Origin of the sequence: Cellulomonas gelida, from assembly GCF_006538725.1 — a bacterium.
GTDB classification, from domain to species: Bacteria; Actinomycetota; Actinomycetes; order Actinomycetales; family Cellulomonadaceae; genus Cellulomonas; species Cellulomonas gelida.
On sequence record NZ_BJLQ01000012.1, the window covers coordinates 1 to 57,671 of the forward strand.

The following is a 57,671-nucleotide window of genomic DNA, read 5'->3' on the forward strand; positions in this document are numbered from 1 at the left end:
TTCGCCCTGCCGACACACCCCGTCGTCCCGCGGGCCGCGCCCTGCCCGACTAGCGTGCGTACATGGCGCAGCTGCTGCACTCGTACTCGGTGGACCTGGCGTGGACCGGCGCGGGCGACCAGGGGACCTCGACCTACACGTCCTACGGCCGCAACCACGAGCTCACGTCAGGCGACAAGCTCCCGCTGCCCGGGACGTCCGACCCCGCGTTCCGCGGCGACCCGGCCCGCTGGTCGCCCGAGGACCTCATGGTCGGCGCGCTCGCGCAGTGCCACATGCTCTGGTTCCTGCACCTCGCCGCGAAGGCCGGTGTCGTGGTCGTCGGCTACAGCGACGCCGCGCAGGGCACGATGCGGATCGAGTCCGCCGGGCACGGGCAGTTCACCGAGGTGGTTCTGCGGCCGCGCGTCGTCCTGCGCAACCACGTCCTCGCCGACGGGCGGGCCATCGACGACGGCGTCCTCGAGGACCTGCACCACCGCGCGCACGAGCACTGCTTCATCGCCCGTTCGGTGAACTTCACCGTCCGGCACGAGCCGGTGCCGGTGACGTTCGAGCCGCTCGCGCACGCCTGACGTCGCGCGCTCCGCCCCGTCAGGCGGAGACCGCGGTGCGCTCGACCTCCGAACCGGCGTCCAGCACCTCGGCGAGGAACCTGCCGGTGTGGCTCGCGGGCACCCGCGCGACGCTCTCGGGCGTGCCTTCCGCCACGACCGACCCGCCGCCTGAGCCGCCCTCCGGGCCCATGTCGATCACCCAGTCGGCGTTCTTGATGACGTCGAGGTTGTGCTCGATGACGATCACGGTGTTGCCCTTGTCGACGAGCGACTGCAGCACGCCGAGCAGCTTGCGGATGTCCTCGAAGTGCAGGCCCGTCGTCGGCTCGTCCAGGACGTACGCGGTGCGTCCGGTCGACCGCCGCTGCAGCTCGGCAGCGAGCTTGACGCGCTGAGCCTCGCCGCCTGACAGCGTCGGAGCGGGCTGGCCGAGCCGGACGTAGCCCAGGCCCACGTCGACCAGCGTCTTGAGGTGGCGGCTGATCGCGGGCACGGCGGCGAAGAACTCGGACGCCTCCTCGATCGGCATGTCGAGCACGTCGGCGACCGTCTTGCCCTTGAAGTGCACCTCGAGCGTCTCGCGGTTGTACCGCGCGCCGTGACACACCTCGCACGGGACGTAGACGTCCGGGAGGAAGTTCATCTCGATCTTCAGCGTCCCGTCACCGGAGCACGCCTCGCAGCGTCCGCCCTTGACGTTGAACGAGAAGCGTCCGGGCGTGTACCCGCGCACCTTGGCCTCGGTGGTCTCCGCGAACAGACGCCGGACGTGGTCCCACACGCCGGTGTACGTCGCGGGGTTGGACCGCGGCGTGCGCCCGATGGGGCCCTGGTCCACGTGGACGACCTTGTCGAGCTGGTCCAGGCCGCTCACGCGCTTGTGCCGCCCGGCGACCTGGCGGGCGCCGTTCAGCTCGTTGGCCATGACCGTGTAGAGGATCGAGTTGACCAGGGTCGACTTGCCCGAGCCGGACACGCCCGTGACCGCGGTGAGCACACCCAGCGGGAAGGACACGTCGATGCCGCGCAAGTTGTGCTCGCGCGCGCCGTGCACGGTGACGACCCGACCCTTGTCGACGGGCCGGCGGCTCTGCGGCATCGGGATCTGGCGACGCCCCGAGAGGTAGGCACCGGTCACCGACTCGCGCGACGCGAGCAGGCCGGCCAGGTCGCCCGAGTGCACGACGTGCCCACCGTGCTCCCCCGCGCCGGGACCGATGTCGACGATCCAGTCGGCCATCCTGATGGTGTCCTCGTCGTGCTCGACGACGATGAGCGTGTTGCCGAGGTCGCGCAGGCGCGTGAGGGTGTCGATCAGACGCCGGTTGTCCCGCTGGTGCAGCCCGATCGAGGGCTCGTCGAGCACGTACAGGACCCCGACGAGGCCCGAGCCGATCTGGGTCGCGAGCCGGATGCGCTGCGCCTCGCCGCCCGAGAGCGTGGCCGCCGGACGCATGAGCGACAAGTAGTCGAGCCCCACGTCGAGCAGGAAGCCGAGGCGCGCCTGGATCTCCTTGAGCACCTGCGCCGCGATCTGGCGCTCGCGCTCGCCGAGCTCGAGCGTGTCCAGGAAGTCGCGCGCCTCGCGGATCGGCAGGTCGCAGACCTCGGCGATCGAGCGCCCGCCGACGAGGACCGCGAGGACCTCGGGCTTGAGCCGCTGGCCTTTGCAGGTCGGGCACGGGACCTCGCGCATGAAGCCCTCGTACTTGTCCTTGCTCCAGTCCGACTCGGTCTCGGCGTGCCGCCGCTCGAGGAAGGTGATCACGCCCTCGAAGCCGGTCGAGTACTGCCGCTCGCGGCCCCACCGGTTCTTGTACCGCACGTGGACCTCGTGGTTGCGGCCGTGCAGGACCGCGTCCTTCGCGCGCTGCGGGAGCGCGCGCCACGGCACGGTCATCGAGAAGCCCATCTCGTCGGCCAGGGCGTTCAGCACGCGGCCGAAGTACTCCGACGACGTCTGCGCCCACGGCACGACCGCGCCGTCCTCGAGCGAGAGGTCCTCGTCCGGGACGACCAGCTCGGGGTCGACCTCGAGGCGCGAGCCGATGCCCGTGCACTCGGGGCATGCACCGTAGGGCGCGTTGAATGAGAACGTCCGCGGCTCGATCTCGTCGAGCGTCAGAGCGTGGTCGTTCGGGCACGCGCGCTGCTCCGAGAACCGGCGAACCTTGTCGGGGTCGTCGATGTCGCGGTCGACGAGGTCCACGAGCAGCAGCCCGCCGGCCAGCCCGAGCGCGGTCTCGACCGAGTCGGTGAGGCGCCGCTGGACGCCCTCGCGGGCGACGAGCCTGTCGACGACGACCTCGATGTCGTGCTTGAGCTTCTTCTCCAGCGCCGGCGGGGACGCGAGCTGGACCACCTCGCCGTCCACCCTCGCGCGGGCGAAGCCCTTGGCCTGGAGCTCGGCGAACAGGTCCGCGTACTCGCCCTTGCGCCCTCGCACCACCGGAGCGAGCACCTGGTACCGCGTGCCCTCGGGGAGCTCGAGAAGGCGATCGACGATCTGCTGGGGGGTCTGCGCCGTGACGCGCTCACCGCACACCGGGCAGTGCTGCGTGCCGGCGCGCGCGTAGAGCAGACGGAGGTAGTCGTAGACCTCGGTGATCGTGCCGACCGTCGAGCGCGGGTTGCGGTTGGTGGACTTCTGGTCGATCGACACAGCGGGCGACAGGCCCTCGATGAAGTCGACGTCCGGCTTGTCCATCTGCCCGAGGAACTGACGCGCGTACGCGGACAGGGACTCGACGTACCGCCGCTGCCCCTCGGCGAAGATCGTGTCGAACGCCAACGACGACTTCCCCGAGCCCGACAGGCCCGTGAACACGATCAGCCGGTCACGCGGCAGGTCCAGGTCGACGTTGCGAAGGTTGTGCTCACGGGCACCCTGCACCACCAGACGGTCGTTCACGGCGTGCAGTCTACGTTCCACCTCCGACATTCGCACACCCGTTCGACCGCGGTGTTCCTCTCCTCGTCGTGCCGAACACGAGGCACGCGCGCGCCGCGCCCACCGTGCTGGACACGGCACGGCGATCCATGCTGGTCCCACCATGACGAACCACGCGCCCGCACGCGGACCCGCCACCGGACCGGACCCCGAGCCGTTGCCCGTCCCGATCGCCGAGTACGCGGTGATCGGCGACGGCCGCACCACGGCCCTCGTCTCCCGTCGCGGCTCGATCGACTGGCTCTGCCTGCCGCACGCCGACTCCGCTGCGTGCTTCGCCCGGCTCCTCGGCACCGAGGACAACGGGCGGTGGCTGCTCACCGTCCCGGACGCGCACACCGTCTCGCGGCGCTACCTCGGCGACTCCTTCGTGCTCGAGACGACCTACGAGACCCCGACCGGGGCCGCGGTCGTCGTCGACGCGATGCCCATCTCCGACGGCCGCGCGGACGTCGTGCGTCACGTCACGTGCACGCGCGGCACGGTGCACGTGCGGCACGAGTGGATCGTGCGCTTCGGGTACGGCGCGATCCAGCCGTGGGTCACGCGCAACCGCGGCGCGGACCCGGCGATCCGCGCCGTCGCGGGCCCCGACTCGCTCGTCCTGCGCGGCACGCACCTGCCCCGCGCGGCCGACCACCGTCACGCCGACGAGGTCGAGCTCCACGCCGGGCAGGTCATGGAGCTCGCGCTCACCTGGGTCCCCTCGTGGGAGCCGGTGCCCGAGGTCGTGCCTTCGCCCGCGCGCGTCGACTCCACCCGCATCGCCTGGGGTCTGTGGGCCCGCGACACGCGGTACGACGGCCCGCACCGGGAGGCGGTGATCCGCTCGCTGCTCGTCCTGCGAATGCTCACCGACTTCGAGACCGGCGGGATCGCGGCCGCGGCGACCACGAGCCTGCCCGAGGACTTCGGCGGCGAGCGCAACTGGGACTACCGCTACTGCTGGCTGCGCGACGCCGCGCTGACCCTCGAGGCGCTGCTCGAGCAGGGCTTCACGCAGGAGGCGATGCAGTGGCGTGACTGGCTGCTGCGCGCGGTCGCGGGCGACCCCGCCGACCTGCAGATCATGTACCGCCTCGACGGCGGCCGGGACCTGCCCGAGCACGAGCTCGCGCACCTGCCCGGCTACGCGGGCTCGCGGCCGGTACGTCTGGGCAACCTCGCCGCGGGCCAGGTGCAGAACGACGTCCTGGGCGAGGTCATGTGCGCGCTGCACGCGGCGCGGGAGGCCGGCGTCCTCGAGGACGACGCCGCGTGGTCGCTGCAGCGCCACCTGCTCGAGGAGCTCCTGCAGCACTGGGACGCGCCCGACCGGGGCATCTGGGAGGTGCGCGGCGAGCCGCAGCACTTCGTGCACTCGAAGGTCATGTCCTGGGCGGCGGTCGACCGTGCGGTCCGCGCGGTCGAGGAGCACGGCCTCGACGGCCCGGTCGAACGATGGCGTCTCGCGCGCGACCGGATCCACGCGGACGTCCTCGAGCACGGCTGGGACGCCGGCCGCCGCACGTTCGTCCAGTCGTACGGTGCCGAGCACACCGATGCCGCCCTGCTGCAGATGGTCCACGTGGGCTTCCTGCCGCCCGACGACGAGCGCGTGCGGGCCACCATCGCCGCTGTGCGGGCCGAGCTCGAGGTCGCTCCCGGGCTCCTGCTGCGCTACCTGCCGGAGCGGACCGACGACGGCGTCGCCGGGCATGAGCACCCGTTCCTGGCCTGCTCGTTCTGGCTGGCCGAGGCCCTGGCACGCACCGGGGAGGTCGACGCCGCCGGCGCCGTGCTCGACACGCTCGTCGGGCTGACGAACGACGTGGGCCTCCTGGCGGAGCAGTACGACCCGCAGGGTCGTCGCATGGCGGGCAACGTCCCGCAGGCGCTCTCGCACCTCGCGCTCGTGCAGGCCGCGCAGGCGCACGCCGTCGCCGTGGCGGCCGCACGCGAGAGGGGACGTGCATGACCGCCTATACCGGAGACGTGACCACCGGCGGGCCCACCGCGCTGCGGGTGCTCGACGAGGTGGAGATCCGCAAGGTCTCGGTCGGCCCGATGGACAACGACGCCTACCTCGTCACGTGCCGGCGCGGCGGGTCGCAGCTGCTGGTCGACGCGGCGGCCGACCCCGACCGGCTGCTCGAGCTGGTGCGCGAGGGCAACGAGACCGCGCGCCTCGACGTCGTCGTGACGACGCACCGCCACCGCGACCATCTGGCGGCGCTCACGTCGGTGGTCGCCGCTACCGGAGCCCAGGTCGCTGCAGGGGCGCCCGATGCCGACGCGATCACCGAGCTCACGGGCACGTCGGTGACCCGGGTGCTGCACGACGGCGACCTCGTCGTGGTCGGTCACCTCACGCTCGAGGCCGTCGCGCTGCGCGGGCACACACCCGGGTCCGTCGCTCTCGTCTACCGCGAGCCCGAGCACGTCACCTGCCCGGGAGCGGTCGCCGGCCGGGCCCACGTCTTCACGGGCGACTCTCTGTTCCCCGGCGGCGTCCGGCGGACGACGACGCCCGACGACTTCACCTCGCTGTACGACGACGTGACCGCACGGCTGTTCGACCGGTTCGACGACGCGACCTGGGTGTACCCGGGCCACGGTCGCGACACGACGCTCGGTGCCGAGCGACCGCACCTCGCCCAGTGGCGTGACCGCGGCTGGTGAGGTCTGACCGCCGCCTCAGTCCTCCAGCGGGCCGAGGACCGAGGTGGCGACGGTCGCGTGCGCGGACTCGTCGTCCGACGGGTGGAAGATCCCGGCGAGCACGTCGCGGTACAGGCGGCCGAGCTCGTTCCCGGAGAAGTACGCGCCCCCACCGGACGCCCGCAACGCGAGCTCGACGACCTGGCGAGCCGACTCGGTCGCCCGCACCTTGAGCCCCACGAGCTGCGCGAACCACCGGCTGCCGTGGTCGATCTGCTCGTCGACGTCCCGCGCGAGCGCGAAGACCTGCAGCTCGGCGCCGTCCTGGAGGAGCGCGGCATCGGCGATCCGCCAGCGGATGTCCGGGTCCTGGGCGTACGGCCGGCCGTCGTGCTTGAACGACGTGCGCCGACGCGCGGCCGCGACCGCGAGCTCGATCGCGCGGCGCCCGATCCCCGTGTAGACCGCGCCCAGCAGGATCTCGAACACGGCGAACAGCGCGAAGATGAACGGGTCGGCCGACGGGCCCGGCGGCAGTCGGCGGTACACCCGGTCCGCCGGCGCGTGGGCGCCGTCGAGCACGGTCGTCTCGGACTGGGTGGCCCGCATCCCCAGCGTGTCCCAGTCGTTCTTCGACGACGTGCCGTCCCGGTTCACGACGCCGTGCACGAGCCGAGGGTCGGACGGGTCGGAGTCGTCGAGGCCGAACGTCGCCAGGCGGGTCCAGACCGGCGACAGCGACGTGAAGATCTTTGTGCCGTGGTAGCGGTAGCCGCCGTCCGGCGTCGGCACCGCGCGCGTCCGCGAGCCGAACATCACCAGGTCGTTGCCCGCCTCGGAGTTGCCGAACGCGAACACCTCGCCGGCTCCCGCGTCGCGCAGGACGAACTCCAGCGAGTCGTCGCCGCGTCCGACGAGCAGCGCCGCCATGCCCGTGACCACGAGGTGCATGTTGACGGCCAACGCTGTTGCGGGAGCGGCCGCCGCGAGGCGTACCTGCTCGCGGGCGACCTCCTCGAGCGTGAGGCCCGAGCCGCCCAGCCGCTGCGGGACGAACGCCCTCAGGTAGCCCGCCTCGACGAGCTCCGCGAGGTCCTCGTGCGGGAACGTGTTGTCACGGTCGTGGCCCGCGGCGCGCTCGTGCACGCGCGTCAGCAGGTCGTCGGTCAGCAGGGTGCGCAGCTCGCGCGCCATGGTTGCCCCTCGCGTTCGGGCCGTCGGTGCCGGCGACGGCGGGTGGTGGTCGTGGACTGGTGGTGCGTGGGTGGCGGTCAGCTGACCACGTCAGGGTCGGACCCCGACCGTTCGCCGCGGTCGAGTGCGGAGATCCGCTCGTGGTCCTCCTCGGTCAGCTCGAGGTCGGCCGCCCCCAGGTTCTCCCGGATCCGTGCGGGCGTGACCGATTTCGGGATCACGGCGACGCCGAGATCGAGGTGCCAGCGCAGCACGACCTGCGCGGGGGTCGCGCCGTGCGTGCGGGCGATGTCGCCGATCACCGGGTCGGCCAGGACGGCGCCGCGGCCCAGCGGCGACCACGCCTGCGTCACCACACCGAGCTCACCGTGCAGCGCACGCAGCTCGCGCTGCTGGAGGTAGGGGTGCAGCTCGACCTGGTTCACCACCGGCACCTCGCCCGAGTCCTCGACGATGCGGCGCAGGTGCGCGGGCTGGAAGTTGGACACGCCGACGGACCGCACACGACCCTCGTCTCGCAGCCGCAGCAGCGTGCGCCAGGTCGGCACGTACAGGTCCCGCGCGGGCGCGGGCCAGTGGATGAGGTACAGGTCCGGCACCCCGAGACCGAGCCGTTCGACCGACGCCGCGAACGCTGCCTCGGCGGCGTCGCCGTGCGCGTCGTTCCACAGCTTCGTCGTGACGAAGACCTCGTCGCGCTCCAGGCCGCTCGCCCGGACGGCTCGCCCGACGCCCGCCTCGTTGCCGTAGAGCGTCGCCGTGTCGACGAGCCGGTAGCCCGCCGCCAGCGCCTCGGCCACCGCCGGGGTCGCGTCGTCGTCGGAGACCTTGTACACGCCGAAGCCCAGGACGGGCATCCGCATGCCGTCCGCCAGGGTCACGCTCGTCGTCATCCCGCCACTCTGCCATCCCGCGGCGCAGGCACCACGCCCGGACGGGCTCGCCGTCGGGCAGGATGGGGCGCATGCCGATGTTCGCCGTCCAGTACACGTACGACCAGCGCGACGACGTCCGCGACGTCGTGCGCCCCCGCCACCGCGCGTACCTCGCCGGGCTCGCCGAGTCCGGCGCCCTGCGCGGCTCCGGCCCCTACGTCGGCGGCTCCCCCGGCGCCCTGCTCATCCTCTCGGCCGACGACGAGGCGGCCCTGCGGGCGCTGCTCGAGGCCGACCCGTTCCACCTCGAGGGTCTGATCGCCGCGACCGAGGTCCGCGAGTGGAACCTCGTCCTGGGGCCTTGGGCAGGCTGACCCCTGCGCGGCGTCCTCAGACGGGGGCGTCGGTCAGCGCACGACGCTCGTCACGGCGCGACTTCGCCAGGCTCGCGGCGGCGGTCGTGCCGAGGATCACGACGATCGAGAGCAGCGACGCCCAGATCGGGATCTCCGGTGCCCACGCCACGGGTTCGCCCCCGTTGATGAAGGGAACCTCGTTCTCGTGCAGCGCCTCGAGGACGAGCTTCACCCCGATGAAGCCGAGCAGGACCGCCAACCCGTAGCTGAGGTACACGAGGCGCGCGAGCAGGTCGCCGAGCAAGAAGTAGAGCTGGCGCAGTCCCATGAGCGCGAACAGGTTCGCCATCATGATGAGGTACGGCTCGCTCGTCAGCCCGAACAGCGCCGGGATGGAGTCGAACGCGAAGAGCAGGTCCGTCGCCCCCAGGGCGATGAGCACGATCAGCATGGGGGTGATCAGGCGACGGCCGCCCGCGACCACCGTGAGCTTGACCCCGTGGTACTCGGAAGTCGACGGGAACCACCGCTCCACCAGACGAAGCAGCAACGGCGCGTGGAACTCTTCCGGCTCGTCCTGCGCGCCCTGCCTGCCGACCTTCCAGCCGGTCCAGACGAGGAACGCCCCGAAGAGGTAGAACACCCAGCTGAACGTGCTGACGATCGCGGCGCCCGCGAGGATGAACGCGGTGCGGAAGACCAGGGCGAGCACGATCCCGACGAGCAGGGCCGTCTGCTGGTACGGCCGGGGCACGGCGAACCGCGACATGATGAGCATGAAGACGAACAGGTTGTCGACCGACAGCGAGTACTCCGTCAGCCATCCCGCGAAGAACTCCCCGGCGTACTGCCCGCCCGACGTCGCCCACACGGCCAGGCCGAACGCGATCGCGAGACCGACGTAGAACGCGAGGTGGCGCAGGCACTCGGCGGTGCTGGGGACGTGCGGACGCCGTCCGACGACGACGATGTCGACGACCAGCAGTGCGACGACGATCCCGATCGAGACCGCCCAGACCAGCAGCGAGACGTCCACGTCACTCCTCCATGGCCGGGACCGCCGGCTCGGTGCGCTGGTCGTTGCGCGTCTTGATCAGGCTCGTGATCGTGGCGATCGCGAGCGTCCCGAGGATCACGGTGAGCGAGAGCCAGATCGGGATCTCCGGCGCCCACTCGACGTGCTCGCCACCGTTGATGAAGGGCAGCTCGTTGGTGTGCATCGCGTGCAGCACGAGCTTGATGCCGATGAAGCCCAGGATCACCGCGAGCCCCTGCGACAGGTAGACGAGCCGCTCCAGCAGGCCACCGATGAGGAAGTAGAGCTGGCGCAGGCCGAGCAGCGCGAACGCGTTGGCGGTGAAGACGATGTACGGCTCGGACGTCAGACCGTAGATCGCAGGGATGGAGTCGAGCGCGAACAAGATGTCCGTCGAGCCGATCGCCACCATCACCAGGAGCATCGGCGTCAGCACGCGGCGGCCGTCGATGCGGACCGTGAGGCGGTCGTCGTGGTACTCGTCCGTCGTCGGCAGCACCCGGCGCACGAAGCGCACCATGAAGCCGTTGCCGGCCGCGTCGTCGGGCGCCTCGTCGGCGTGGTCACGGGCCAGCTTGACGCCCGTGTAGACGAGGTACGCGCCGAACACGTAGAAGACCCACGACCACTGCTCGATCGCGGCCGCGCCGAGCAGGATGAAGATCGTGCGCAGGACCAGCGCGATCGCGACGCCCACCAGCAGGACCTTCTGCTGGAAGGCTCGCGGCACCGCGAACCTCGTCATGATGATGAGGAACACGAAGAGGTTGTCGACCGACAGGCTCTTCTCGGTCACGTAGCCCGCGAAGTACTCGGCGCCGAGGTCCCAGCCCGCGACGACCCCGAGCCCCACGCCGAACACGAGCGCGAGCGCGATGTAGACCGTCGACCACCACGCCGACTCACGGAAGGTCGGTTCGTGCGGCGTGCGCACGTGGGCGAAGAAGTCGAAGACGATGAGTCCGACGACGGCGACGCCGGTCAGGATCCAGACGACGTTGGGGACATCCACGAGATACTCCTCCGGTACGAGATGCGCGTCAGTACCGAAGGTCTCCCCCGCCCGCTGACCCGGGCCGACCGCACCGGGCTCCGACCGTCCGGAGCCAGGCCCTGTGGCCTGGTGCTCCGACCGGCGAGGTCCGTGATGACGACGCGGCCGATTGTGGGGTACTCCCCTTCACCGGTGGTCATCGTATGCGACGTAGCGGCGACCTGCTGTCCACCGTGCCGGCGATCGGCGTGCCGTCGATCACCATCCGCCGCGTCCCGGAGGTCGAGGTGACCGCTACGCCGTCGCGGCCTGCATCTGCCGGAGCTCCTTCTTGAGCCCGGAGATCTCGTCACGCAGGCGGGCCGCGAGCTCGAACTGCAGCTCGGCCGCCGCGCCGTGCATCTGGTCCGTGAGGTCCTGGATCAGGCCCGCCAGCTCCCCGGCAGCGGCGCCGGTCAGCCTGGTCCGCTCGTCCCGCACCGCGGCCTGCGAACCGAAGCCCGGCACCGGCGCCTTGCCCCGGCTCGCCTGCCGCCCGCCGCCGCCCAGGAGCTCGGCGGTGTCGGCGTCCTCGCGCGCGAGAAGGTCGGTGATGTCGCCGATCTTCTTGCGCAGCGGCTGGGGGTCGATGCCGTGCGCGGTGTTGTACGCGACCTGCTTCTCGCGGCGGCGCGCGGTCTCCTCGATCGCCAGCTGCATCGCGGGCGTGATCTTGTCCGCGTACATGTGCACCTGGCCGGAGACGTTGCGCGCCGCGCGGCCGATGGTCTGGATGAGCGACTTCCCCGAACGCAGGAAGCCCTCCTTGTCCGCGTCGAGGATCGCGACGAGGGAGACCTCGGGCAGGTCGAGCCCCTCGCGCAGCAGGTTGATCCCGACCAGGACGTCGTACTCGCCCATCCGCAGCTCGCGCAGCAGCTCGACGCGGCGCAGCGTGTCGACCTCGGAGTGCAGGTATCGCACCCGCACGCCCTTCTCCAGGAAGTAGTCCGTGAGGTCCTCGGCCATCTTCTTGGTGAGGGTCGTCACCAGCACGCGCTCGTCGCGCTCGACGCGATCCCGGATCTCGCCCAGCAAATCGTCGATCTGGCCCTTCGTCGGCTTCACGACGACCTCGGGGTCGACGAGGCCCGTGGGCCGGATGATCTGCTCGACGACGCCGTCCGCCATGGACAGCTCGTAGTCGCCGGGGGTGGCCGACAAGTAGACCGTCTGACCGATGCGCTCGACGAACTCCTCCCACCGCAGCGGGCGGTTGTCCGTCGCGCTGGGCAGCCGGAACCCGTGGTCGACCAGCGCGCGCTTGCGGGACATGTCGCCCTCGAACATCGCGCCGATCTGGGGCACGGTCACGTGCGACTCGTCGATCACGAGGAGGAAGTCCTCGGGGAAGAAGTCGAGCAGCGTGTTCGGCGCCGTCCCGGGGGCACGGCCGTCGATGTGCCGCGAGTAGTTCTCGATCCCCGAGCACGAGCCGACCTGACGCATGAGCTCGATGTCGTACGTCGTGCGCATGCGCAGGCGCTGCGCCTCGAGCAGCTTGCCCTGACGCTCCAGCTCGTCGAGCCGCGCCTCGAGCTCGGCCTCGATGCCGCCGATCGCGCGCTCCATGCGCTCGGGGCCCGCGACGTAGTGCGTCGCAGGGAAGATCATCATCTCGTCCTCAGCCCGCAGGACCTCGCCCGTGAGCGGGTGCAGGGTCGCGATCGCCTCGATCTCGTCGCCGAAGAACTCGATCCGGATCGCGAGCTCCTCGTACTTCGGGATGATCTCGACCGTGTCGCCGCGGACCCGGAACGTGCCGCGCGTGAACGCCATGTCGTTGCGCGTGTACTGCATCTGCACGAACCGTCGCAGCAGCTGGTCGCGGTCCACGTGCTCACCGACCCGCAGCGTGACCATGCGGTCCACGTACTCCTGCGGCGTCCCCAGGCCGTAGATGCACGACACCGAGGCCACGACGACCACGTCACGCCGGGTCAGCAGCGACGACGTCGCGGAGTGCCGCAGGCGCTCCACCTCGTCGTTGATCGACGAGTCCTTCTCGATGTAGGTGTCCGTCTGCGCGATGTACGCCTCGGGCTGGTAGTAGTCGTAGTACGACACGAAGTACTCGACGGCGTTGTTCGGGAGAAGCTCGCGGAACTCGTTCGCGAGCTGCGCGGCGAGCGTCTTGTTGGGCGCCATGACCAGCGTGGGGCGCTGCACCTGCTCGATGAGCCACGCGGTGGTGGCCGACTTGCCCGTCCCCGTCGCCCCGAGCAGGACGACGTCCTTCTCGCCGGCGTTCAGGCGCGCGGCGAGCTGCGCGATCGCCTGAGGCTGGTCACCCGACGGGGTGTACTCCGAGATGACCTCGAACGGTGCGACGGTGCGCTGGAGCTCCGTGACTGGACGCATGGCACCACCGTACGTCGGACCACCGACACACCCGCCCCGAGCGGTGAGCGGCAGCCCACGCTCGGGGCGGGAGCGTCGAGGTCCAGGACGGCGATGCGAGAGCAGCGCACGGCCCGATGGTGTCAGTCCTTGCCGTCGACGACCGTCACGATCGCGTTCGGGTCCTCGCGCACGATCGACAGCACGTACCAGTCCATGAAGTCGGTGTAGGCCCGGAAGCCGAGCAGCTTGCGCTTCGCCTCGGGCACGAGGCCCGCCAGGCCGCCCTCCTTGGTCCGGAAGAACGTGATCGCCGTGCGCGCCGTGGTCCGACCGACGGCGCGATCCGTCTTCGTCTCGAACCGCAGCACCTCGGAGCCGTCGAGGTGGTCACGCAGGGAGAACGTCGTCGTGTGCGGCGTGCGGCCCTCGACGCGGAAACGACCCGATGCGTCGTCGGTGGCGGTCGAGGCCTTCTCGGCGAGCTCCAGCATCCGAGCCTCGGAGAGCAGCGTCGATGCGACCGAGACCGACGCCCGTGTCTGAACGGGCTTGACCATCAGCTCGTACCTCCTTCTCGCGGCGACCCCATCGGCACCGGCTTGTGGCATCTATCGACACGCGGCACGTCAGGGTTGAGCCCCCCGCAGGCATCGGGCGGTTCGTCCCTTGCCTGCTGCGGACACTAGCGGTAGGCGGTCGGGCGCGGAATGCCCCGGAAGCGGGACTTGCGCGGCGCGGGCCGGCTCAGCCGTGCTGCGCGTCCGCCTGCTCGGCCTGACGCTCCTGGGCACGCTCGACGCACAGGCGGTCCCACAGGTCGTCGACCTGCGCACGCAGCTCCTCGTCGGTGCCCGAACCGTCGAGCACGACGTCCGCTACCTGAAGGCGCGACTCGTCGCTCGCCTGCGCGGCCACGCGGGCCTCGGCGGCCTGCCGGTCCATCCCGCGGAGCCGGACGAGGCGCTCGACGCGCAGGAGTGCGGGAGCGTGCACCACCACGACGAGGTGGAACGAGTCGGCCTGCCCCGTCTCGACCAGCAGCGGGATGTCGTGCACGACGACGGCGCCGGGGTCGGCCGTCGCCGCGGCGGCCTCACGCTCCGCGCCGAGCCTTCGGACCACGGGGTGCACGATGGCCTCGAGCGCGCGCCGCCGTTCGTCGTCGCCGAACACGAGCGCCGCCAGCGCGGTGCGGTCGAGGCCGCCGTCCGCGTCGAGGACCGCCTCGCCGAACGTCTCGACCACCTCGGCCAAGCCCTCGGACCCGGGCGCCACCGCCTCGCGGGCGAGCACGTCGGAGTCGATCACGACCGCACCGAGCTCGTCGAACCGCCGCGCGGCCACGGACTTTCCCGCCGCGATCCCGCCTGTCAGACCGATCCGCTGCATGGACCCATCCTGCCTGCCCAGCGCGAACCGCGCCCCCGCGGAACCTCTCCGTGCGTGGCGGCCGGCCGGACGCCGCGCGCAAGAGCGCGGGTCGTCCCGCCGCGGACGACGACGGGCCGGCCACCCGAAGGTGACCGGCCCGGTGTCTCGACCGTCCGGGAGCACGCTCCCGGACGGTCAGAGGTGACTCAGTTGCCCGTGAGCTTCTCGCGCAGAGCGGCGAGCGCCTCGTCGGACGCCAGCGTGCCCGCGGCCTCGTCGGTCGACGAGGAGTACGTCGACGGCACGGGGCCACCGGCGGCGGGAGCGGACTCGGACGTCGCAGCCTCGGCGTCGGCCTTGGCGGCCTCGGCGACCTGCTTGCGGTGCGCCTCCCAGCGCTCGTGAGCGGCTGCGTACTGGGCCTCCCACGCCTCGCGCTGGGTCTCGAAGCCCTCGAGCCACTCGTTCGTGGCCGGGTCGCAGCCCTCGGGGTACTTGTAGTTGCCGGCCTCGTCGTACTCGGCCGCCATGCCGTACAGCGCGGGGTCGAAGTCCTCCGACTCGGGGTCGAAGCCCTCGTTCGCCTGCTTGAGCGACAGCGAGATGCGGCGACGCTCGAGGTCGATGTCGATGACCTTGACGAAGACGTCGTCGCCGACCTGGACGACCTGCTCCGGGATCTCGACGTGGCGCACGGCCAGCTCCGAGATGTGGACCAGACCCTCGATGCCGTCCTCGACGCGCACGAACGCACCGAACGGGACGAGCTTGGTGACCTTGCCGGGGACGACCTGGCCGATGGCGTGCGTCCGGGCGAACGCCTGCCACGGGTCCTCCTGCGTCGCCTTCAGCGACAGCGAGACCCGCTCGCGGTCGAAGTCGACGTCCAGGACCTCGACCGTGACCTCCTGGCCGACCTCGACGACCTCGGACGGGTGGTCGATGTGCTTCCAGGACAGCTCCGAGACGTGCACGAGCCCGTCCACGCCACCGAGGTCCACGAACGCACCGAAGTTGACGATCGAGGAGACGACACCGGGGCGCACCTGGCCCTTCTGCAGCGTCTGCAGGAAGGTGGAGCGCACCTCGGACTGCGTCTGCTCGAGCCAGGCACGGCGCGACAGGACCACGTTGTTGCGGTTCTTGTCGAGCTCGATGATCTTGGCCTCGATCTCCTTGCCCACGTACGGGCCGAGGTCGCGGACGCGACGCATCTCGACGAGCGACGCGGGCAGGAAGCCGCGCAGACCGATGTCGAGGATGAGGCCGCCCTTGACGACCTCGATGACGGTGCCGGTGACGACGCCGTCCTCTTCCTTGATCTTCTCGATCGTGCCCCACGCGCGCTCGTACTGCGCCCGCTTCTTGGACAGGATCAGCCGGCCTTCCTTGTCCTCCTTCTGGAGGACGAGGGCCTCGACCTCGTCGCCGACCTTGACGACCTCGCCGGGGTCCACGTCGTGCTTGATGGACAGCTCGCGGGAGGGGATGACGCCCTCGGTCTTGTAACCGATGTCCAGCAGGACCTCGTCACGGTCGACCTTGACGACGACGCCTTCGACGATGTCGCCGTCGTTGAAGTACTTGATGGTGGCGTCGATCGCGGCGAGGAGGTCCTCGGCCGTGCCGATGTCGTTGATCGCGACCTGCGGCGTGGCGGGCTTCGCGGGGGTGGAGATGCTCATGTAGTGGTGGGCTCCGATGCGGACAGGATGTAGTTCGAACAGGGATGGCGGGCACACCTCGACGACGGGATCACGTCAGGAGTGTTCTCGAGGTCCTCGACCACCCGACGAGCTCGTCGGGTCCGAGAGCTCGTGCGGGCACGCGAGAAAGAAGGCGCGCGGCACCGCCGTCCACCCTAACGGTGGACAGCGGAGCGGGTCAAAGCGTCGACCGAGGTCGGCGCGGGGTCACGCGAGCGCGCTCGCGACCGACAGGAGCTCGTCCGGGACGTGCTTGACCTTGCCGGCGACGTCCGCGAGCGGGACGAGCTCGACGCGGTCACCGCGCAGCGCCGTCATCACGTTCGACCGACCCTCGGTCACCGCGTCGATCGCCGCGACGCCGAACCGGCTGCCGAGGATGCGGTCCGTCGGGGTCGGGGTCCCGCCGCGCTGCACGTGCCCCAGCACGGTCACACGCGTGTCGAAGCCGGTGCGCTTCTCGATCTCGGCCTTGAGCCGCTCACCGATCGCCCCGGCGACGATCTCGCCGAACTTGCCCACCTGCGTCTCGTAGTGCATCGCCGTGCCCTCGGCGGGCACGGCACCCTCGGCGACGACGACGATCGAGAAGCTCGCGTGCGCGCGGTGCCGGTGCTTGAGGAACTTCTCGATCTTCTCGATGTCGAACGGGGCCTCGGGCGCGAGCACGAGCTCGGCGCCGCCGGCGATGCCCGCGGTCGTGGCGATCCACCCCGCGTGCCGCCCCATGACCTCGACGATCATCACGCGGTTGTGGCTCTCCGCGGTGGTGTGGATGCGGTCGACGGCCTCGGTCGCGACCGTCACCGCGGTGTCGAAGCCGATGGACTGGTCGGTCCCCCACACGTCGTTGTCGATCGTCTTGGGGATCGCGACGATCCGCACGCCCGCCTCGGCGATCTTGCTCGCCGCGTGCAGCGTCCCGTCGCCGCCGATGCAGATCAGCGCCTCGAGGCGCTCGGCCTCGAGCGTCGCCAGCACCGCGTCGATCCCGCCGTCGCTCGCGTGCGGGTGGAAGCGGGCGGTGCCGAGCAGCGTGCCGCCGACGGGCAGGACGTTGCGGATGTGCTGGCGCGACAGCGGCAGGACGTCACCGTCCACCACGCCGCGCCAACCGTTCCGGAAACCCACGATCTGGTGGCCGTACTCTCCTTCGCCACGCTTGACGACGGCGCGTATCGCCGCGTTCAGCCCGGGGACGTCGCCACCACCGGTGAGCAGACCGACTCGCACGCGTGAGCTCCTTCATCGAACGACAGGGGGGCCGGCGCGCGTCGTCGGGCGTCCGTCCGGTCAGCCTATCGGCGTACCGGCGCGCCCTGCGGCCCTTCCGTCCCGGGTCGGGGTGTCGCCGCACCTCCCCCGGACCTCCCCCAGACTGGGGGCATGGCTCCCGACGCGCTCGAACCCGCCGCAGACGAGGACCTCGCCGAGGTCGCGTTCCAGCACGTCGCCGACGACGGCGCCGCGGGACGGCGGTGGTGGGACGCCAACGCCGCCGAGTACCTCGACGAGCACGGCGAGTTCCTGGGACCGGCTGACTTCGTCTGGTGCCCGGAGGACCTGCGGGAGGCCGACGCCCGCCTGCTCGGTGACGTCGCCGGTGCGCGTGTGCTCGAGGTGGGCGCCGGCGCGGCGCAGTGCAGCCGGTGGCTCGCCCTCCAGGGCGCCGACGTCGTCGCGACCGACATCTCCGAGGCGATGCTCGCGGCCGGCAGGCGGTACGACGAGGCGGCGGGGGTCAGTGTGCCGACCGTCGTCGCCGACGCTCGCCGGCTGCCCTTCCCGGACGCGACGTTCGACGTGGTGTTCACCGCCTTCGGCGCCATTCCCTTCGTCCCCGACGCCGGCGCGGTCCACGCCGAGGCCGCTCGGGTGCTGCGACCGGGCGGGCGCTGGGTGTGCGCCGTGACGCACCCCCTGCGATGGGCGTTCCCCGACGATCCGGAAGGGCTCACCGCGATCCGGTCGTACTTCGACCGGCGTCCGTACGTCGAGCTCGGGACGTCGGGGACCGTTCTGTACGCCGAGTACCACCGCACGCTGGGCGACCACGTCGCCGACCTCGTCGGGGCGGGGCTGGTGCTCGACCGCGTCGTCGAGCCCGAGTGGCCGGCCGGCCACGACCGGACCTGGGGCGGCTGGGGCCCGGTGCGCGGGGCACTGCTGCCCGGGACGGCGATCTTCGTCTCGCACCGGCCCTGAGGCGTAGCGGCGGGCGACCCAAGGCCGGGCCGCCCGCCGCCACTACGTGCTCAGCGCACGCCCTCGCAGCGCGCGCCGCCCGTCATCAGTGCACGGTCGCCTTCTCGGCACCCGCGCCCGTGAGCGACCGGACCTCCATCTCCGCGAACTTCTCGGGGTGCGGCTTCTCCCGGCTCATGAGCGTCCCGACGATGCCGAGGACGAACGCGAGCGGGATCGAGATCAGACCCGGGTTCTCGAGGTCGATCAGGTGGAAGTCGATCGAGGTGTCGCGGATCATCGACAGGCTCGCCCCCGTCACCGGGTCGACCTTGCCCGAGACGACGGGCGAGAACGCGATGAGCACGATGCACGAGATCAGGCCCCCGTACATGCTCCAGAGCGCACCCGAGGTGTTGAAGCGCTTCCAGAAGAGCGAGTACAGGATGGTCGGCAGGTTCGCGCTCGCCGCGACCGCGAACGCCAGCGCGACGAGGAAGGCGACGTTCTGACCGTTCGCGAAGATCCCGCCGATGATCGCCAGGATGCCGATCGCGACGACGGTGATGCGCGCGACGCGCACCTCGCCGTCCGGCCGGATCTGCCCCTTCTTGATGACGTTGGCGTAGATGTCGTGCGCGAACGAGGTCGCCGCGGTGATCGTCAGCCCGGCCACGACGGCCAGGATCGTCGCGAACGCCACCGCCGAGATGATCCCGAGCAGGATCGTCCCGCCGAGCTCGTAGGCGAGCAGCGGAGCCGCCGAGTTCACGCCGCCCGGTGCCGCCTTGATCGTCTCCGGCCCCACGAGGGCCCCGGCGCCGTAGCCGAGGACCAGCGTGAAGAGGTAGAAGATCCCGATGAGCCAGATCGCCCAGACGACCGAGCGACGCGCCTCCTTGGCGGACGGCACCGTGTAGAACCGCATGAGCACGTGCGGCAGGCCCGCCGTGCCGAGCACCAGGGCCAGCGCGAGGGACAGGAAGTTGAGCTGGCTCATCGCAGTGGCGCCGTACTGCTTGCCCGGACCGATGAGCGCCTCACCGCCCTCACCCGCCGCGTCGACCGCGCCCTGGATGACGCCGGACAGGCTGAACCCGAACTTGGCCAGCACCCACAGGGTCATCACGCCGGCGCCCACGATGAGCAGCACCGCTTTGATGATCTGCACCCAGGTGGTGCCCTTCATCCCGCCCACGAGGACGTACAGGATCATCAGCGCGCCGACGACCGCGATCACGATGCCCTGCGCGGCCGTGCCGCTGACCCCGAGCAGCAGCGCGACGAGGCCTCCGGCACCTGCCATCTGCGCCAAGAGGTAGAAGAACACCACCGTGAGGGTCGAGAGCGCCGCTGCCATGCGCACGGGCCGTTCCTTGAGCCGGAACGACAGCACGTCGGCCATCGTGAACCGACCGGTGTTGCGCAACAGCTCGGCGACGAGCAGCAGCGCGACGAGCCACGCGACGAGGAACCCGATCGAGTACAGGAAGCCGTCGTATCCGTTGAGCGCGATCGCACCGCAGATGCCGAGGAACGATGCCGCGGAAAGGTAGTCGCCCGCGATGGCGGTCCCGTTCTGCGGGCCGGTGAACGACCGGCCGGCCGCGTAGTAGTCGGCCGCGGTCTTGTTGTTCCGCGACGCGCGGAACACGATGACGAGCGTCACGAGGACGAACAGCGCGAAGATCCCGATGTTGACCGCGGGTTCACCGATCTGCTCGGTGGCCGCCGCTGCGAGCGTCGCCCCCTCGGCGCGGGCGCTCATGCGAGCTCACCGCCGCCCAGCTCGCCGTCCTCGATCTTGGCCCGCAGCTCCTCTGCCACGGGGTCCTGCCGGTCGTTCGCCCACCGCGCGTAGATCATCGTGATCGCGAACGTCGAGACGAACTGCCCGAGCCCGAAGAGCAGCCCGACGGTGATGTTGCCCCAGACCTTCGTCGCCATGAAGCCGTGGGCGTAGTTCGCCAGCAGGACGTAGACGAAGTACCAGACGAGGAACAGCGCCGTCATCGGGAAGACGAAACGACGGAACCTGCTGCGTAGTGCTTGGAAGTCCGGGCTGTCCTGGACGACCTGGTAGGGCGTCCGGGGTGGTGGTTCGTTGAGCGTCTCGGACACGTGAGTCCCCTCCCGCACGGAAGGCAGCCTGATTGCCGCCGGCAGCGAGTGTGACGGAGAACACGTCGTTCCGCCGCTCGACACACCGGACATTTCGGCGAAACGAATCGCTCAGGTCCCGAAAGAGTCGGGGCGCGGTTCGCGCTCGCGCGCCGCCCTCGAGAGCCCTCCGACGCGTGTCGGTGCCGCCTCGTGCCCGCTCGGCTCCGGTCAGCCGGTGCACTTCTTCTTTGCAACGGCCGCGAGCGTGTTCGCGGGCGGCGTCGTCTTGCACCACAGCGCGCCGGAGATCTCCGACGTCCACGACGTCACCTTGCCTGGCACCTTCGTCCAGATCCACGACCCCTGCAGGCAGGCGGGCTTGTAGTACGTGAAGCTGCCGCTCGCCTGTCGCGTGCCCTGGTAGAAGACTGACGTGCCTGGCTGGACGGTGTAGGTCTCGCTGACCGTGCTCGAGGTCGTCCTCGCGCCGCTCGCCTGCAACGACAGGCTCGTCTGGCCCTCCAGTCCACCGATCGGGAGGCTCGCGGAGACCTTGGCCGACGTGGTGAAGGTGACAGCCGCCGTCACTGTCGCGCTCACCGCCATCGTCTTCGTCCGCGATCCCGCCTTCGAGGTGTAGTTCTCAACCACGGCGTGATGGGTGAGCACGTACTTCTTCGTCACGGACGACCACTTCCAGTACGGCTTCGGCGTCGTGCCGCACTTGCGTCCGGGATCGGGTTCGAACCCGGTCCCCACGGCGGCCGACGGCCCGGCCGCGGCGAGTACGAGACCCAGACCCATGAGTAGTGAGGCGACGGCCCCCACGATGCGCTTCACCGGACATCCCTTCGTTGTCGCATGACTCGTACGCGAGCACGAGTAGGCACTGTGCCTGTGCGACTGGGGCGAACCTTATCGCCGGAATGTCCCCTTCGCGGGCTTGCGTCCAAGGCGGTGACGCGCAACGTCAGTGGCCCGCCTCGTGCCAGCTCGCACCCACGCCGACGCTCACGTCGAGCGGCACGTCGAGCCGCCCGCCGGGCAGTCCCGCGTCCGCCTGCGCCATCTGCTCGCGCACGAGCTGCTCGACCTCGTCACGCTCACCTGGGGCGACCTCGAGGACGAGCTCGTCGTGCACCTGGAGCAGCATGCGCGACGTCAGCTCGCGACGACGCAGCTCACGGTCGACGCCCAGCATCGCGAGCTTGATGAGGTCCGCCGCGCTGCCCTGGATCGGTGCGTTGAGCGCCATGCGTTCCGCCGCCTCGCGCCGCTGCCGGTTGTCGCTCGTCAGGTCCGGCAGGTACCGGCGGCGGTCGAGCACCGTCGCGGTGTACCCCGTCGCCCGGGCGGTGCCGACCACGCCGGTCAGGTACTCGCGGACGCCGCCGAACCGCTCGAAGTAGTCCTTCATCAGCTCGGAGGCCTCGGAGACCTCGATCGAGAGCTGCTGCGAGAGGCCGTACGCCGAGAGCCCGTAGGCGAGCCCGTAGGACATCGCCTTGATCTTCGAGCGCTGCGCCGCGGTGACCGAGTCGGTCGGGACGCCGAACACGCGAGACCCGACATAGCTGTGCAGGTCCTCGCCCGAGCGGAACGCCTCGATCAGGCCCTCGTCCCCGGACAGGTGGGCCATGATCCGCATCTCGATCTGCGAGTAGTCCGCCGTCAGGAGCGACTCGAAGCCCGGACCGACCACGAACGCGCGGCGGATCTGGCGGCCGGCGTCCGTGCGGATCGGGATGTTCTGCAGGTTCGGGTCGGTCGAGGACAGCCGGCCTGTCGCCGCGATGGTCTGCTGGAAGGTCGTGTGGATCCGCCCGTCCGGCGCGATCGACCGCTGCAGGCCCTCGACCGTCTGCCGCAGCCGGATCGCGTCCCGGTGCGCCAGCAGGTGCTCGAGGAACGGGTGCTGCGTCCGCGCGAACAGGTCCGTCAGGGCGGCCGCGTCCGTCGTGTAGCCCGTCTTGATGCGCTTGGTCTTCGGCATCTGCAGCTGGTCGAACAGGACCTCCTGCAGCTGCTTGGGCGAACCCAGGTTCACCTCGCGTCCGATCACCGCGAACGCCTCGTCGGCCGCGCGCGTGACCTCGCCGTCGAACGATCGCTCGAGCTCACGCAACCACGTCGCGTCCACGGCGATACCCGTGGCTTCGACGCGCACGAGCACGTCCTGCAGCGGGAGCTCGAGGTCGGCCAGCAGATGCGTCGCGCCGCGGTCCGCCACCTCCGCGTCGAGCACGTCCGCGAGATCACGGACCGCCGCCGCGCGCACGGCGGCACGGCGGTCCTCGCCCGTCCCGTCGAGCTCGAGGTCGAGCGCGCCCTGCCCGCCGTCGCCGGCGTCGTCCTCGCCGAGCTCGCGGTGCAGATAGCCGATCGCGAGGTCGGGCAGGTCGTACGCACGGCGGTCGGGCTGGCACAGGTAGGCCGCGAGCTCGGTGTCGCTGACGACGCCTGCCAGCGACAAGCCACGCCCCCGCAACGCGTGCGCCGCGACCTTCGCGCCGTGGACGACCTTCGGGGCGCGGGCGTCCGCGAGCCACGCCGCCAGAGCCTGCTCGTCGACCGGGGCCACCTGCGCGAGGTCGACCACGACTGCGCGTCCCTCCGCATCGGCGACCGCGAGACCCCAGGCGTCGCCGCCCGCGGGCGCACCGCTGCCGCGCACGTCGAGTCCCAGCACGACGCCCGACCGGGCCTCGAGCCACGCACCGAGCGCGCCCTCGTCGAGCTCGTCGAGCTCGAGTGCAGCAGCGGCGACGGCGACGGCCGCCACGCTCGACTCGTCGGGCAGCATCGCGAAGAGGCGGTCGCGCAACGTGCGGAACTCGAGCTCGTCCAGGATCGTGTGCAGAGCCTGGCGGTCCCACTCGCGCGCCTCGAGGTCCTCGGGGCCCATCGGCAGCTCGAGGTCCGTCACGAGCTGGTTGAGCTCGCGGTTGAGCTGGACCTGCGCGAGGTTCTCGCGCAACGACTCCCCCGCCTTGCCCGTGATCCCGTCCGCGGCGGCGACCACGCCCTCGAGATCGCCGTACTGCGTGAGCCACTTCGCGGCCGTCTTCGGACCGACGCCCGGCACGCCGGGCAGGTTGTCCGACGTCTCGCCGACGAGCGCGGCCAGGTCGCTGTACCGCTCCGGGGGCACGCCGTACTTGGCGCTGACCGCCTCGGGCGTCATCCGCGCGAGCTCCGAGACGCCGCGCACGGGGTACAGCACCGTGACGTCGTCGCGCACGAGCTGGAACGAGTCGCGGTCGCCCGAGCAGATCAGCACCTGCATGCCTTGCGCGCGCGCCTGCGTCGTGAGGGTCGCGAGCACGTCGTCGGCCTCGAACCGCTCCTTGGTGATGACCGGGATGTGCAGGGGTTCGAGCACGCGCCGGATCACGTCGACCTGACCGCGGAACGGCTCAGGCGTCGCGTCGCGCGTGCCCTTGTACGCCTCGTAGCGCTCGGTGCGGAACGTCGTCCGCCCCAGGTCGAACGCCACCGCGACGTGGGTGGGCTGCTCGTCGCGCAGCAGGTTGGCGAGCATCGACGTGAAGCCGAACACGGCGTTCGTCGGCTGGCCCGACGAGGTCGCGAAGTTCTCCACCGGAAGGGCGAAGAACGCGCGGTACGCCATCGAGTGGCCGTCGATCAGGAGAAGACGTGCGGGTCCGGCGGGACGTGCGGCTGGCTGTTCGTCGCTCACGGGTGTCAACCTATCTGCCATGTCCGACACACCCGTGCTCACGTCCGACCCCCGCCTCGACGAGCGGGGCACCCTGATCGAACGCCTGGGGATCGTCGTGAGCGAGCTCAGCGCCGAGCACGCGGTGGCCACGATGCCCGTCGCGGGGAACACGCAGCCGTTCGGTCTCCTGCACGGCGGCGCGACGGCCGCGCTCGCGGAGACGCTGGGCTCCTATGCCGCGGTCGTGCACGCCGGACCCGGCCGGACGGCCGTCGGGATCGAGCTGAACGCCACGCACCACCGCTCGGCGCGCCAGGGCGTCGTCACCGGTACGGCGAAGGCCGTGCACCTGGGGCGCAGCCTCGCGGCCTACGAGGTGGTGATCGAGGACGAGTCCGGGAGGCGCCTGTGCACCGCCCGGTTGACCTGCATGATCATCGACGCCCTGTGATCGGGACCGGACGGACCGCCGTGGAGACCGCGCGGTCGATGCGCATGCCGAGGCTCGCGGACTGCTCCGGATCGGCCGGCTGACGCGCGGCGCGCGCCTGCCGACGGCGCGCGATGAGGTCCTCGAGCCCACGGGACGAGGGCCGACGCGACGCGACGACCGTCGCGCCGTGGTCGTGGAGCAGCCGCCGCTGGAGCGCCGCCGTCCCCGCGACCCGGAACGCCGCGGCAGGTGCGAAGCCGAGCCGCGCGAGGAAGCGCTGCATGCCACGCGCACCCGGGAGCGGCGCGGCATAGACCTCCGCCGCGCCGTTCTGCTCGGCCACCGCGGCGGCGTGCGCCAGGAGCGTGTGCCCGAGTCCCCGCCGGCGCGCGGTGTTCATCACGTAGATCGCCTCGAGGGCGAGCGAGGTCGAGTCCGCGAAGAGGCTCGGACCCACCAGGCGACCGAGCAGGAGACCTGCCGGCTGGTCGTCGATGGTCCCGACGAGGACGATGCCGCCCTCGACTGCCAGGAGCGCTCCCAGCTGGCGGGCCAGGCGGTCCGTGTCGTCGGTGCAGAGCTGGGCGCCGGTCCCCGCCTCCTTGCGCGCCTCGAGGCACAGGTGGACCAGGTCGTCGAGGTCTTCGGGCAGCGCAGCGCGTGCTTGCACTCCGGGACGCACGTTGGTCTACCTCCGGCGGATGAGGGGGCTCCGGACTCCGGCACCCCTCGCTGCCCACGACGGCGCCGACGTCGATCATGGCCCACACCTGGTCGCTGTGCCTAGTCCCGCCCAGCGAACCCTCACGCCACGCGCCGACGACACGCCGGGCATGGGTACGATCCCGGCGAGTCTGTGACATCACCCGTCTGCGCGTCCGATCGTGCGACACGCAACGAACCACTGGGCAACCCGAAACGAGACCGACACAATCAGTCCCTAACGTCGGCCGGGCTCGCGTCCGTACCGACCGGTAGCCCGCTTGGTGAACGCCCGGACGCAGTGTCGCGTCCGGGCGTCGCCCCCGGCACATGGCGCGTCGACAGCACGAAGACGAACTGACACGCAGGACCACCGCCTGACCCCCGGGACGGTGTTGCGAGCACAGGACGGAGGTCCTCGGTGAGCGCTCTCGCCCATCCAGGACGAGCACCGGGCAGGAACCGACGCGAACGATCGGCGTCACCACGGACACGCACGCTCACGGGCGTCCTCACGCTGGTGGCCACGGCGGTTCTGGCCGTGGTCCTGCAGGCGTGGCCCGCGGCGGCGAGCGCGCAGCCGTGCGTTCCCGACGCGTCGACGGGGTGCGTGGTCGGCACGATCAAGACGGCGGACGGACAGCCCGCGGCCGGGGTCGCACTGAGCGTCGACGGCGCCGGTGGTGCCTCCGCGGCTACGACCGGTGACGACGGCACGTGGGCGGTCCCGGTGACCGTGGCCGGCGAGTACACCGTCACGATCGACCCCGCGACGCTCCCCGAGGGCGAGCAGCTGCGCGACCCCACGGCCACGTCGCGGACCGTCAAGGTGCTGCTGAACTCCCAGTCACGCGTGCTCTTCGCACTCGGCGCGCCGACGACCGGCACGCCGACCGAGCAACCCGAACCAGGTGCGACGTCCGCGCCGCCCGCCGACAAGCCGGGCAGCGACGCGTCCTCGGGTGCTGGCGGAATCTCGGGCAAGCGCGTCGCCCAGCAGCTCGCGAACGGGCTCGTCTTCGGCCTGCTGCTCGCGCTGGCGTCGGTGGGTCTGTCCCTCATCTACGGGACGACCGGGCTCTCCAGCTTCGCGCACGGCGAGCAGGTCACGCTGGGCGCGATCCTCGCCTACTTCTTCGTGCAGGTCGTCGGCATGGACCTGTGGCTCGCGGCCGTCCTCGCCACGCTGCTCGGCGCGGCCTCGGGCTGGCTGCAGGACGCGGGCATCTGGCGTCCGCTGCGCCGGCGCCGGGTGGGCCTGACCCAGCAGATGATCGTGACCATCGGTCTGTCGATGGTCCTGCAGTACCTGTTCCAGTTCCTCCTGGGCGGCGGCAGGCTACGCATCGACACGAGCAACCCGAAGCCGGTCTCGCTCGGCCCCGTGACGCTCACGGTGCAGAGCCTGCTCTCGGCGGGCATCGCGGCCGTCGTGCTCGCGGGCGCCGCGGCGTTCCTGCTCTACACCCGCACGGGCCGGGCCACCCGGGCGGTGTCCGACAACCCCGCGCTCGCCGCTGCCTCCGGCATCGGAGTGGAACGCGTGATCCGGATCGTGTGGACCGGAGCGGCCGGCCTGGCGGCCCTCGGTGGCGTCCTCGTCGGCCTCTACTTCCAGTCCACCGCCTGGAACATGGGAGGCACCGTCCTGCTCCTGATGTTCGCGGCCGTGACCCTCGGCGGTCTGGGCACCGCGTGGGGTGCGCTCGCCGGCTCGCTCGTGATCGGCGTCGTCGCCGAAATGTCGAGCCTCGTCATCCCGTCGGACATGAAGTACGCCGGCGCGCTGCTCATCCTCATCCTCGTCCTCCTCGTGCGACCGCAGGGCATCCTCGGTCGCCGGGACCGGATCGGCTGAGGCCAGGAGGGACACCATGGACTGGACCAGGATCCTCATCAACGTCGCCGGCGAGGCGTTCGCGCCCGCCACGGCGGCCTACGCCCTCGCGGCGATCGGCCTCAACATCCACTTCGGCATGACCGGGCTGCTCAACTTCGGCCAGGCGGGCTTCATGCTGCTCGGCGCCTACGCCTACGCGATCACCGCGATCGCCGGCTGGCCGTTCTTCGCGTCGGTGATCGCCGCGATGGTCGCGGCCGTCCTCTTCGGGATCCTGCTCGGCATCCCGACGCTGAAGCTCCGCGGCGACTACCTGTCGATCGTCACGATCGCGGCGGCCGAGATCGTCCGCATCATCAGCAGATCCACGTCTCTGACGTGGCTCACTGGCGGCAACTCCGGACTGTCCGGCGGCGACGGGTACAAGTCGTCGTTCGAGTCGTTGTGCCCGTTCCCGGACGGCACGACGACGATCTGGCTCTGGACGTACCCGAACTGCACGTCCAGCTCGTGGTGGCTGCGGCTCGTCGCCTGGGTCGCGGTCGCGATCGGGTGCGTGCTCGTGTGGCGCTGGATGCGCAGCCCGTGGGGCCGCGTGCTCAAGGGCGTGCGCGAGGACGAGGACGCGGTGCGCGCTCTCGGCAAGAACGTCTACGGCTACAAGATGCAGGCGCTCGTCCTCGGCGGCATCGGCGGTGCGATCGCGGGCATCTTCTACACGTTGCCGACCTCGGTCCAGGCGGATGCCATGGGCCGCACGATGACCTTCAACATCTGGACGATCCTGCTTCTCGGCGGAGCCGCGACCGTGTTCGGACCGGTGCTCGGGTCGATCCTGCTGTGGACCGTGTTCATGCTCGTGAAGAGCGTGCTGCGCGACGCCGAGCTGTCGTTCATCTCCAGCACGCAGTCCGAGGCGTTCTCGTGGATGCTCGTCGGACTGACCCTCATGCTCCTCGTGATCTTCCGGCCACAAGGAATCCTCGGCGACAAGAAGGAGCTGGCGATCGATGTCCGCTGAGACTCCCCCGAACCCCGCGCCCCGCGGTGACGGCGACGCGCCGGCCCCGCCGCGCGAGCGCATCGCCCGGGAGCTGGCGGATGTGCCTCGCCTGCCCGGCGCGCCGAAGCCCGACCCGATCATCGTCGCCTCCGGCGTCCGCCGGACCTTCGGCGGCATCCACGCGGTCGACGTCGAGCACCTCGAGGTGCAGCGCGGCGCGATCACGGCGCTGATCGGCCCGAACGGCGCGGGCAAGACCACGCTGTTCAACCTGCTGACGGGCTTCGACCGCGCCGACGTCGGCGAGTGGTCCTTCGAGGGCCAGCCGGTCCACGGGCGGACCGCGGCCCGCATGGCGGCGGCCGGGATGGTCCGCACGTTCCAGCTCACCAAGGCGCTGTCGCGCATGACCGTGATCGACAACATGCGCCTCGGTGCCACGGCCCAGCGCGGCGAGAACGTCCTGGCGTCGCTGCTCCCCACGCTCTGGCGGGGCCAGGAGGCCGACATCACGGCCCGTGCCTACGAGCTGCTCGAGCGCTTCAAGCTCGACACCAAGGCGGACGACTTCGCCGGCAGCCTGTCCGGTGGTCAGCGCAAGCTCCTCGAGATGGCGCGCGCCCTGATGACCAGGCCCACCATGGTGATGCTCGACGAGCCCATGGCCGGGGTGAACCCCGCGCTCACGCAGTCGCTCCTGGGTCACATCCAGGGCCTGCGCGACGAGGGGATGACCGTCCTGTTCGTCGAGCACGACATGCACATGGTCCGGCACATCTCCGACTGGGTCGTCGTCATGGCCGAGGGCCGCATCGTCGCCGAGGGGCCGCCCGAGACGATCATGCAGGACCAGGCCGTCGTCGACGCCTACCTGGGCGCGCACCACGACACGGACCTGGGCGACGACGCGTTGCTCGTCGACGACGTGGTCGAGCAGTACGAGGCAGAGGCCGAGGCCGAGGAGGCGACGCAGTGACCACGCAGACCACGTCACCGGACGTGCACCGCGGCGCACCGGACGGCGAGCCGCTGCTCGACGCGGTCGACCTGTACGCCGGCTACCTGCCGGGCGTCGACATCCTCAACGGCTGCAACCTCGTGCTGCACCCGGGCGAGCTCGTGGGGATCATCGGCCCCAACGGCGCGGGCAAGTCCACGCTGCTGAAGGCGCTGTTCGGGCTCGTGCCGATCCGCGAGGGCACGGTGACGCTCGGCGGAGACGAGATCACCAACCAGCGCGCCGACAAGCTCGTGCGCCGCGGCGTCGGCTTCGTCCCCCAGACGAACAACGTGTTCCCCTCGCTGACCATCGAGGAGAACCTGCAGATGGGGATCTTCCAGGACCACAAGCGGTTCGCGGAACGCTTCGAGTTCGTCACCGACATCTTCCCGGCCCTGGCCGAGCGCCGTCGGCAGCGTGCCGGCTCGCTGTCCGGGGGCGAGCGGCAGATGGTGGCCATGGGCCGCGCGCTCATGATGGAGCCGTCCGTGCTGCTGCTCGACGAGCCGTCGGCCGGGCTCTCCCCGGTCCGGCAGGACGAGGCGTTCCTGCGCACCCGCAAGATCAACAAGGCCGGGGTGTCGATCGTCATCGTCGAGCAGAACGCGCGGCGGTGCCTGCAGATCTGCGACCGCGCGTACGTGCTGGACCAGGGCCGCAACGCCTACTCCGGCCCCGGCCGCGAGCTCATGCACGACCCGAAGGTCATCCAGCTCTACCTCGGCACCCTCGCGACCGATGTCGAGGCCGCCGCCAAGGACACGACGACGGACTGACCTCCCGCCGCGAGACGCGAGGGGCTCGGGCAGCTGCGGCCGCCCGAGCCCCTTCGTCGTCCCCAGCGCGTTCGCCCGGGCCGGCCGTCGTCGTCCGCGCACGTCGCGCGTGGACAGACGTCGGCCCCGGTGGTCTCGATGACCACCGGGGCCGACGTCGTCAACTCAGCGCAGGATCACTCCGCGACGGAACCCTCCACGGCCTTCTGCCAGGTGTAGGTGTTGTCGTCGTTGTACTGGAAGATCCCGATGAACGCCGACGACGGGTCGTTGTCGGCGTTGAACGGGCCAGCACCGGAGACAGCCTTATAGTCGATGTCCTCACCTGCAGTGATCAGGTCGGCACACTCCTTGAAGCCCTCGCACTCCGTGCCGCCGTCCGCACCCGAGACAGCCGCCATGTTCTTCTGGATCGTGGCACCGTCGACGCCGCCTCCCTTGAGCGCGGCGAGAGCGATCAGGATGGCCGCGTCGTACGACTCCGGGCCGTAGGCGTAGTCCTTCAGGGCCGGGTCGACGGACAGCATGCGGTCCTTGAAGGCCTCGTCCGGGTAGGCGCCGGGGGTGGTTCCCTGCGTCTTCCACGCTGCGAGCGTGCCTGCCTCGAAGTCCTTCGAGTAGTCGGCCGTGTTGCCGTCGACCATGTAGACGCGACCGGTGAAGCCCGCCGCGACGAGCTCGGGGATGATCGACTTGGTCTGCTCGAACGCGATGATCGCAATCGCCTCGGGCGCGCCGCCACCGTTCGACGTCATGACGCCCGCGACCGGGTCCGCGAACGACGAGGCCGTCGGGTCGAACTCCTCGGTCTTGTTGCCGTAGGTGATCGTGCCGCCGGCTCCCTCGACCGTCGCCTTCACGACGTCGCGCAGCGAGGTGCCGTACTCCTCGTTGAAGACGAGGACGCCGAGCTTCTCGACACCGTCCTCGAGGATGAGGTTGCCGAGCGCCGAGCCCTGGACGGTGTCCGGCGGCGCGGTACGGAAGTAGAACGGGCTGTAGCCGGACAGGCTCGTCGCCGTGTTGGCGGGCGAGACCATCACGACATTCGCGTTCGTGATGTCGTCGACGACCAGCTGCGTGACCGACGACGAGGCAGCACCGATGACGGCCTGGACGCCCTGGCTCTGCAGGTCGGTCCAGGACTGCGGAGCGACGTCGGCGTGGTCGGCATCCGAGGAGTCGGCGTGCTTGACGACGACGTCCTTCCCGTTGATGCCGCCGTTCTCGTTGATCTCCTTGACCGCCAGGTCGACGCCGGCGATCTCGGGCGGGCCGAGGAACGCGAGCGAGCCGGTCTGGGGCAGGAGGGTGCCGATGGTCAGCGCACCGCTCGTGTCGCCGCCCGAGCCGGCGTCCTTCGTCGTGGCGGCTGCTCCGGGCGTCTCGTCGTCGGACGAGCCACTGTTGCCGCAGGCGGTCAGGACCAGCGCGACAGCACCGGCCAGAGCTGCGGCCTTCATCGCGTGATGAGAACGAACCATGGGCGTTCAACCTCTCCGTGAGGAATGCGTCCCGGGGCCCGAAGGCATCGGTCCCCGTGCAACGTGACGCGACGGTAACCATCGTTTGTATCCGGGATGTATCCGCCAAGATTGCGCGCTGCTTCGTTGCCAACCTGTGATGAAACCGCTCACCCGAAAGGGCCTGTTCGCTTGCTGAGACGTGTGCTCTCGGCCTTGGAGACGGTTCGGGGCGCCTCAGGGCGCTCGTCGGGCGACAATCGGCGGATGCGGCTGGTGACCTTCAACGTGCAGCACGGCCGGACGCTGGACTCGCGTCGGGTCGACGTGAGTCGCTTCGCGGACGCGATCCGGGCGCTCGACGCGGACGTCCTCGCGCTGCAAGAGGTCGACCACCGCCAGCTCCGCTCCGGGCGTGCGGACCTCACCGCAGTCGCGGCCGACGCGATGGGCGCGCGCGACGCGCGGCTGTCGGTGACGCTGCGCGGTCCGGTGGGGCTGTGGCGTGAAGGACGGTACGACGAACCCAGCGCGGCACCGCCTCCCGGTGCGGCCTACGGGGTGGCGCTGCTCTCGCGCTACCCCGCCACGGCGTGGCGCACGGTGCGGCTCCCCCGGCGACGCGGCGTCGTCTGGGCGCACCGCTCGGGCCGGCGGCTGCCCCGACCGCTGCACGACCACCCTCGCGCCGCGATCGTCGCGCAGCTCGCCACACCGGACGGCCCGCTGACCGTCGTCTGCACGCACCTGTCGTTCCTGTCGGGTCAGAACGCGGTCCAGGCGCGCCACCTCGTCGAGGCCGTCGCCGACCTGCCGCGGCCGCTCGTCCTCATGGGCGACCTCAACCTCGGGCCGACGACCGCCGCGCGCACGACCGGGATGTCGTCCCTTGCCGACGCGCCGACCTACCCCGTGCACGCGCCGACCGCACAGATCGACCACGTGCTCGGCGACGGGCACGTGGTTGCGACCGGTCCGGCCCGGTCGGTGGACACCGGGGTGTCCGACCACCGCGCGCTCGTCGTCGACGTCACGCTCGCGCCGGGTGCGGCCCCGCACGACTGAGCCCCCGCCCGCGCCCGGTCGTGGACCGGTGCGGACGGGGGCTCAGGAGCCGTGGGGCTCGGGTCTCAGGAACCGCCACCGATCTGCTCGATCACGGCGTCGGCGACCTCGCGCATCGTCAGGCGACGATCCATCGACGTCTTCTGGATCCACCGGAACGACTCGGGCTCGGTCATGCCCTTGGTCATCAGCAGACCCTTCGCGCGGTCGACGCGCTTGCGGGTCTCGAACCGCTCGGAGAGGTCGGCGACCTCCGACTCGAGCGCGCTGATCTGCGCGTACCGCGAGATCGCGATCTCGACGGCCGGCAGCAGGTCCGCCGGGGAGAACGGCTTGACGACGTACGCCATCGCGCCGGCGTCCCGCGCACGCTCGACCAGCTCGGTCTGCGAGAACGCCGTCAGCAGGACGACCGGGGCGACGTGCTCCTTCGCGATGCGCTCGGCCGCGGAGATCCCGTCGAGCACCGGCATCTTGACGTCCATGACGACGACGTCGGGCTTGAGCTCGACGGCCAGGGCGACCGCCTGCTCGCCGTCTCCCGCTTCACCGACCACGTCGAAGCCCGCGTCGCGGAGCGTCTCGACGACGTCCATACGGATCAGGGCCTCGTCCTCGGCGACGACGGCACGCCGAGCCTTGCGCCCGCTCGACGGCGCGCTGGAGGCCGTTGCGGGCAGGTCCAGGTCTTCGGGAGTTGCCTGGACAGGATCGGGGGTGGCGTCCTTGGTCACGGACACAGCGTAGTGGCCCGCTGCCTCGTCGCACGGCCTGCGCGCCGTGTGAGCCCGTTCACGCCCCGACGAGCGCTCGGCACGCGCGGGTGCGTCGATATGCTGTTCCGCGGCCCCGATAGCCCAACCGGCAGAGGCGTTCGGCTCAAACCCGATCCAGTGTGGGTTCGAATCCCACTCGGGGCACCGTGGGAAGTTGTGCTGACCTGCAAGGACGCGCGTGGGAGCACCCTTCGGGCCAGGACGCGGCGTCCCGGTCCAGGTGATGCACGCTCGATCATCACGGAACGACGTCCGACGGCTCGCGCGGCACACCCGCGGCCGCGAGGGCTGCGTCGACCTGTGCCTGGACGTGCCGCGCGGAACGCCTGCGCAGCCAGCGAACCAGGACGACGACCGAGAGGACGACGAGCACCAGCCCCAGCTGCGTCCACGGCGGCGTCCACACCGTGATCGCGGACGAGGTCCGTTCGAGCGCCACGTCGACGACGTCCTCCCCCACGACGAGCGGCGTGACGTCGATGCCGCCGTCCGCCCGGACCAGCGGCCACGCCGGCAGGGTCGTCTCCACGACGGCCGAGCGGTCGGGCAGCACCTCACGGATCTCGGTCACGGCCTCGGCGCTGCCGACGCCACCTGGTCCGGCGAGGTGCACGGTGGACCGGGCGCCGAGCCGTACGTCGCCTGCGTTGCGCACGACGTACCGGACCCGCACGGTCCCTGGTGCGAACGGGTTCCAGGAGGGTTCCCAACGCGCGTCGACGTCGTCGGCGACCACCGCAGCGTCGATCTGCCCGGTGACGCGCAGGTGCAGCCGCGTGCCGACCCGGGCAGCGAGCCGGACCTCGGAGCCGCCGCCGACGAGCTCGGCGACCACGCCCGCGGGGTGGTCGCCCGGCGTCGCGTCGGCGGGCACGCTCACCGTCACGGGGATCGTCACGGTCGAGGACGGACCGAGGGTCAGCTGCAGGCGGCCGTCGTCGAGCCGCTCGGCCCCCTCGGGCTGACCCAGGTCGACCCACGCGCCCGCGTCCTGACGGCTGCCGTCGCCGGGCGGTACGTCGAAGTCGCCGGAGTCGCCCACCACCCCGTCGCCCGCGTACACGACGAACGTGGCCTCGCGGTCGCTGAAGTTGGTCAGCGCGACGTGCTCCTCGACGGTCTCACCGGGGTCGAGGGTGTGCCTGAGCGAGATCCGGCCGTCCGGTCCGTCGGCCGAGGCCGGCTGCACGGTCCAGGTGACGGTGCCGCTCGGTGGGGGCGTCGCCGTGTCACGCAGCTCGGGTGCGGCCACGACGGGGAGGGCCGGACCGATCAGCGACGCGGACGCGGCGAGAACGACGAGGAGAAGGACGCGCCGGAGCGGGACGGCGGCGCGGTGAGTGGCGGTGCGCATGGTGTCTCCCAGGGCCGCCGCGCGGTGGGACACGCGTAGGTGCCCACCGCGCGGCGGTCGGTGCTGGTGGTTCCGGACCGGTCAGTCGACGGGGAAGAGCGTCAGGGTCAACGTCCCCGCGTAGCTGCCAGGCGCCGTGTCGACGGGCACCTCGAGCGAGAGATCCGCACCCAGGGTCGCCGAGCCGAACCGGCCCACGGGTGTCGCGTACGCGAGGCGCCCGGGCACCACGAGACCGTGACCACCGCTCAACGCGGTCGTGCGTGCGGCGCCCGCGGTCAGGCCGGGCCGTGGGGTCTCCACGCGCGGGCTCCACCCGAGGTACTCGGCACCGAATGCCCGTGTCGCGGACGTGAACGTGTACGCCTGGCCGGCGACCGCCCAGCCGCTCGCACCCGCCTGGGAGACGGACCGCGAGTCCGTGACCGTCACGGCCGGCAGCGCACCCCGGAACCGCAGCCGGTCGCCGGCGTTCGTCGCGGGGGTGAGCGTCACGCCCTCGTCGTGGTCCGCCACGGACAGCGCGAGCACGCCGTCGGCCTGCTCCGGCACGACCGCGCGCAGCTCGATCCCCTCCGCCGGCTCCTCGCGGAACAGGCGGGGCACGAAGTCGATGAGGTTCGTCTGCCACGTGTCGAACCCGTGCGGACCCGCCGTCACGCCGGCGAACTCGTACGTCACGCCGGACTCGGACAGGAGGTCCATGGTGTTGATCACCGACTGGTAGGCGAAGTCGGACACGTCCCCGGTGTAGATCCGAGCCAGGCGCGTGTGCTCGTTGACCGCGTCCGCGTCGAACTGCGGCGCGCCGAAGAACAGCCCGCCGGAGAATGCGCCGATCCACCCGAACTCGCCCGGCCGGGTCAGCCACGTGTCCAGCGTGCGCAGCGCGCCCAGGGACAGGCCCGCGAGCGCCTGGTGGTCCGGGTCGGACGCGATGTTGTACTTCGCGCGTGCCGCAGGCGCCAGGTTCTCGAGCAGCTCGGCGGGGAAGTCGGGAACGTTGCCGTTGCCCATGACGACGACCATCGGGACGATCGCGCCGTCGAGCGAGTGGTGGTCCATGATCTGCACGGCCCGGCCGACCTCGACCCAGTCGCCCCAGCTCTGCCCGCCGCCGTGGTTGAGGTAGAGCACGGGGTACGGCTCGGCGCGGTCCGCGTCGTAGCCGGGCGGGGTCCAGACGTAGGCGGACCGCTCCTCGTCGGCCACCGCGCTGTCGTAGGTGAGCACCGACAGCTCACCGCCCGTGCCTGCGGGCACGTCGCTGAGCATCCGGTCGGTCTTGCCGGGCACGAACAGGGGGCTCACCCCGGTGAGGGTGTTGACCGTGTCCTCCGGGTCCTTCTTGTCGACGCCGTCGACCACGTACCGGTAGTAGTAGAAGCCGTCGAGCGGGCCCATCGAGACCCGCCAGCGGTCGCCGACCTTCGTCATCGGCACCCGGAACCACGCGCCGTTGGGCGCCCAGTTGGCCCACACCGTGACGTCCTTCGCGTCGGCCCACTGCGTGCCCGTCTCGAACGTGACGATGCCGTTCTCCCCGACGTGCGGGAGCGTGATCGACCCCGGCGCGGGCGCGGTGTACGGACCGTCGAGCGGCAGGTGGCCGTCCCGCGGCTCGTGCCCGGGGTCGTCCTGGAACACGCGGGAGACGAAGTCGCGCAGGCCGGAGCGCCACGCGTCCCACGTGCCGCCGTGTGCGGGGTCGACACCGTCGAAGTCGTGCTCGACGCCGGCGCTCGTGAGCGTCTTCAGCAGCGCGTCGTTCAGGTTGTACGACGGGTCGAGGACGTTGCCGACGTAGATCCGCAGCAGGTCCGTGCCCTCGTTGATCTCGCGCGCGGTGGACGCACTGATCGAGCCTCCGAGCCGGCCGGAGAACGACCCGACCGCACCGAACGTCCCGGGGTCGCTGCGCAGCACCGTGAGCGCCTGCTGGCCGCCGTCGCGGATGCCGGCGACGGCCTGGCCGTGCCCGTCGGCCGCCACGTGGTAGGCGTCGCGCGTCGCGTCCACGACGCCGTCGAGCAGCTCGGTGCGTGGGTCGGAGCCGCCCACCTGCGCCATGACGACGACCATCGGCTCGAGGCGACCCTCGGCCGCGAGGTTGTCCAGCACCTGCGGGACGCGGCCGAGCTCGGCCCACTCCCGGTACGACTGGTTCCGGTCGGCAAGCAGGTAGAGCACCGGGTACGGATCGACGCGGTCCGCGTCGTACCCCGGCGGCGTCCAGACGAGCGTCGTCGCCTCGTCGTCGGTCACGGGGCTCTCGTACGTGAGCTCCTCGACCGTCCCGCCCGATCGCAGGTCCGCCATCCACTGCACCGACGGCCCCGGGACGAACAACGTGCTCCACGCCGGGTGCGAGGTGACCGCGACGGGGGTGCCCGGCGCGCGGAAGGAGTGCTTGGTCCGGTCCGACTCGGTCGCCGTGTACTGGTAGTAGTACAGGCCCGGCGCAAGGGGCCCCACCGTCGTCTGGTAGTTGGCACCGCTCGGGTCCATCGCGAGGTCGGACCACGTACCGCTCGGCCCGATGTTCCCCTGCAGCTCGAGCACGGCTGGCCGGGTGCCGACGATCTCCTCGACAGCAGCCTGCGGGGCGGTGAACCGGTGGTAGCCCTCGGGGATCGTGGACACCCACGGGTCCGCTGCCGGACCGTCCGCCGCGGACCCGGCGGACGGCAGGACCGTCGCCCCCACGACGAGCGCGGCCCCGGTCATGATCGCCGCCGTACGTTGCTGCTTGGCGCGCGGGTTGCGCGGCCCCCTGCGAGTCATCCGCATCACGTGCTCTCCTCGGTCGTCGACCGGCGGGAACGCGCAGGCGGGCCCGTCCCGGCACGTGGCCGGAGCCGCGCTGCCTTCCCCCCCGGAAGGAACGTGGGCGCCGGCGGCGTCCACGACGTGCCACCCTCGTCGGGCCTACACCGATGTAGAACCGACACCCGATCCGACCCTCGCGAGCGGCGACGGGACTTCTACACCGATGTAGGAGCACCGCCCGGCCGCTTCGCTGCGATCTCGAAGTGGGATGTCCGCATCGTCGCGGTACGCACCGATTCGCGTCAAGCGGTAGCGACCGCGCGACCCTCGCACCGCCCGATCCGCTCGTCGCGGTCGCACCAGCGTGGGCTGCGTGGCCGCGGATACGCTGCTCGCCATGGCCGCCGGCACCGAGTCCGCGTCGCGCGACGTCCTGCGCGCCACCTCCATCGTCGTCCGTCAGTCGACGACACCCGCCTCCGACGCATGACACGCGTGTTCCGCACCCGCACCCCGGCTCCGACGTGGGAGCACGGTCTCCTCGCCGGGAGCGGGCGCCTCGGGGCGGTGCTGCACGGTCCCGCGCAGCGCCAGGTGATCACGCTCAGCCACGAGCGCTTCTTCGTCCCGGTCAACCCGCGTCCGCGGGCGCCGGACCTACGCCCGGTGCTCGACGACCTGCGCCGGGCCGTCCTGACGGGCGACGCAGACCACGCCGGCGACCTCCTCACCGAGGGTCTCGCAGCCGACGGGTACCCCGACGGACTCATCTGGACCGACCCCCTCGGCATCTGCGCGACCCTGACCCTCGCGGTCGCGGGTGTGACCCAGGAGCTCTCGCGCTCCACCGACCTGTCGCTGGGCGAGGTCGCCGTCGACCTGCGGGACGGGCGCGACGGCCGGTGCGCCGTGCGCGTGATCACGCCGCGGGACGACGAGACGGCGTGGGTGGCGATCGAGTCGGACCACGAGGTCGTCGTCGACCTGGCGCTCAGCCTCGGCGGCGCGCTCGACACCGCCCTCGACACCGGTGGGGCCGACAGCTCCGCGGCCGTCGCCGTGACGCTCGTCGGCGGACGCGACGGCCGGGTCGAGGCGGTGACCTCCGAGGCGATCGCGACGGTCACGGCGCGCGGCGCAGGCCCCTGGGAGCACGGTGCGCAGTCGCTGACGTCCCGGCTGGTGGTGCCCGCGGGCGGTCGCCGTACCGTGCGCCTGGAGGTCGCCGTCCGGACGTCGGGCGGCACTCCCCCGTCACCGACCGGACCCACCGACGTCGACTGGACGCAGCTGCGCCGCGGGCAGGCCGCGACGCACGGACGGCTGGTCGCGGCCTCGACGCTCGACCTGCGGGCCCCGAGGGGGCGCTCGACGTCGCACGACCCGACGACCGAGGAGGTGTGGGCGGCGGCGCGCGCCGGCGACGCGGGCGCTCGGCTGCGCGTCGTGGAGATCGCGTACCTGTCCGGCCGCGCGCACGCGATCGCCGCCACGGGTGACCTCCCGCCGACGCTGCAGGGCGTGTGGCAAGGCACGTGGCGACCGGCGTGGTCCGCCGACTACACCCTCAACGGCAACCTCCAGAACGGCGGGATGGCCGGGCTCGTCCCGACCGGGACGCCCGAGCTCGCGCGGTCGCTGCTGACCCTCGTGCTCGCGCACCTCGACGACTACCGCGAGAACGCCCGGAGGGTGTTCGGCGCCGACGGGATGCTGCTGCCGTCGCGGATGTCGACGCACGGCCGCGCCAACCACGTGCACGCCGCCTACCCCCACGTGTTCTGGACGGGGTGCGGAGGCTGGGTGCTGCGGCTCGCGGCGGACCTCGTCTCGACGACCGGTGACCGGACGCTCGTGGACGACCGGCTGTGGTCGCTCGTCGAAGGCGTCCTGCGGTTCGCGGAGACCGCGACGGTGCTCGTCGACGGACGGCGTCACGTCGTGCCCGCGTACTCGCCCGAGAACACGCCCTCCGGCGCGGGCGGGCCGATCACCTCCGGCACCACGATGGACGTGGCGATCCTGCGGGACGCCGCGCGGGCGAGCGCGGTGCTCGCCTCGGCGCGGGGCGACCACAGCCTCGACGCCCGTTGGTCGGCGCTCGCTGCGTCGCTCCCCTCCTTCCGCGTCGCGGCCGACGGGACGCTCGCGGAGTGGATCGACGAGCAGTGGCACGAGGAACCCGCGCACCGCCACGCCTCCCAGCTCTACCCCCTCTGGTACGAGCCGGACACCGCGTTCGTCGGAGCCGCCGGAGTGACGCTGCGGGCGGCCGCGCTCGCGACCGTCCACGCCAAGCTGGCCTGGCGCGCCGCGGACCCGACGCCACCGCCCGGCCGGATGGAGATGGCGTTCGGCCTGGTCCAGGTCGGGCTGGCAGCCGCAGCCCTCGGGGACGCCGAGGCGGCGCTGCAGTGCGTCGAGTGGCTCGCCGTCGACCACTGGCGGCCGGCGCTGACGACCACCCACGACGCAGGGTCGATCTTCAACCTCGACGCGAGCGGAGGCCTGCCCGCGCTCGTGGCGGCGATGCTGCTCGCCTCGACGGCCGGCACCCTGACCGTGCTGCCGGCGCTGCCGAGGGCGTGGCCGTCCGGCACGGTCACGGGCCTGCGCGCACGTGGCGGCATCGTCGTCGACCGTCTCGCGTGGGACCCGGACGGCTGCACGGTGACGCTGCGCCGGCTGCGCGAGGCCGCCTGGTTGGCTCCCGAGCCCGGCGTGCTGCTGCAGGCGGGACGCCCGTTCACCACGCCGGGGACGGTGCTGCCTGCCGGGCGCGTGCGCGTGGGGGTGGACGCCACCACCATCCGGCTGCAGTGGGCCGACCCGGACGAGGGCTCAGGCCTCTCGTGACCCCGTGAGCACCTGACCGTCGGCGCGGACGGCCACCACGGCGGCGGCACCGTGCTGCGCGGCCCACGGCACGCCGTCGGGGCCGAGCGCCAGGACGCACGTGGCGAGCACGTCGGCGGTCGTGAGGTCCGCCGCCACGACCGTCGCGGACAGAAGACCGGTCGCCGGTGCGCCCGTACGCCCGTCCCAGACGTGCTCCCCGCGCTCGTAGGTGCCGGATGTCGCGACCGCACCGTCGCGCACCGCGAGCACCGTGAGGAACGCCGTCGGGTCCGCGGGCTCGCGCACGCCCACGGACCAGCCGCGCCCGGGATCGGGCTCGCCGCGCACGACCACGTCGCCCCCCGCGTTGAGGCAGAACGTCGTCATCCCGGCAGCGACCAGCGAGTCGGCCGCACGCTGCGCGGCCCATCCCTTGACGACGCCGTCGGTGTCGATCGTGCCGTCTGGCCGCCAGATGCGGAACGCCCCGCCCGACGCCGCCTCGAACCGGGCCGCGACGGCCAGGACCTCGCGCAGGTCGGCGCTCGGCTGCTCGCACTCGCCGCGACCGTAGCGGCTGACCTCGCTGTCGGGGCGGAACCGGCTGAACCGACGGTCGGCGTCGTGCATCCCGTCGAACGCCGCGCGGGCCGCACGTCGCGCGCGACCCTCGTCGTCGTGCCGGATGTCCACGGACATCGGGATGCCCATCACCAGGTCGACGTGCCGCACCGGCTCAGCCTCGCTGGTCGATCGCGGACTGCACGGACGTGGCGTAGGCCTGCGACGTGTACGTGGCCCCGGAGACGGTGTCGATCTGCGCGGACTGCGCGGCGACGACCTCCTGCGCGAGGATCGGCGTGGCCCAGCGGTTGATCTGCACGCTCTCGCCGTGCCCGTCAGGAGACTGCAGCGTCTGGACGCTCGCGATCTGGCCGCCCGCGAAGGTCACCGCGACCTGGACCGGCCCGTACCGGGTGTCGACCGCGTCCCCGACGACGGTCGCGGTCCCGTCAGTCGTCGGGGAGGCGTCGGGGGTCGACGCCGCATCGCTCGACGAGCCCGACGAGCCCGACGAGCCCGACGATGCGGGAGCCTCCGCGGACGCGCCGCTCGACGACGAGGCCCCCGATGAACCGCTCCCCGACGGGGCCGACTCGCTCACGGACGCCGCGGACACCGCCGGCTCCGGCGCGGCGAGCGCCCCGAACTTCGCGAACCCCGCGGCACCCATGGCCGCCACCGTCCCGGTGAACAGCAAGGTCCCACGCCAGCGCTTGGTCATGACTCGATCTCCTCGTGGTGGATGGCCGCGCGGGGCACGCCCAGCGCACGGGCGGACCGGACGACGGCCTGCGTCATCGCGGGCGGCCCGCAGGTGAAGACGTCGCGCGACGCGATGTCCGGGACCAGCGCCCGCAGGTGCGCGGGATCCAACGGGTCGTAGCCGAGCTGCGCACGCCGGCCGGGCACCGGGACGTAGCGCAGGCGGGGCGACGGCGTGAACTCGTCGCGCAGCGCCAGGCCGCTCTCGTCGTGCGCGCGGTGGACGACCACCAGCTCGTGACCGCGCGCCAGCAGGTCCTCGGCCAGGGCCCGCACGGGCCCGACGCCGGCGCCGCCCGCGACGAGCAGGACCGCGGGGTTGGTGGCGCGGTCCGCCGTGAACCGCCCGAACGGCCCCTCGACCTGTACGCGAGTCCCGGGCCGCAGGTGCGTGACCGCGGACGAGTGGTCCCCGAGCGCGCCGACCGTGAAGCGCAGCCGATCTCCCCTCGGCACCACCGACAGCGAGTACGGGTGGGCGGTCGCGCGATGACCGCGGGCGAGGAACCGCACGAGGAAGAACTGCCCGCCCCGTGCGCCGAGCGTGGCCACCCCGCGGCCCTCGACCCACACGCTCGTGAGCCCGTGCGCCTCCGGCACCACGGCCGAGACGCGCAGCGCCAGTCGCCGGTGCTCGAGCAGCGGCAGGACCACCCGCCAGGTGAGCAGCGCGGCCGCCGTACCGGCGTAGAGCAGGATCCACAGCACCCGGGCCACCGGCGAGTCGACGAAGTGGCTCCCGCCCGCCAGCTGGTGCGCGAATGCGAGGTACACCCCGGCGTACACCGTCAGGTGCACCGCGAACCACGCCTCGTACGAGAGCCGCTCGCGGGCGAGCCGCGCGCTCGACAGGCCGACGCCGACGAACAGCACGGTCCCGACGAGCGCGGGCCACAGGTAGGGCTGCCGCGCGAGCACGTCGGGCACCTCCGACCACAGCGTCAGGCCGTCCAGCAGCGACCCGCCGACGATCATGAGCGCCACGTGGGTGAGCACCAGGAGCACCACCGACGTCCCGAGCGAGCGGTGCCACGCGACCAGACGGTCGAACCCGACCGCCCGCTCGAACCACGGCACGCGGCCCACGAGCAGCAGCTGCGCGCAGACGAGGGCGGAGGCCAGCAGCCCGGCGAGCTCGCCGAACGAGGCGAGCATGCCGCCGGGCGTCGCGCCCGCGGCGGGCGGCGTCCCCGTCCACCACAGCGCCACGACACCGGCGACGACCAGCCCGAGCGCCGGCAGCGCGCCGGGACGCCAGCGCGGGCGACGCGACGCTGCCGCGCGGGTGAGCTCCGGGGCCCAGGTGGTGGTCGTCGCCATGACGCCGAGTGTGGCGGGGCGAACTCGGAGGACTCTTCGAGGAACCTGGGAGTTCGCCGGACGTCCGGGCGCGCCCGGGAAGGGCGACCGGGGCGTCAGCCGGGCAGGTCGCGCGGCTTGAGCGGGTCGAGCACGTCCAGCTCGTCGCCCGGGCTCGCGGGCGGGTGCGCCGGGGGCGGGCCGCTGCGACCCGGGAGCAGCACCTCGGCGGCGTGGTCGGCGAGCGCGAAGCCCGCCGAGCCGTAGAGGTGGAACACCGCGTCGGCGCCGTGCCGCTCGAGCTCCGCGACGTCGTCGTCGTACCGCGCGACCGCCGCGACCCTGCCCGTGAAGCCCGCCGCCTGCAGACGGGTCAACGCGATGAGGTTCGCGTTGTGGAACGGCATCGCCAGGACCGCGACCTTGACGCGGCCGGCGCGCTGCACGCGCGTCCAGAACTCGAGGTCGGTCGCGTCCGCGCGCACCACCTCGTAACCCTCGTCCTCGAGCGCGACGACTCGCGTCCGGTCGTGCTCGACGCCCACGACCGACAGCCCGTACTCGTCCCGCAGCCGCGAGTACGTCGAGGCGCCCACGCGGCCGAGGCCCAGGACGAGCGCGTCGGCGTCGCCGATGTCGACCAGCCGGTCCTCGGGGTGCAGCCGGTCGCTGTCGCGCACGGGCAGGAGCCGCGAGAGCCGGGTCGCGAGCTCGACGCCCCGACGGTTGACGATCGCCGAGAGCCCGAAGCTGAAGGCCACGGCGAGCGAGACGACCACCACCCACTGCTCCTCGAGCAGCCCGGAGCTCGCCCCCACGGCCACGACGATGATGCCGAACTCGGAGTAGTTCGACAGGACGAGCCCGCCCAGGAACGACGTACGGCGCCGCAGCCGCATGAACCACAGCACCACGGCGTAGGCCGCGACCTGGAACGGCAGGAGCAGCAGGAGCAGCAGTGCGAGGGAGACCTCGAGCAGGTGGGGCGTGCCGTGCAGGCCGATCTGCACGAAGAACGCGACCAGCATGAGGTCCTTGAACGTCATGAGCGAACGCGACAGCTCGCCCGCCTGCGGGTGCGACGCCAGGAGCACGCCCACGACGAGCGCACCGACGTCGCCGTCGATGCCGACGAGCTCGAAGAGCCCGTAGCCCAGCACGACGGCGACGAACACCCCGAAGAGCGCCTGGAGCTCACCGTGGCCGACTCGGTTCCAGATCCGGTGCAGCATCCAGGACCCGGGGATCAGCAGGAACAGCAGGAGCGCCCACGGGCTCGGCGCCTCGCCGCTGGACATCGACAGGAAGACCACCGCCGCCACGTCCTGCATCACGAGCACGCCGATCGCGATGCGGCCGTAGAGCGAGGTCGTGTCGGAACGGTCGTCGAGCACCTTGACGACGAAGACCGTCGACGAGAACGACAACGCGAAGCCGACGAGCGCGAGCGCCCCGAACGACTCGTCCGCGACGAGCCCGAAGCCGACGACCGTCAGCAGACCGAGGAATCCCAGCGCCATCGCGACGCTCAGGACCATGTGCACGACGCTCGTCAGCCAGATCTCGCGCCGCAGGAGGGTGCGCACGTCGAGCTTGAGGCCGATCGCGAACAGCAGCAGCACCACGCCGAAGTCGGCGATCGCCTCGAGGTACGGGAGCTCGGGCGCTCCCCCGGCACCGAGCGCGAAGCCCGCAGCCAGGAAGCCGACCAGCGGGGGCAGCCGCAGGAGCACCGCGAGGAGCCCGCCGACGACCGCGGCGCCGAGGTACAGCGCGGCGGCGGCCATCAGGTTCCTCTCGACCGGGCACGAACGGGTGGCTCCATCCTGCCCGGTCCAGCGGACGTCAGGACACGGCCAACGCCCGCCCCAACGCAGCGTCCATCGCTCCGATCGGCGCGGGGTGGCCCGTCATGAGGCGGACCTGCTCGGCTGCCTGGTGCAGCAGCATTCGCTCTCCCCCGACAGCCGTGCCGCCGAGCTCGACCCAGCGCGCGTGCAGCGCGGTGGGGCGCGGGTCGTACGCCACGTCGAGGAGCACGCCGGTCACACGCCCGTCGACGGAGGCCGCGAGCGGGTCGGCCGCGTGCGGGGGCAGCGTCGAGACGACGACGTCCGCGTCGGCCATCGCGCGCGGTGCGTCGTCGAGAGGGCGCAGCACGGGGTTCACCCCCATGCGGTGCGCCGCTCGCAGCAGCCCGCCCGCGCGCGCGACCGAGCGCACGAGGACGAGAGGGCTCGTGCACCCGAGCTCGGCGAGAGCCGCGAGCGTCGATGACGCGGTCGCGCCCGCGCCGAGCACCACCGCACGCTCGACGCCGCGGTCGGGCCCCAGGCCCTCACGCAGCGCCGCGACGAGCCCGTGCACGTCGGTGTTCGCCCCGACGAGGGTGCGCGCCGCGCCCGTGCCCTGGAGCAGGACCGTGTTGACGGCGCCGACCACCTGCGCGAGCGGCTCGACGTGGTCCAGCAGCGGGATGACCGTCTGCTTGAGCGGCATGGTCAGGCTCAGCCCGGCCCACTCGTCCGACAGCCCCGCGACGAACCCCGCGAGCTGGTCCTCCGTCACGTCCTCGGCCCCGTACGACCACGCGTCGAGCCCGAGCGCCGCGTAGGCCGCTCGGTGCAGCGTGGGCGACAGGGAGTGCGCGACGGGGTGGCCGAGAACGGCCGCCCGTCGCGCGACTCCTGCGCTCACTGAGGGTTCTCTTCGAGCCACGCGTTCAGGTCGGCGACGCACTGGGCGTGCTCGGCGTCGGTCTCGCTGAACACCGTGACGCCCGTGTCGAGGTTCGGCGTGCACCAGTACATCCAGTCACCGTCCGCCGGGTTCAGCACGGCGTCGATCGACGCCGTCCCGGGCGACGCGATCGGCGTCGGAGGCAGGCCCTTGAGCCGGCGCAGGTTGTACGGGTTCGTGGTGTCGTCGAGCATGGCCTGCGTCAGCTGCGTGCCGTTGACGCCCGCGCCGTAGGCGACGGCCGCGTCGATGTCCAGCCGCCAGTCCTGCTCGAGCCGGTTCTCGATCGTGCGCGCGATCTTCGGCCGGTCCTCGTCGAGCTTGCCCTCGCGCTCGACGAGGGAGGCCTTGATCAGCACCGTCTCTCGGTCCTTCTCGGCGACCCCGCGGTCGGTGAGCACCTGCACGGTCTTCGCGGTCATCGCGGACAGCACCGTGACGGCGTCGTCGTCCGGCTGGATCACGTAGGTGGCCGGGAAGAGCCAACCCTCGAGCGAGCCGTTCGCCTCCTTCGGCAGGCCGATCGCCGAGCCGTCGCCCACCGCCTTCTCGACGTCCTCGACGGGCACGTCGAGCTTCTCGGCGACGACCGCGAGGATCTCGTCGGCTGTCTTGCCCTCGACCACCGTGAGCTTCGTCTCGACGCGCGTCGCGGGGTTGAGCAGCGACGTCACGGCGTCCGCCGCCGGGATCTCCAGGAGCATCGAGTACGTGCCCGGCTGGATGCCGGTCGCGCCCGGGTTGGCGGCGTACGCGGAGACGAAGGCCGAGACCGAGGCGACCACCCCGGCGTCCTTGAGCGTCTGGCCGATCGCCTTCCCGGAGTCGCCCGGGTTGACGACGATGTCGACCGAGCCGTGACCGGGACCGGGGAAGTCCGTCGCCGACGCGCTGTTCCCCGAGGAGTCGAACATCCCGTCGAGCATCGACCACACGAGGTACCCCGCGCCGCCGACGAGCAGCAGGACGACGAGCACCACCCAGGTCGTACGACGCCGCCGCGCCTTGCGCGCGCGCTCGGCACGGGCGCGGCCGTGGCCGCGGTCGCGGGAACGGCGCGCCTCGGGAGCAGGCGTCTCGCTCGCTCCCGGACGGGCCGGGGCCCACCACTCGGTCTGACTGTCGCTCACGTGCGTCTCCACATCGTCGGCCGTACCGTCACGGTCGTCTGGTCCCGGACGAGGTCGTCCGGTCGTGCCTCACTCGCTCGGCGTCCTCACCCGTCGGCCGCCTGTGCGGCGTCGAACGCCGCCTGGTTCTCCATCTGCTCGTCGAACGTCACCGCGAACTTCGTCTCTCCCGAGTCCGCGTCGACGACGAGCCAGAACATCCAGTCGCCGTCCGCGGGAGCGAGCACCGCGTCGAGCGACGCTGCTCCGGGGCTCACGATAGGCGTCGGCGGCAGCCCGACGTTCTTGTACGTGTTGTAGGGGTTGCTCGCGTCCTCGAGCATCGCAGCCGTCGGTTCGGCGGTGCTCCCCACCCCGTACGAGACGGAGGCGGCGATCTCGAGCGTCCGCTCCTTGCGCAGCCGGTTCTCGAGCACCCGCGCGAACACGGGCCGCGCCTCGTCGAGGCTCATCTCCCGCTCGACGAGCGAGGCCTTCGTCAGCACCGCCTGCCAGGACTCCGGCGCGACACCCTTGTCGGTGAGGACCTGGACCGTGCGCGCCACGAGCTGACTGAGCACCTGCGCCGCGGTGGCGTCCGACGCGACGTCGTACGCGCCGGCCGCGAGCCACCCCTCGACCTTGCCGCCGGCCTGCTCCGGCAGCCCGATGGCCGCCGCGTCGGCGGCCGCCGCCTGGAGGTCGGCCAACGGGATCGTCGTCTTCTCGCTGATCTTCTCGAGCGTCTGCCACGAGGTCAGCCCCTCGGCGAGCGTCAGGTTCAGCGACGCCTTGCTCGCGGGGTCGAGCAGCGCGGCCACCGCGTCGGCGGCACTGAGCTCGAGCGGGAGCGCGTAGGCGCCCGCGGCGACCTTCGGCGCACCGCTCGAGGCGAACTCACGCGCGAACACGTCAGCGTCGGCGACGACTCCGGCCGCGTGGAGCGCCTTGCCGATCGCGGGGCCGTCGGCGCCCGCCGGGATGGTCACCGTCACCGACCCGTGGCCCGGACCGTCGAAGTCCGTCACGGCGGTCGAGACCGCCGCCTGCGACGTCGACTCGTCGTCCTTCAGCAACGACGCGACGACGTACGCCGCGCCGGCGAGCAGCGCCACGACGACGAGCACCACGACGATCCTGCGGCGACGTGCCTCCTGCCGCTCACGCTCCTGCGCGGCACGACCCGCCGCGCGCCGACGTCGCTGCGGCGCCTGCGGGGGCGCGGCGGGGTCGACGACATCGGCCCGAGGGGCCTCGTCCGCCGTCCACCACTGCGTCTGGCTGCCGTTGGTCACGTGCGCGTCGCTCCACCATCGTCCGTCGCCTCGCCCACAGCCCCCTGACGCGTGGTACCGAGCTCCGGGTCCACGTCGACCCGTTCTCCGGGACGACGCCCCGTCGCACGCTCGGCGTCCAGCGCGTACTGCAGGATCACCACCGCGGCGGCCTGGTCGACCACCTCACGATGGCGGCGCCCGGATCGGCCGGACGCCAGCAGCGCCTGATGAGCGGACACCGTACTCATCCGCTCGTCGACCATGCGCACCTCGATGGGTGACACGGCCTGCGCCAGTGTGTCAGCGTACGCGCGGGCTGCGTGGGAAGAGGCACTTTCGGCCCCGGAGAGGTGGCGGGGCAGCCCGATGTACACACACCCCGCACATCGCTCGCGCGCCTCCCGCACGATCCTCGCGATGTCCTTGGGCAGACGTCCCGGACGGTTGCGCGTGTCCCGGGCGAGCGTCTCGACAGGGGTCGCGATGAGGCCGTCGGGGTCGCTCGCGGCGAGCCCGACGCGCACGGTCCCGACGTCGACCGCCAGTCGCGGACCGCGCGCCAGGCCGTGCCCCGCAGGCGTGCCGGACGAGCCGTCGGGCACGTCAGCCCTGGACCGCGGCCCGCACGGCGGCAAGCGCGTCGGCGAGCCGGCCCGCGTCCGTGCCGCCGCCCTGGGCCAGGTCGTCCTTGCCGCCGCCACCGCCGCCGAGCACCTGCGACGCGGACCGCACGAGCGCGCCGGCCTTGAGCCCGGCCTCGCGCGCCGCGGCGTTGGTGGCGACCACGACGACGGGACGGCCCTTGGCGACTCCGCCCACGGCGACGACGGACGGAGCCGAGTCGCCGAGGCGTGAGCGCACGTCGAGCACCAGTGTGCGCAGGTCGTCGGGCGACTGCTCCCCCGCGTCGAACGTGACGACGCGCGTGACCCCGACCTGCTGCGCGGCATCCGCGAGCGAGCCCGCCAGTGCGAGCACCTGGGCCTGGCGCAGCGCGGCCAGCTCCTTCTCGGACTCCTTGAGCTTGGTCATGAGCCCCGAGACGCGCTCGGCGAGCTCGTCGGGTCGCGCGCCCAGCAGGCCGGACAGCTGCCCGACCAGCGCGCGCTCCTTGGCCTGGTAGCCGTACGCACCCGCACCCACGAGCGCGTCGACGCGGCGCACGCCCGAGCCGATCGCCGACTCCGAGAGCAGGGTCACCAGGCCGAGCTCCCCGGAGCGCTTGACGTGCGTCCCCGCGCAGAGCTCGAGCGACCAGTCGCCGCCGATCGAGACGACGCGCACCTCGTTGCCGTACTTCTCGCCGAACAGCGCCATCGCACCCATCGCGCGCGCCTCGTCGATCTGCATCACCGAGTCGGTCACCTCGAGGTCGTCCTGCAGGCGCTCGTTGACCCGCGCCTCGATCTCGCCGACGACCTCGGCGGGCGTGGCCGACGGCGAGCGGAAGTCGAAGCGCAGGCGGCTGGGCGCGTTGAGCGAACCGGCCTGCGTCGCGGTCTGGCCGAGCGACTCGTGGAGCGCCTTGTGCACCAGGTGCGTCGCGGTGTGCGCGCGGGCGATCGCCTGCCGTCGGCCCGTGTCGATCGCCGCGGTGCCGGGCTCACCCAGTGTCACCGTGCCGTCGACGAGCCGACCGTGGTGCACGGACAGGCCCTTGATCGGCGCCTGCACGTCGTCGACCTCGATGCGCGCGCCGTTGTCGAGCACGATCGTGCCCGTGTCCGCCTGCTGGCCGCCGGCCTCGGCGTAGAACGGCGTCACGTCGAGGACCACCTCGACGTCCGCCGGTGCGGTCGCCACGGGCGACGGCACACCGTCGACCAGAAGGCCGACGACCTTGGAGCGCGCCTGCGCGTCGGTGTAGCCGACGAACGTGACCGGCTTGGCCTCCGACTCCGACAGCGTCGCGTGCAGGTCCTGGTACGCGGCGACGTCGGCGTGCCCGGCGCGCTTCGCGAGCGCGTCAGCACGGGCGCGCGAGCGCTGCTCGGACATGAGCGTCTTGAACGCCTCGCGGTCGACGTCGACCCCGTGCTCCTCCGCCATCTCGAGCGTGAGGTCGATCGGGAAGCCGTACGTGTCGTGCAGCTGGAACGCGTCCGCACCCGAGAGCACGGGTCGCGCGTCGGGCGTGGTGCGCGCCGCGGCCTTCGCGCCGGCGACGGCCGTGTCGAGGATCGTCGTCCCGGACGCGAGCGTGCGACGGAACGCCTCCTCCTCGGCGTACGCGACCGTGCTGAGCCGCTCGAAGTCGCGCGTGAGCTCCGGGTAGGACGCGCTCATCGCGTCGCGGCTCAGCGGCAGCAGGACCGGCAGCGCGGGGTCCTCGACGCCCAGCAGGCGCATCGCACGGATCGAGCGGCGCAGCAGGCGGCGCAGCACGTAGCCGCGGCCCTCGTTGGACGGCGTGACGCCGTCGCTCATGAGCATGAGTCCCGACCGCACGTGGTCGGCCACGACGCGCATGCGCACGTCGTCGTCGTGGTCGGCGCCGTAGCGCTTGCCCGAGAGCTCGACGGCGCCGTCGATCACCGGACGGACCTCGTCGATCTCGTACATGTTGTCGACGCCCTGCATCAGGTAGGCCACGCGCTCGAGCCCCATGCCGGTGTCGATGTTCTTCTGCTTGAGGTCACCCAGGATCGGGAACGCGTCCTTCGTCCCGCCGTTGTCGCGCTCGTACTGCATGAACACGAGGTTCCAGATCTCGAGGTACCGGTCCTCGTCGACCACCGGGCCGCCCTCGGCGCCGTACTGCGGGCCGCGGTCCACGTAGATCTCCGAGCAGGGCCCCGCGGGCCCGCGCGCGCCCGTGGACCAGAAGTTGTCGCGCATGCCGCGGCGTTGGATCCGCTCGTCGGGCAGGCCCGCGATGCGCTTCCAGAGCTGGACCGCCTCGTCGTCGTCGTGGAAGACGGTGACCCAGATCGTGTCGGGGTCGAAGCCGTACCCGCCGTCCGCCTGGCTGCTCGTGATGAGCTCCCAGGCGTAGGTGATCGCCCCCTCCTTGAAGTAGTCGCCGAAGGAGAAGTTGCCGTTCATCTGGAAGAACGTGCCGTGGCGCGTGGTCTTGCCGACCTCTTCGATGTCGAGCGTGCGCACGCACTTCTGCACGCTCGTCGCGCGGGGCCACGGCGGCGTCTGCTCGCCGAGCATGTACGGGATGAACGGGACCATGCCCGCGATCACGAACAGCGTCGACGGGTCCGGCGAGATGAGCGGGGCCGACGGCACGACGGCGTGGCCGCGCGCGGAGAAGTAGTCGAGCCAGCGCTGGCGGATCTCGGCGGTACGCATGGTGTCCTCGGTGGTTCTCGATGGGTCGTGGGTGCCCGGGGCCGGGCGGGTGCCGGCACGCGGGCGCGCCGGTCAGGTCGGGCCGGAAGGTGCGGTCTAGAAGAAGGCGGCTTCGCCGTCGTCGTCGGGGTCGTCGAGCGGGCCGGCCCAGTCGGCCGGTGCTGCGCGGTCCGGGCGAGCACGGCGCGAGCCGAGCGCGTCCCGGAGCTCACCGACGTGCTGCGAGCGGTGCGCCCTCAGCTCGTCGACGTCCGCCTCGCCGACGAGGTCGTGCGTGAGCTGGGCCTCGCGCTCGGCGAAGCCCGCGGCGAACTGCGACCGCGCGGTGCCGACCGCACGGGTCAGGCGCGTGGCGCCGTCGACCACGTCGGTCGCGCCCTGCGGCAGGTACGCCTCGGCGATCCGGCGCCCGTTGCGGACGACCACGACCGTGACGGCGACCCCGACGCCGACCCAGAACAGGCGACGCATCATCGGCCCTTGCGCGCGCCGGCGGCCAGGCCGCCGAGCGCGCGCCGCACGCCGTAGGAGAACGCCGCGACCTTGATCATCGGCCCGCCGACCGTCGCCGCGAACAGCGCGGTGAGCGCCGAGACGTTCTGCGACACCTGGGCGGCGGCCGTCGTGACCTTGTCGACGTTGTCGAGCTGACCGTTGGACGACGCCACGAGCTGCGCGGTCTCGTCGAGCACCGGCACGGTGTGGTCCGTGAGCTCCTTGACGGAGTCACGGGCCTCGTCGAGGACACGGCCGAGCTTCAGCAGCGGGACGGCGAGCAGCCCGACGAGCAGCACGAAAGCGATCGCCGCGATGAGTCCCGCGACATCTGCGACCGACATCCCACGTCCTTCCTCGATGACTGTTGCACCCTACCTGCGCACCGCGGCGCCCTGCGCGCACACACGCACGCGCTGAGCGGCCAACGGGACGCGAGCCCGGACCGGGCCCGACACGGCCCCGGTACGACGGAACCCCGCCGCGCACGTGGCGCGGCGGGGTTCCGTGACGTGAGGCGCTGCGTCAGCGGGCGTAGTACTCGACGACGAGCTGGACCTCGCAGGTCACGGGGATCTCGGCGCGCTTCGGGTCGCGGACCAGGACCGCCGAGAGCTTCTCGAGCTGCACGTCGAGGTAGCCCGGGACGGCGGGGAGCACGTCGCGGTGCGCACCGGCGGCGGCGACCTGGAACGGCACGGTCGCCTGGCTCTTCGGCTTGACCTGGATGGTCTGGCCCGGCTTCACGCGGAACGAGGGGCGGTCGACGATCTTGCCGTCGACGAGGATGTGACGGTGCACGACGATCTGACGCGCCTGCAGGATCGTGCGGCCGAAGCCGGCACGCAGGACCAGCGCGTCCAGACGCGTCTCGAGGATCTCGACGAGCGCCTCACCGGTCAGGCCCGGGGCCTTGCGGGCGTCCTGGTACGCACGGGCGAGCTGCTTCTCGCGGAGCGCGTACTGGGCGCGCAGACGCTGCTTCTCGCGCAGACGGACCGCGTAGTCCGACTCGGTGCGACGGCGCGCGCGGCCGTGCTCACCGGGCGGGTAGGGACGCTTCTCGAAGTGCTTGACGGCCTTGGGCGTCAGGGCCAGGCCGAGGGCGCGGCTCAGGCGGACCTGGCGGCGCGAGCGGGTCACACTGCTCACAGTGATACTTCCTGTCGTGTTCGTTTGACGTCACGCCTGCGGGACGGTCGTCCGTGGGCGTGGGGCCGACCTTCGAGGGACCGGGTCTCGTCCGACGAACGGACACGAAGCTGACGACCGGTCCTGGCTAGGGCCCCAGGTGGCCGATGCGACGCCCTCCACCACGAGGTGGCGGCGCGCACGACCTGACGACTCTACCTGCTGACCACCCCGAGAGCCGAATCCCCGTGCTGTGACGAGCGCCCGCACGCCCGGCCACCCGCGGGCAGGACGGTCACTCGCCGTCGAGGATCTGGCGGATCCGGTCGAGCCGCTCGGTGACCTGACGCTCGAAACCGCGGTCCGACGGCTCGTAGTAGCGCGTCCCGACGAGCTCGTCGGGCAGGTACTGCTGCGCGGCCACCGCGTGCGGCTCGTCGTGCGCGTACAGGTAGCCCTTGCCGTGCCCGTGCTGCTGGGCCCCCGCGTAGTGCGTGTCCCGCAGGTGCGGCGGGACGGAACCGATGCGGCCCGCCTGCACGTCCGCCAGCGCGCGGTTGATGCCTGCGTACGCCGCGTTCGACTTGGGCGCCGTGGCGAGGTGCACCACGGCCTCGGCAAGGACGAGCCGACCCTCGGGCATGCCGATGAGCTGCACGGCCTGCGCGGCGGCGACCGCGGTCTGCAGCGCGCTGGGGTCCGCCATGCCGACGTCCTCGGCGGCCGAGATCACGAGGCGTCGTGCGATGAACCGCGGGTCCTCCCCCGCCGCGATCATCCGCGCGAGGTAGTGCAGCGCGGCGTCGACGTCCGAGCCGCGCACCGACTTGATGAAGGCGGAGATCACGTCGTAGTGCTGGTCCCCGTCGCGGTCGTAGCGGACCGCCGCGACGTCGATCGCACGCTCGACGGTCGTCAGGTCCACGACCGCAGGGGCCGCGGCGTCGTACGGGCCGTCCGCGAGCGCGGCTCCCGCTGCGGCCTCGAGGATCGTCAGCGCCTTGCGGGCGTCGCCTCCCGCGAGCCGCAGCAGGTGGTCCTCGGCGTCCTGCGCGAGCACGACGGTGCCGCCGAGACCACGTTCGTCGGCCACCGCGCGGCGCACGACGGCGCGCACGTCGTCGACGCCGAGCGGCTGCAGGGTGAGCAGCAGCGAGCGGGACAGCAGCGGGGAGTTGACCGAGAACGACGGGTTCTCGGTGGTCGCGGCGACGAGCGTGACCCACCGGTTCTCGACGCTGGGCAGCAACGCGTCCTGCTGGGCCTTGGTGAAGCGGTGCACCTCGTCGATGAACAGCACGGTCTCGCCGTCGCCCGTCGCGAGACGCCGCCGCGCGTCGTCGACGATCTGCCGGACGTCCTTGACCCCGGCCGTGACCGCCGACAGCTCGACGAACCGGCGCCCCGACGACGAAGCCACGAGGTAGGCCAGGGTCGTCTTGCCTGTACCGGGCGGGCCCCACAGGACCACGGACGACGGCGCAGCCCGACGCTCGGAGTCCCCCGCGGGCTCGACCAGCCGGCGCAGCGGCGAGCCGGGCACCAGCAGGTGCCCGTGGCCGGCCACCTCGTCGAGCGAGCGCGGGCGCATGCGCACCGCGAGCGGCGCACCCGCCGTCGGCGCCGGGACGCCCGCGGTCGTCGACGTCACCGCGTCGAACAGGTCCATGCGCGCAGCGTACGTCGCGCCGCCGACTTCCCCGGATCCGCGGGCTGACGGGCGCGCGGGACGGCCGGACCCCGTGCCCGTCCACAACCCGCGCGCGTCCCGCCCCGTGCGCCGCGCGCGGACCTGCGACGATGACCCGGTGTTCGCTCGACTCGGCCGCATCGTCGCGCATCGCCCCCGCACCGTCGTCGTCGTGTGGGCGGTGCTCGCCGTCCTCGCCTACGCGCTCGCCGGGCTCGGCGTGCACGGCGAGTCCGTGTTCCAACGGGTCGCGACTGGCGAGCCCACGGTTCCGGGTTCCGAGAGCGTGGAAGGTCGCGACCTGCTCTACCGGTCGCAGGACGGCGGCGCCTCGCTCACGCTCGTCCTGTCCGACGTCGACCCGAGCGACCCCGCCGTCGGCACCGCCCTCGCCGACTCCCGCCAGGAGCTCGCGGCGATCCCCGGCGTGGCGTCGGTCATCGACCCGCTCGCGCTGCCGGACGGCGTGGCGAACCCGGCCGCGGCGCCCCTCGTCTCGACCGGCGGTGACGGGTTCCTCGTCGTCGTCGACCTCGACGCCACCCTGACCCCGCAGGCGCGGGACACGGCGATCGGCGCGGTCGCCGCGCGGCTGGACGCCGTACCGGACGACCTGCGCGACGCCGCACCCGACGTCACGGGCATCGTCGGCGGGACGCGGCTGATCGTCGACGAGATCACGTCGCAGGTGAAGCAGGACCTGCGTACGGGCGAGGCGCTGACGCTCCCGATCGCGCTGATCGCGATGGTGCTCGTGTTCGGCGGGTTCCTCGCCGCCGCGATGCCGATGGCCGGCGCGCTCGCCTCGATCGCCGGCGGTCTGGCGACCGTGCTCGGCCTGAGCTACCTCATGGACGTCGACTCGTCCGTGATCAACGTCGTCACGGTGCTCGGGCTCGGCCTCTCGATCGACTACGGGCTCCTCATCGTCTCCCGGTTCCGCGAGGAGCTGCATCAGGTGGTGGACGACGACGGCGGCCGGGCGGCGCGGCGGCGGCGCGGTGACGGCGCGGTCGCGACCGCGATCGAGCGCACGATGGCCACCGCGGGGAGGACGGTCGCCTTCTCGGCCGTGACGGTGGCCGTGGCGATCGCCTCGCTGCTCGTGTTCAGCCCGCAGATCCTGCGCGCCATCGGCGCCGCCGGGTGCGCGGTCGTCCTCATCGCCGTCGCCACGGCACTCACGCTCGTGCCCGCGCTGCTCACGCTCGCGGGTCGACGCCTCCTGCGTCCGGGCGTGCTCGCGCGGGTCCCGGGCGTGCGCGCCGTCCTCGCCAGGACCATGGACACGCAGTCGCAGGAGGGCGCGTTCTCGCACCTGGCCGGCCGCGTGCAGCGACGCCCGTGGTGGGTGCTGGCCGGCTCGGTCGCGCTGCTCGCCCTGCTCGCCACCCCGCTGCTCCACCTCGAGCTGCGCAGCTCGACGACCGGCCTGCTGCCGCCGGGGAGCACGCAGCGCCAGTTCGTCGAGACGCTCGCGCGCGAGTACCCCGCGGCGACCGCACCGGCGGTGACCGTCGTCGCCGAGACCTCGCTGGCCGAGGGCACCGCCTGGGCCGACGAGCTCGCCACGCTGGACGGCGTCGCCTCGGTCGACCCGCCGAGCGCGGCCGGCGCGTACGTCGTCATCGGCGTCCGGCCGGACACGGACGACGGAGGCGGTCCGGTCGCGCGCGACGTGGTCGAGGAGATCCGCGGGCTCGACCCCGCGTTCCCGACATGGGTCACCGGTCAGGCCGCGTTCCAGATCGACTTCGTCGCCGCGCTCGAGGACGGCGCGCCGCTCGCCGCGGCGATCGTGGGCCTGGCGACCCTGCTGCTGCTCTTCCTCATGACGGGCTCGTTCGTGCTGCCCGTCAAGGCGCTCGTGACCAACCTGCTGTCGCTCGCGGCGTCGCTCGGCGTGCTGGTCCTGGCCTTCCAGGACGGCCACCTCGAGCGCCTGCTCGGGTTCGTCTCGACCGGGGGCATCGAGACGTACGTGCTCGCGCTCGTCGTCGCCTTCGGGTTCGGCCTCGCGATGGACTACGAGGTGTTCCTCCTGTCGCGCATCAAGGAGCTGCACGACGAGGGCCGGCCCACGCTCGAGGCGATCCGCATCGGCCTGCAGCGCTCCGGACGGATCATCACGTCCGCCGCGGCGATCCTCATCATCGTGTTCGGCGGCTTCGTCGCCGGCCAGCTCCTGGTGATCAAGGAGGTCGGGTTCGCGCTCGCCGTCGCGGTGCTGATCGACGCGACGATCGTGCGGCTGCTGCTGGTCCCCGCGACGATGACGGTCCTCGGGGACCTCAACTGGTGGGCGCCCCGCTGGGCCACGCGCGTCCACGACCGCATCGGCCTGACCCACTGACATGAGGCGTGACCGCAGCCGCACCGCCACCTACCGCGGCGCGCCCAGGGCCGCCCGGATCGCCGTCGCGGTGGTCCTCACCCTGTGGTCGGTCGGCTGCGTCCGCTGGCTCGTCAGGACCGCCACCACGGCGAGTGACGACACGGCAGACCTGGCTGCCCCGTGGTTCTTCAGCGCGCTTGCCACCGTGGTGATCGTGGCGGCCGCCGTCCGCTCATGGTGGTGGGTCCGCGAGTCGCGCGCAGGCCGGTTCGACCTGCCACCCGTCGAGCCCGCCGAGCCCCGCCGGCACGCGTCGTTCGACGACGAGCGCGAGGAGCCCCCGCCCGTCAGGTGGTGAGCCACGGCCGCCGTGGGCAGCGCGACGGTCCGGCGGTGTGCCGACCGCGAGGCGAGGTCGGGACGCCGCCGGGCCGGCAGCTGGTCGGGACGTTGGGGCGGTCGCGGGCCTCAGGACGCCGGGGCGGCCTCCGGAGCCGGCTTGGCCTCCTTGGGCTTGGCGTCGACGCCCGCCTCACGCCGCTGCGCGGCCGTGATCGGCGCCGGCGCCTGCGTGAGCGGGTCGTAGCCGCCACCCGACTTCGGGAACGCGATGACCTCACGGATCGACTCCGAGGCGGTCAGCAGCGCGACGATGCGGTCCCATCCGAACGCGATCCCCCCGTGGGGCGGCGCACCGAACTGGAAGGCGTCGAGCAGGAAGCCGAACTTCTCCTGCGCCTCCTCCTCGCCGATGCCCATGACCTCGAAGACGCGCTGCTGCACGTCGCGACGGTGGATACGGATCGAGCCGCCACCGATCTCGTTGCCGTTGCACACGATGTCGTAGGCGTACGCGAGCGCCTCGCCCGGGCTCTCCTCGAACCGGTCGATCCACTCCGGGGTCGGCGACGTGAACGCGTG

At 72.0% G+C, this 57,671-nt stretch carries 47 protein-coding genes and 1 tRNA gene (1 of these 48 running past the window's edge); 15 read left to right on the forward strand and 33 right to left on the reverse strand.

Translation table 11 applies throughout. The annotated features are described in order from the left end of the window. Window positions 1–62 precede the first annotated feature (62 nt). Window positions 63–575, forward strand: coding sequence for an OsmC family protein (locus tag CGE01nite_RS07295; protein ID WP_048341798.1), 513 nt, complete (start codon window positions 63–65; stop codon window positions 573–575). Between the two features lie 19 nt (window positions 576–594). On the opposite strand, the gene uvrA is transcribed toward CGE01nite_RS07295, so the two are convergent. Continuing rightward, complete coding sequence (gene uvrA, locus CGE01nite_RS07300) at window positions 595–3,498, reverse strand: excinuclease ABC subunit UvrA (RefSeq protein WP_141369958.1); 2,904 nt, start codon at window positions 3,496–3,498, stop codon at window positions 595–597. A gap of 112 nt (window positions 3,499–3,610) precedes the next feature. Here uvrA and CGE01nite_RS07305 point away from each other — a divergent pair, with 112 nt between their 5' ends. Together CGE01nite_RS07305 and CGE01nite_RS07310 are read left to right on the forward strand one after the other, a co-directional pair. Next, complete coding sequence (locus CGE01nite_RS07305) at window positions 3,611–5,464, forward strand: glycoside hydrolase family 15 protein (RefSeq protein WP_141369960.1); 1,854 nt, start codon at window positions 3,611–3,613, stop codon at window positions 5,462–5,464. Beyond that, complete coding sequence (locus CGE01nite_RS07310; protein ID WP_141369962.1) at window positions 5,461–6,168, forward strand: MBL fold metallo-hydrolase; 708 nt, start codon at window positions 5,461–5,463, stop codon at window positions 6,166–6,168. Before CGE01nite_RS07305 ends, CGE01nite_RS07310 begins: the two co-directional genes overlap by 4 nt. A 15-nt stretch (window positions 6,169–6,183) precedes the next feature. Here the strand turns inward: CGE01nite_RS07310 and CGE01nite_RS07315 are convergent, their stop codons facing one another. Together CGE01nite_RS07315 and CGE01nite_RS07320 are read right to left on the reverse strand one after the other, a co-directional pair. Then, window positions 6,184–7,341 (reverse strand): acyl-CoA dehydrogenase family protein, encoded by a 1,158-nt coding sequence (locus tag CGE01nite_RS07315; protein WP_141369964.1) that lies wholly within the window; start codon window positions 7,339–7,341, stop codon window positions 6,184–6,186. Between the two features lie 77 nt (window positions 7,342–7,418). Further along, complete coding sequence (locus tag CGE01nite_RS07320) at window positions 7,419–8,234, reverse strand: aldo/keto reductase (protein WP_141369966.1); 816 nt, start codon at window positions 8,232–8,234, stop codon at window positions 7,419–7,421. A gap of 71 nt (window positions 8,235–8,305) precedes the next feature. Here CGE01nite_RS07320 and CGE01nite_RS07325 point away from each other — a divergent pair, with 71 nt between their 5' ends. Next, window positions 8,306–8,590 (forward strand): YciI family protein, encoded by a 285-nt coding sequence (locus tag CGE01nite_RS07325; protein WP_141369968.1) that lies wholly within the window; start codon window positions 8,306–8,308, stop codon window positions 8,588–8,590. A 16-nt stretch (window positions 8,591–8,606) separates the two neighbouring features. Here CGE01nite_RS07325 and CGE01nite_RS07330 read toward each other — a convergent pair whose 3' ends face one another. The 7 genes from CGE01nite_RS07330 to CGE01nite_RS07360 all read right to left on the reverse strand — a co-directional run bounded on the left by CGE01nite_RS07330 (window position 8,607) and on the right by CGE01nite_RS07360 (window position 17,294). Then, entirely contained in the window at window positions 8,607–9,608 is a 1,002-nt protein-coding gene (locus tag CGE01nite_RS07330; protein WP_141369970.1) for a TerC/Alx family metal homeostasis membrane protein, read from the reverse strand. Between the two features lies 1 nt (window position 9,609). Then, window positions 9,610–10,620, reverse strand: a complete 1,011-nt coding sequence (locus CGE01nite_RS07335; RefSeq protein WP_048341803.1) for a TerC family protein — start codon at window positions 10,618–10,620, stop codon at window positions 9,610–9,612. Between the two features lie 276 nt (window positions 10,621–10,896). Beyond that, on the reverse strand, window positions 10,897–13,002 hold the full coding sequence (gene uvrB / locus CGE01nite_RS07340; RefSeq protein WP_141369972.1) for an excinuclease ABC subunit UvrB: 2,106 nt from the start codon (window positions 13,000–13,002) through the stop codon (window positions 10,897–10,899). Window positions 13,003–13,124: 122 nt separating this feature from the next. Next, window positions 13,125–13,541 carry a hypothetical protein gene (locus CGE01nite_RS07345; protein ID WP_141369974.1) on the reverse strand — a complete coding sequence of 139 codons (417 nt, stop codon included), beginning with the start codon at window positions 13,539–13,541 and terminating at the stop codon, window positions 13,125–13,127. Window positions 13,542–13,728: 187 nt separating this feature from the next. Then, window positions 13,729–14,373 (reverse strand): dephospho-CoA kinase, encoded by a 645-nt coding sequence (coaE, locus tag CGE01nite_RS07350; protein ID WP_141369976.1) that lies wholly within the window; start codon window positions 14,371–14,373, stop codon window positions 13,729–13,731. 188 nt (window positions 14,374–14,561) lie between these two features. Beyond that, window positions 14,562–16,040, reverse strand: coding sequence for a 30S ribosomal protein S1 (rpsA, locus tag CGE01nite_RS07355; RefSeq protein ID WP_141369978.1), 1,479 nt, complete (start codon window positions 16,038–16,040; stop codon window positions 14,562–14,564). A gap of 228 nt (window positions 16,041–16,268) precedes the next feature. Next, entirely contained in the window at window positions 16,269–17,294 is a 1,026-nt protein-coding gene (locus tag CGE01nite_RS07360) for a 6-phosphofructokinase (protein WP_048341808.1), read from the reverse strand. 153 nt (window positions 17,295–17,447) lie between these two features. Between CGE01nite_RS07360 and CGE01nite_RS07365 the strand changes: the two genes are divergently transcribed. Then, window positions 17,448–18,266, forward strand: a complete 819-nt coding sequence (locus CGE01nite_RS07365; RefSeq protein WP_048341809.1) for a class I SAM-dependent methyltransferase — start codon at window positions 17,448–17,450, stop codon at window positions 18,264–18,266. 85 nt (window positions 18,267–18,351) lie between these two features. Here the strand turns inward: CGE01nite_RS07365 and CGE01nite_RS07370 are convergent, their stop codons facing one another. The 4 genes from CGE01nite_RS07370 to polA all read right to left on the reverse strand — a co-directional run bounded on the left by CGE01nite_RS07370 (window position 18,352) and on the right by polA (window position 24,069). Further along, entirely contained in the window at window positions 18,352–20,013 is a 1,662-nt protein-coding gene (locus CGE01nite_RS07370) for a monocarboxylic acid transporter (protein ID WP_048341810.1), read from the reverse strand. Further along, on the reverse strand, window positions 20,010–20,366 hold the full coding sequence (locus tag CGE01nite_RS07375; RefSeq protein WP_048341811.1) for a DUF485 domain-containing protein: 357 nt from the start codon (window positions 20,364–20,366) through the stop codon (window positions 20,010–20,012). Before CGE01nite_RS07375 ends, CGE01nite_RS07370 begins: the two co-directional genes overlap by 4 nt. A gap of 210 nt (window positions 20,367–20,576) precedes the next feature. Further along, entirely contained in the window at window positions 20,577–21,188 is a 612-nt protein-coding gene (locus CGE01nite_RS07380; RefSeq protein WP_141369982.1) for a hypothetical protein, read from the reverse strand. Window positions 21,189–21,318: 130 nt separating this feature from the next. Then, window positions 21,319–24,069 (reverse strand): DNA polymerase I, encoded by a 2,751-nt coding sequence (gene polA / locus CGE01nite_RS07385; protein ID WP_141369984.1) that lies wholly within the window; start codon window positions 24,067–24,069, stop codon window positions 21,319–21,321. On the opposite strand from polA, the gene CGE01nite_RS07390 reads away from it, so the two are divergent. Beyond that, complete coding sequence (locus CGE01nite_RS07390) at window positions 24,068–24,481, forward strand: hotdog fold thioesterase (protein ID WP_048341814.1); 414 nt, start codon at window positions 24,068–24,070, stop codon at window positions 24,479–24,481. The genes polA and CGE01nite_RS07390 overlap by 2 nt on opposite strands. On the opposite strand, the gene CGE01nite_RS07395 is transcribed toward CGE01nite_RS07390, so the two are convergent. Next, entirely contained in the window at window positions 24,465–25,133 is a 669-nt protein-coding gene (locus tag CGE01nite_RS07395) for a GNAT family N-acetyltransferase (protein ID WP_229747561.1), read from the reverse strand. The genes CGE01nite_RS07390 and CGE01nite_RS07395 overlap by 17 nt on opposite strands. 552 nt (window positions 25,134–25,685) lie before the next feature. On the opposite strand from CGE01nite_RS07395, the gene CGE01nite_RS07400 reads away from it, so the two are divergent. The 4 genes from CGE01nite_RS07400 to CGE01nite_RS07415 are packed head-to-tail and all read left to right on the forward strand — an operon-like array spanning window position 25,686 to window position 29,784. Next, the gene (locus CGE01nite_RS07400; RefSeq protein ID WP_229747560.1) at window positions 25,686–27,023 is read left to right on the forward strand and encodes a branched-chain amino acid ABC transporter permease; all 1,338 of its coding nucleotides are present in this window, start codon (window positions 25,686–25,688) and stop codon (window positions 27,021–27,023) included. 16 nt (window positions 27,024–27,039) lie between these two features. Further along, window positions 27,040–28,026, forward strand: a complete 987-nt coding sequence (locus tag CGE01nite_RS07405) for a branched-chain amino acid ABC transporter permease (RefSeq protein WP_048341817.1) — start codon at window positions 27,040–27,042, stop codon at window positions 28,024–28,026. Further along, window positions 28,016–28,984 (forward strand): ABC transporter ATP-binding protein, encoded by a 969-nt coding sequence (locus tag CGE01nite_RS07410; RefSeq protein WP_082156176.1) that lies wholly within the window; start codon window positions 28,016–28,018, stop codon window positions 28,982–28,984. Before CGE01nite_RS07405 ends, CGE01nite_RS07410 begins: the two co-directional genes overlap by 11 nt. 23 nt (window positions 28,985–29,007) lie before the next feature. Beyond that, entirely contained in the window at window positions 29,008–29,784 is a 777-nt protein-coding gene (locus CGE01nite_RS07415; protein ID WP_369796466.1) for an ABC transporter ATP-binding protein, read from the forward strand. Window positions 29,785–29,960: 176 nt separating this feature from the next. Here CGE01nite_RS07415 and CGE01nite_RS07420 read toward each other — a convergent pair whose 3' ends face one another. After that, window positions 29,961–31,268: an ABC transporter substrate-binding protein gene (locus CGE01nite_RS07420; RefSeq protein ID WP_141369988.1), complete on the reverse strand. Its 1,308-nt coding sequence runs from the start codon at window positions 31,266–31,268 to the stop codon at window positions 29,961–29,963. A gap of 246 nt (window positions 31,269–31,514) precedes the next feature. Between CGE01nite_RS07420 and CGE01nite_RS07425 the strand changes: the two genes are divergently transcribed. After that, entirely contained in the window at window positions 31,515–32,312 is a 798-nt protein-coding gene (locus CGE01nite_RS07425) for an endonuclease/exonuclease/phosphatase family protein (protein WP_141369990.1), read from the forward strand. Between the two features lie 65 nt (window positions 32,313–32,377). On the opposite strand, the gene CGE01nite_RS07430 is transcribed toward CGE01nite_RS07425, so the two are convergent. Further along, a complete protein-coding gene (locus CGE01nite_RS07430) occupies window positions 32,378–32,998 on the reverse strand; it encodes an ANTAR domain-containing response regulator (RefSeq protein WP_229747564.1) in 621 nt (206 codons plus the stop codon). Window positions 32,999–33,158: 160 nt separating this feature from the next. Here CGE01nite_RS07430 and CGE01nite_RS07435 point away from each other — a divergent pair. After that, a tRNA-Leu gene (locus tag CGE01nite_RS07435) sits at window positions 33,159–33,232 on the forward strand. A 94-nt stretch (window positions 33,233–33,326) separates the two neighbouring features. Here the strand turns inward: CGE01nite_RS07435 and CGE01nite_RS07440 are convergent. Then, window positions 33,327–34,442, reverse strand: coding sequence for a hypothetical protein (locus CGE01nite_RS07440; protein ID WP_141369992.1), 1,116 nt, complete (start codon window positions 34,440–34,442; stop codon window positions 33,327–33,329). 81 nt (window positions 34,443–34,523) lie between these two features. Further along, window positions 34,524–37,232 carry an alpha/beta hydrolase-fold protein gene (locus CGE01nite_RS07445; protein WP_229747563.1) on the reverse strand — a complete coding sequence of 903 codons (2,709 nt, stop codon included), beginning with the start codon at window positions 37,230–37,232 and terminating at the stop codon, window positions 34,524–34,526. Between the two features lie 465 nt (window positions 37,233–37,697). On the opposite strand from CGE01nite_RS07445, the gene CGE01nite_RS07450 reads away from it, so the two are divergent. Continuing rightward, the gene (locus CGE01nite_RS07450) at window positions 37,698–40,067 is read left to right on the forward strand and encodes a glycosyl hydrolase family 95 catalytic domain-containing protein (protein WP_141369997.1); all 2,370 of its coding nucleotides are present in this window, start codon (window positions 37,698–37,700) and stop codon (window positions 40,065–40,067) included. Here CGE01nite_RS07450 and CGE01nite_RS07455 read toward each other — a convergent pair. The 13 genes from CGE01nite_RS07455 to CGE01nite_RS07515 all read right to left on the reverse strand — a co-directional run bounded on the left by CGE01nite_RS07455 (window position 40,053) and on the right by CGE01nite_RS07515 (window position 54,394). Continuing rightward, window positions 40,053–40,781 carry an FAD:protein FMN transferase gene (locus CGE01nite_RS07455; RefSeq protein ID WP_229747559.1) on the reverse strand — a complete coding sequence of 243 codons (729 nt, stop codon included), beginning with the start codon at window positions 40,779–40,781 and terminating at the stop codon, window positions 40,053–40,055. The two genes, CGE01nite_RS07450 and CGE01nite_RS07455, sit on opposite strands and share 15 nt — an antisense overlap. A gap of 4 nt (window positions 40,782–40,785) precedes the next feature. Next, entirely contained in the window at window positions 40,786–41,334 is a 549-nt protein-coding gene (locus CGE01nite_RS07460) for an FMN-binding protein (protein WP_141369999.1), read from the reverse strand. Beyond that, complete coding sequence (locus CGE01nite_RS07465) at window positions 41,331–42,695, reverse strand: ferredoxin reductase family protein (protein ID WP_141370001.1); 1,365 nt, start codon at window positions 42,693–42,695, stop codon at window positions 41,331–41,333. The genes CGE01nite_RS07460 and CGE01nite_RS07465 overlap by 4 nt, the downstream gene beginning before the upstream one ends. 95 nt (window positions 42,696–42,790) lie before the next feature. Then, window positions 42,791–44,461, reverse strand: a complete 1,671-nt coding sequence (locus CGE01nite_RS07470; protein WP_048343363.1) for a cation:proton antiporter domain-containing protein — start codon at window positions 44,459–44,461, stop codon at window positions 42,791–42,793. A gap of 58 nt (window positions 44,462–44,519) precedes the next feature. Further along, a complete protein-coding gene (locus CGE01nite_RS07475) occupies window positions 44,520–45,371 on the reverse strand; it encodes a shikimate dehydrogenase (RefSeq protein ID WP_141370003.1) in 852 nt (283 codons plus the stop codon). Further along, complete coding sequence (gene mltG, locus CGE01nite_RS07480) at window positions 45,368–46,543, reverse strand: endolytic transglycosylase MltG (protein ID WP_141370005.1); 1,176 nt, start codon at window positions 46,541–46,543, stop codon at window positions 45,368–45,370. Before mltG (CGE01nite_RS07480) ends, CGE01nite_RS07475 begins: the two co-directional genes overlap by 4 nt. An 86-nt stretch (window positions 46,544–46,629) precedes the next feature. Further along, complete coding sequence (gene mltG / locus CGE01nite_RS07485) at window positions 46,630–47,817, reverse strand: endolytic transglycosylase MltG (RefSeq protein WP_141370007.1); 1,188 nt, start codon at window positions 47,815–47,817, stop codon at window positions 46,630–46,632. Next, window positions 47,814–48,401, reverse strand: coding sequence for a Holliday junction resolvase RuvX (gene ruvX / locus CGE01nite_RS07490; protein WP_141370009.1), 588 nt, complete (start codon window positions 48,399–48,401; stop codon window positions 47,814–47,816). Before ruvX ends, mltG (CGE01nite_RS07485) begins: the two co-directional genes overlap by 4 nt. A 1-nt stretch (window position 48,402) precedes the next feature. Beyond that, window positions 48,403–51,099 (reverse strand): alanine--tRNA ligase, encoded by a 2,697-nt coding sequence (gene alaS, locus CGE01nite_RS07495; protein WP_141370011.1) that lies wholly within the window; start codon window positions 51,097–51,099, stop codon window positions 48,403–48,405. Window positions 51,100–51,195: 96 nt separating this feature from the next. Further along, a complete protein-coding gene (locus tag CGE01nite_RS07500) occupies window positions 51,196–51,573 on the reverse strand; it encodes a hypothetical protein (RefSeq protein ID WP_255318485.1) in 378 nt (125 codons plus the stop codon). Beyond that, complete coding sequence (locus CGE01nite_RS07505; RefSeq protein WP_048343368.1) at window positions 51,570–51,938, reverse strand: DUF948 domain-containing protein; 369 nt, start codon at window positions 51,936–51,938, stop codon at window positions 51,570–51,572. The genes CGE01nite_RS07500 and CGE01nite_RS07505 overlap by 4 nt, the downstream gene beginning before the upstream one ends. 181 nt (window positions 51,939–52,119) lie before the next feature. Further along, window positions 52,120–52,746 (reverse strand): 30S ribosomal protein S4, encoded by a 627-nt coding sequence (gene rpsD, locus CGE01nite_RS07510; RefSeq protein WP_053071682.1) that lies wholly within the window; start codon window positions 52,744–52,746, stop codon window positions 52,120–52,122. A 274-nt stretch (window positions 52,747–53,020) separates the two neighbouring features. Beyond that, window positions 53,021–54,394 (reverse strand): replication-associated recombination protein A, encoded by a 1,374-nt coding sequence (locus tag CGE01nite_RS07515; RefSeq protein WP_141370013.1) that lies wholly within the window; start codon window positions 54,392–54,394, stop codon window positions 53,021–53,023. Window positions 54,395–54,533: 139 nt separating this feature from the next. Between CGE01nite_RS07515 and CGE01nite_RS07520 the strand changes: the two genes are divergently transcribed. Next, on the forward strand, window positions 54,534–56,768 hold the full coding sequence (locus CGE01nite_RS07520; protein WP_229747558.1) for an MMPL family transporter: 2,235 nt from the start codon (window positions 54,534–54,536) through the stop codon (window positions 56,766–56,768). 1 nt (window position 56,769) lies between these two features. Further along, window positions 56,770–57,108: a hypothetical protein gene (locus tag CGE01nite_RS07525; RefSeq protein ID WP_048343371.1), complete on the forward strand. Its 339-nt coding sequence runs from the start codon at window positions 56,770–56,772 to the stop codon at window positions 57,106–57,108. A gap of 110 nt (window positions 57,109–57,218) precedes the next feature. On the opposite strand, the gene aspS is transcribed toward CGE01nite_RS07525, so the two are convergent. Then, window positions 57,219–57,671 carry the 3' portion of an aspartate--tRNA ligase gene (gene aspS / locus CGE01nite_RS07530; protein ID WP_141370017.1) on the reverse strand. 1,338 nt of this gene lie beyond the right edge of the window, so 453 of the gene's 1,791 nt are visible here — the last part of the coding sequence; the start codon falls outside the window, past its right edge; its stop codon occupies window positions 57,219–57,221.

Excerpts from the sequence above, each read along its gene's own strand:
- CGE01nite_RS07305 (WP_141369960.1), top strand. The coding sequence starts at position 3,611 with ATGACGAACCACGCGCCCGCACGCGGACCCGCCACCGGACCGGACCCC.
- CGE01nite_RS07410 (WP_082156176.1), top strand. The coding sequence starts at position 28,016 with ATGTCCGCTGAGACTCCCCCGAACCCCGCGCCCCGCGGTGACGGCGAC.
- CGE01nite_RS07405 (WP_048341817.1), top strand. The coding sequence starts at position 27,040 with ATGGACTGGACCAGGATCCTCATCAACGTCGCCGGCGAGGCGTTCGCG.
- CGE01nite_RS07425 (WP_141369990.1), top strand. The coding sequence starts at position 31,515 with ATGCGGCTGGTGACCTTCAACGTGCAGCACGGCCGGACGCTGGACTCG.
- CGE01nite_RS07465 (WP_141370001.1), bottom strand. The coding sequence starts at position 42,695 with ATGGCGACGACCACCACCTGGGCCCCGGAGCTCACCCGCGCGGCAGCG.
- CGE01nite_RS07515 (WP_141370013.1), bottom strand. The coding sequence starts at position 54,394 with ATGGACCTGTTCGACGCGGTGACGTCGACGACCGCGGGCGTCCCGGCG.
- CGE01nite_RS07315 (WP_141369964.1), bottom strand. The coding sequence starts at position 7,341 with ATGGCGCGCGAGCTGCGCACCCTGCTGACCGACGACCTGCTGACGCGC.
- CGE01nite_RS07320 (WP_141369966.1), bottom strand. The coding sequence starts at position 8,234 with ATGACGACGAGCGTGACCCTGGCGGACGGCATGCGGATGCCCGTCCTG.
- CGE01nite_RS07525 (WP_048343371.1), top strand. The coding sequence starts at position 56,770 with ATGAGGCGTGACCGCAGCCGCACCGCCACCTACCGCGGCGCGCCCAGG.
- rpsA (WP_141369978.1), bottom strand. The coding sequence starts at position 16,040 with ATGAGCATCTCCACCCCCGCGAAGCCCGCCACGCCGCAGGTCGCGATC.
- CGE01nite_RS07295 (WP_048341798.1), top strand. The coding sequence starts at position 63 with ATGGCGCAGCTGCTGCACTCGTACTCGGTGGACCTGGCGTGGACCGGC.
- CGE01nite_RS07500 (WP_255318485.1), bottom strand. The coding sequence starts at position 51,573 with ATGATGCGTCGCCTGTTCTGGGTCGGCGTCGGGGTCGCCGTCACGGTC.
- CGE01nite_RS07345 (WP_141369974.1), bottom strand. The coding sequence starts at position 13,541 with ATGGTCAAGCCCGTTCAGACACGGGCGTCGGTCTCGGTCGCATCGACG.
- CGE01nite_RS07325 (WP_141369968.1), top strand. The coding sequence starts at position 8,306 with ATGCCGATGTTCGCCGTCCAGTACACGTACGACCAGCGCGACGACGTC.
- uvrA (WP_141369958.1), bottom strand. The coding sequence starts at position 3,498 with ATGTCGGAGGTGGAACGTAGACTGCACGCCGTGAACGACCGTCTGGTG.
- CGE01nite_RS07390 (WP_048341814.1), top strand. The coding sequence starts at position 24,068 with ATGTCCGACACACCCGTGCTCACGTCCGACCCCCGCCTCGACGAGCGG.
- CGE01nite_RS07440 (WP_141369992.1), bottom strand. The coding sequence starts at position 34,442 with ATGCGCACCGCCACTCACCGCGCCGCCGTCCCGCTCCGGCGCGTCCTT.
- alaS (WP_141370011.1), bottom strand. The coding sequence starts at position 51,099 with ATGCGTACCGCCGAGATCCGCCAGCGCTGGCTCGACTACTTCTCCGCG.
- coaE (WP_141369976.1), bottom strand. The coding sequence starts at position 14,373 with ATGCAGCGGATCGGTCTGACAGGCGGGATCGCGGCGGGAAAGTCCGTG.
- polA (WP_141369984.1), bottom strand. The coding sequence starts at position 24,069 with ATGGCAGATAGGTTGACACCCGTGAGCGACGAACAGCCAGCCGCACGT.
- uvrB (WP_141369972.1), bottom strand. The coding sequence starts at position 13,002 with ATGCGTCCAGTCACGGAGCTCCAGCGCACCGTCGCACCGTTCGAGGTC.
- CGE01nite_RS07450 (WP_141369997.1), top strand. The coding sequence starts at position 37,698 with ATGACACGCGTGTTCCGCACCCGCACCCCGGCTCCGACGTGGGAGCAC.
- CGE01nite_RS07420 (WP_141369988.1), bottom strand. The coding sequence starts at position 31,268 with ATGGTTCGTTCTCATCACGCGATGAAGGCCGCAGCTCTGGCCGGTGCT.
- CGE01nite_RS07460 (WP_141369999.1), bottom strand. The coding sequence starts at position 41,334 with ATGACCAAGCGCTGGCGTGGGACCTTGCTGTTCACCGGGACGGTGGCG.
- CGE01nite_RS07445 (WP_229747563.1), bottom strand. The coding sequence starts at position 37,232 with ATGCGGATGACTCGCAGGGGGCCGCGCAACCCGCGCGCCAAGCAGCAA.
- CGE01nite_RS07470 (WP_048343363.1), bottom strand. The coding sequence starts at position 44,461 with ATGGCCGCCGCCGCGCTGTACCTCGGCGCCGCGGTCGTCGGCGGGCTC.
- CGE01nite_RS07365 (WP_048341809.1), top strand. The coding sequence starts at position 17,448 with ATGGCTCCCGACGCGCTCGAACCCGCCGCAGACGAGGACCTCGCCGAG.
- CGE01nite_RS07505 (WP_048343368.1), bottom strand. The coding sequence starts at position 51,938 with ATGTCGGTCGCAGATGTCGCGGGACTCATCGCGGCGATCGCTTTCGTG.
- CGE01nite_RS07310 (WP_141369962.1), top strand. The coding sequence starts at position 5,461 with ATGACCGCCTATACCGGAGACGTGACCACCGGCGGGCCCACCGCGCTG.
- CGE01nite_RS07370 (WP_048341810.1), bottom strand. The coding sequence starts at position 20,013 with ATGAGCGCCCGCGCCGAGGGGGCGACGCTCGCAGCGGCGGCCACCGAG.